Origin of the sequence: Massilia sp. METH4, assembly GCF_037094685.1 — a bacterium.
Lineage (GTDB): Bacteria > Pseudomonadota > Gammaproteobacteria > Burkholderiales > Burkholderiaceae_D > Rugamonas.
Genome location: NZ_CP146614.1, coordinates 4,622,690 through 4,680,360, shown reverse-complemented (window position 1 = coordinate 4,680,360; position 57,671 = coordinate 4,622,690). Strand labels below are relative to the sequence as shown.

The 57,671-nt window shown below is 68.2% G+C and carries 46 protein-coding genes (2 of these 46 running past the window's edge); 15 read left to right on the top strand and 31 right to left on the bottom strand.

What is annotated here, in order from left to right; all coding sequences use genetic code 11:
- The 7 genes from V6Z91_RS20590 to V6Z91_RS20560 all read right to left on the bottom strand — a co-directional run.
- Positions 1–226, bottom strand: the start of a protein-coding gene (locus tag V6Z91_RS20590; RefSeq protein WP_338760465.1) for an ABC transporter ATP-binding protein. Its footprint begins 476 nt before the window's first position; 226 of the gene's 702 nt are visible here — the first part of the coding sequence; it begins with the start codon at positions 224–226; its stop codon lies off the left edge, out of view.
- The gene (locus tag V6Z91_RS20585; RefSeq protein WP_338760462.1) at positions 219–971 is read right to left on the bottom strand and encodes an ABC transporter ATP-binding protein; all 753 of its coding nucleotides are present in this window, start codon (positions 969–971) and stop codon (positions 219–221) included. Before V6Z91_RS20585 ends, V6Z91_RS20590 begins: the two co-directional genes overlap by 8 nt.
- Complete coding sequence (locus V6Z91_RS20580) at positions 971–2,005, bottom strand: branched-chain amino acid ABC transporter permease (RefSeq protein ID WP_338760459.1); 1,035 nt, start codon at positions 2,003–2,005, stop codon at positions 971–973. The genes V6Z91_RS20585 and V6Z91_RS20580 overlap by 1 nt, the downstream gene beginning before the upstream one ends.
- A complete protein-coding gene (locus V6Z91_RS20575; RefSeq protein ID WP_338760456.1) occupies positions 2,002–2,856 on the bottom strand; it encodes a branched-chain amino acid ABC transporter permease in 855 nt (284 codons plus the stop codon). The genes V6Z91_RS20580 and V6Z91_RS20575 overlap by 4 nt, the downstream gene beginning before the upstream one ends.
- A 132-nt stretch (positions 2,857–2,988) precedes the next feature.
- On the bottom strand, positions 2,989–4,191 hold the full coding sequence (gene pcaF, locus V6Z91_RS20570; RefSeq protein ID WP_338760454.1) for a 3-oxoadipyl-CoA thiolase: 1,203 nt from the start codon (positions 4,189–4,191) through the stop codon (positions 2,989–2,991).
- Entirely contained in the window at positions 4,188–4,844 is a 657-nt protein-coding gene (locus V6Z91_RS20565; RefSeq protein ID WP_338771970.1) for a CoA transferase subunit B, read from the bottom strand. Before V6Z91_RS20565 ends, pcaF begins: the two co-directional genes overlap by 4 nt.
- Positions 4,845–4,944: 100 nt before the next feature.
- A complete protein-coding gene (locus V6Z91_RS20560) occupies positions 4,945–5,613 on the bottom strand; it encodes a 3-oxoacid CoA-transferase subunit A (RefSeq protein WP_338760451.1) in 669 nt (222 codons plus the stop codon).
- Positions 5,614–5,766: 153 nt separating this feature from the next.
- Between V6Z91_RS20560 and V6Z91_RS20555 the strand changes: the two genes are divergently transcribed.
- Positions 5,767–6,591, top strand: a complete 825-nt coding sequence (locus tag V6Z91_RS20555) for an IclR family transcriptional regulator C-terminal domain-containing protein (RefSeq protein WP_338760448.1) — start codon at positions 5,767–5,769, stop codon at positions 6,589–6,591.
- 143 nt (positions 6,592–6,734) lie between these two features.
- On the opposite strand, the gene V6Z91_RS20550 is transcribed toward V6Z91_RS20555, so the two are convergent.
- A complete protein-coding gene (locus V6Z91_RS20550) occupies positions 6,735–7,817 on the bottom strand; it encodes a porin (RefSeq protein WP_338771967.1) in 1,083 nt (360 codons plus the stop codon).
- A gap of 194 nt (positions 7,818–8,011) precedes the next feature.
- On the opposite strand from V6Z91_RS20550, the gene V6Z91_RS20545 reads away from it, so the two are divergent.
- Complete coding sequence (locus V6Z91_RS20545) at positions 8,012–9,181, top strand: ABC transporter substrate-binding protein (protein WP_338760445.1); 1,170 nt, start codon at positions 8,012–8,014, stop codon at positions 9,179–9,181.
- Positions 9,182–9,419: 238 nt separating this feature from the next.
- Here V6Z91_RS20545 and V6Z91_RS20540 read toward each other — a convergent pair whose 3' ends face one another.
- Complete coding sequence (locus tag V6Z91_RS20540) at positions 9,420–10,370, bottom strand: 2-hydroxyacid dehydrogenase (RefSeq protein WP_338760440.1); 951 nt, start codon at positions 10,368–10,370, stop codon at positions 9,420–9,422.
- A gap of 131 nt (positions 10,371–10,501) precedes the next feature.
- On the opposite strand from V6Z91_RS20540, the gene V6Z91_RS20535 reads away from it, so the two are divergent.
- Both V6Z91_RS20535 and V6Z91_RS20530 read left to right on the top strand, forming a co-directional pair.
- Complete coding sequence (locus V6Z91_RS20535) at positions 10,502–14,461, top strand: amino acid adenylation domain-containing protein (RefSeq protein WP_338760437.1); 3,960 nt, start codon at positions 10,502–10,504, stop codon at positions 14,459–14,461.
- A 246-nt stretch (positions 14,462–14,707) separates the two neighbouring features.
- Positions 14,708–15,439 carry a PEP-CTERM sorting domain-containing protein gene (locus V6Z91_RS20530; RefSeq protein WP_338760434.1) on the top strand — a complete coding sequence of 244 codons (732 nt, stop codon included), beginning with the start codon at positions 14,708–14,710 and terminating at the stop codon, positions 15,437–15,439.
- Positions 15,440–15,805: 366 nt separating this feature from the next.
- Here V6Z91_RS20530 and V6Z91_RS20525 read toward each other — a convergent pair whose 3' ends face one another.
- Positions 15,806–16,717 carry an NAD(P)/FAD-dependent oxidoreductase gene (locus V6Z91_RS20525; RefSeq protein WP_338760431.1) on the bottom strand — a complete coding sequence of 304 codons (912 nt, stop codon included), beginning with the start codon at positions 16,715–16,717 and terminating at the stop codon, positions 15,806–15,808.
- A gap of 100 nt (positions 16,718–16,817) precedes the next feature.
- Here V6Z91_RS20525 and V6Z91_RS20520 point away from each other — a divergent pair, with 100 nt between their 5' ends.
- Positions 16,818–17,240, top strand: coding sequence for an Rrf2 family transcriptional regulator (locus V6Z91_RS20520; RefSeq protein WP_338760428.1), 423 nt, complete (start codon positions 16,818–16,820; stop codon positions 17,238–17,240).
- 11 nt (positions 17,241–17,251) lie between these two features.
- On the opposite strand, the gene V6Z91_RS20515 is transcribed toward V6Z91_RS20520, so the two are convergent.
- Both V6Z91_RS20515 and V6Z91_RS20510 read right to left on the bottom strand, forming a co-directional pair.
- Positions 17,252–18,196 carry an alpha/beta hydrolase gene (locus tag V6Z91_RS20515; RefSeq protein ID WP_338760425.1) on the bottom strand — a complete coding sequence of 315 codons (945 nt, stop codon included), beginning with the start codon at positions 18,194–18,196 and terminating at the stop codon, positions 17,252–17,254.
- A gap of 308 nt (positions 18,197–18,504) precedes the next feature.
- Positions 18,505–20,079: a methyl-accepting chemotaxis protein gene (locus V6Z91_RS20510; protein WP_338760422.1), complete on the bottom strand. Its 1,575-nt coding sequence runs from the start codon at positions 20,077–20,079 to the stop codon at positions 18,505–18,507.
- Between the two features lie 201 nt (positions 20,080–20,280).
- On the opposite strand from V6Z91_RS20510, the gene V6Z91_RS20505 reads away from it, so the two are divergent.
- The gene (locus tag V6Z91_RS20505; protein ID WP_338760420.1) at positions 20,281–20,769 is read left to right on the top strand and encodes a hypothetical protein; all 489 of its coding nucleotides are present in this window, start codon (positions 20,281–20,283) and stop codon (positions 20,767–20,769) included.
- A 90-nt stretch (positions 20,770–20,859) separates the two neighbouring features.
- On the opposite strand, the gene V6Z91_RS20500 is transcribed toward V6Z91_RS20505, so the two are convergent.
- The 3 genes from V6Z91_RS20500 to V6Z91_RS20490 are packed head-to-tail and all read right to left on the bottom strand — an operon-like array spanning position 20,860 to position 25,211.
- Positions 20,860–23,169, bottom strand: coding sequence for an FdhF/YdeP family oxidoreductase (locus tag V6Z91_RS20500; RefSeq protein ID WP_338760417.1), 2,310 nt, complete (start codon positions 23,167–23,169; stop codon positions 20,860–20,862).
- A gap of 17 nt (positions 23,170–23,186) precedes the next feature.
- Positions 23,187–24,203: an AI-2E family transporter gene (locus V6Z91_RS20495; RefSeq protein ID WP_338760414.1), complete on the bottom strand. Its 1,017-nt coding sequence runs from the start codon at positions 24,201–24,203 to the stop codon at positions 23,187–23,189.
- A 33-nt stretch (positions 24,204–24,236) separates the two neighbouring features.
- Entirely contained in the window at positions 24,237–25,211 is a 975-nt protein-coding gene (locus V6Z91_RS20490; protein ID WP_338760411.1) for a ribonuclease Z, read from the bottom strand.
- Positions 25,212–25,396: 185 nt separating this feature from the next.
- On the opposite strand from V6Z91_RS20490, the gene V6Z91_RS20485 reads away from it, so the two are divergent.
- The gene (locus tag V6Z91_RS20485) at positions 25,397–25,723 is read left to right on the top strand and encodes a DUF5710 domain-containing protein (RefSeq protein WP_338760409.1); all 327 of its coding nucleotides are present in this window, start codon (positions 25,397–25,399) and stop codon (positions 25,721–25,723) included.
- A gap of 6 nt (positions 25,724–25,729) precedes the next feature.
- Here V6Z91_RS20485 and V6Z91_RS20480 read toward each other — a convergent pair whose 3' ends face one another.
- The gene (locus tag V6Z91_RS20480; protein WP_338760406.1) at positions 25,730–25,996 is read right to left on the bottom strand and encodes a UBP-type zinc finger domain-containing protein; all 267 of its coding nucleotides are present in this window, start codon (positions 25,994–25,996) and stop codon (positions 25,730–25,732) included.
- Between the two features lie 84 nt (positions 25,997–26,080).
- A complete protein-coding gene (locus V6Z91_RS20475) occupies positions 26,081–26,494 on the bottom strand; it encodes a secondary thiamine-phosphate synthase enzyme YjbQ (RefSeq protein WP_338760404.1) in 414 nt (137 codons plus the stop codon).
- Between the two features lie 61 nt (positions 26,495–26,555).
- Between V6Z91_RS20475 and V6Z91_RS20470 the strand changes: the two genes are divergently transcribed.
- Positions 26,556–26,804 (top strand): DUF3297 family protein, encoded by a 249-nt coding sequence (locus tag V6Z91_RS20470; RefSeq protein WP_338760401.1) that lies wholly within the window; start codon positions 26,556–26,558, stop codon positions 26,802–26,804.
- Positions 26,805–26,856: 52 nt separating this feature from the next.
- Here the strand turns inward: V6Z91_RS20470 and V6Z91_RS20465 are convergent, their stop codons facing one another.
- The gene (locus V6Z91_RS20465; protein ID WP_338760398.1) at positions 26,857–27,222 is read right to left on the bottom strand and encodes a GFA family protein; all 366 of its coding nucleotides are present in this window, start codon (positions 27,220–27,222) and stop codon (positions 26,857–26,859) included.
- Positions 27,223–27,232: 10 nt separating this feature from the next.
- Entirely contained in the window at positions 27,233–27,670 is a 438-nt protein-coding gene (locus V6Z91_RS20460; protein WP_338760396.1) for a nuclear transport factor 2 family protein, read from the bottom strand.
- Between the two features lie 150 nt (positions 27,671–27,820).
- On the opposite strand from V6Z91_RS20460, the gene V6Z91_RS20455 reads away from it, so the two are divergent.
- Both V6Z91_RS20455 and V6Z91_RS20450 read left to right on the top strand, forming a co-directional pair.
- Positions 27,821–29,935: a hypothetical protein gene (locus tag V6Z91_RS20455; RefSeq protein ID WP_338760394.1), complete on the top strand. Its 2,115-nt coding sequence runs from the start codon at positions 27,821–27,823 to the stop codon at positions 29,933–29,935.
- Between the two features lie 169 nt (positions 29,936–30,104).
- Positions 30,105–30,800, top strand: coding sequence for a DNA alkylation repair protein (locus V6Z91_RS20450; protein ID WP_338760392.1), 696 nt, complete (start codon positions 30,105–30,107; stop codon positions 30,798–30,800).
- On the opposite strand, the gene pelA is transcribed toward V6Z91_RS20450, so the two are convergent.
- The 12 genes from pelA to V6Z91_RS20390 all read right to left on the bottom strand — a co-directional run bounded on the left by pelA (position 30,797) and on the right by V6Z91_RS20390 (position 47,597).
- On the bottom strand, positions 30,797–32,086 hold the full coding sequence (gene pelA / locus V6Z91_RS20445) for a pectate lyase (protein ID WP_338760390.1): 1,290 nt from the start codon (positions 32,084–32,086) through the stop codon (positions 30,797–30,799). The two genes, V6Z91_RS20450 and pelA, sit on opposite strands and share 4 nt — an antisense overlap.
- 138 nt (positions 32,087–32,224) lie before the next feature.
- A complete protein-coding gene (locus V6Z91_RS20440) occupies positions 32,225–35,143 on the bottom strand; it encodes a TonB-dependent receptor (protein WP_338760388.1) in 2,919 nt (972 codons plus the stop codon).
- Between the two features lie 367 nt (positions 35,144–35,510).
- On the bottom strand, positions 35,511–38,615 hold the full coding sequence (locus V6Z91_RS20435; RefSeq protein ID WP_338760386.1) for a glycoside hydrolase family 2 TIM barrel-domain containing protein: 3,105 nt from the start codon (positions 38,613–38,615) through the stop codon (positions 35,511–35,513).
- Positions 38,616–38,852: 237 nt separating this feature from the next.
- The gene (locus V6Z91_RS20430; protein ID WP_338760384.1) at positions 38,853–39,965 is read right to left on the bottom strand and encodes a Gfo/Idh/MocA family oxidoreductase; all 1,113 of its coding nucleotides are present in this window, start codon (positions 39,963–39,965) and stop codon (positions 38,853–38,855) included.
- 182 nt (positions 39,966–40,147) lie between these two features.
- Positions 40,148–40,921: an ABC transporter permease gene (locus V6Z91_RS20425; protein ID WP_338760381.1), complete on the bottom strand. Its 774-nt coding sequence runs from the start codon at positions 40,919–40,921 to the stop codon at positions 40,148–40,150.
- A 14-nt stretch (positions 40,922–40,935) separates the two neighbouring features.
- Positions 40,936–42,168, bottom strand: coding sequence for an ABC transporter substrate-binding protein (locus V6Z91_RS20420; RefSeq protein WP_338760378.1), 1,233 nt, complete (start codon positions 42,166–42,168; stop codon positions 40,936–40,938).
- A 5-nt stretch (positions 42,169–42,173) separates the two neighbouring features.
- A complete protein-coding gene (locus V6Z91_RS20415; protein WP_338760376.1) occupies positions 42,174–42,977 on the bottom strand; it encodes an ABC transporter ATP-binding protein in 804 nt (267 codons plus the stop codon).
- Entirely contained in the window at positions 42,974–44,068 is a 1,095-nt protein-coding gene (locus V6Z91_RS20410) for an acyl-CoA dehydrogenase family protein (protein WP_338760374.1), read from the bottom strand. Before V6Z91_RS20410 ends, V6Z91_RS20415 begins: the two co-directional genes overlap by 4 nt.
- Entirely contained in the window at positions 44,068–44,622 is a 555-nt protein-coding gene (locus V6Z91_RS20405) for a carboxymuconolactone decarboxylase family protein (protein WP_338760371.1), read from the bottom strand. Before V6Z91_RS20405 ends, V6Z91_RS20410 begins: the two co-directional genes overlap by 1 nt.
- A gap of 100 nt (positions 44,623–44,722) precedes the next feature.
- Entirely contained in the window at positions 44,723–45,655 is a 933-nt protein-coding gene (locus tag V6Z91_RS20400) for an AraC family transcriptional regulator (protein WP_338760368.1), read from the bottom strand.
- A gap of 141 nt (positions 45,656–45,796) precedes the next feature.
- Positions 45,797–47,194, bottom strand: coding sequence for a GntP family permease (locus V6Z91_RS20395; RefSeq protein WP_338771964.1), 1,398 nt, complete (start codon positions 47,192–47,194; stop codon positions 45,797–45,799).
- Between the two features lie 100 nt (positions 47,195–47,294).
- Entirely contained in the window at positions 47,295–47,597 is a 303-nt protein-coding gene (locus V6Z91_RS20390; protein ID WP_338760366.1) for a hypothetical protein, read from the bottom strand.
- Positions 47,598–47,760: 163 nt separating this feature from the next.
- Here V6Z91_RS20390 and V6Z91_RS20385 point away from each other — a divergent pair, with 163 nt between their 5' ends.
- From V6Z91_RS20385 to V6Z91_RS20365, 5 genes are all read left to right on the top strand, one after another.
- Positions 47,761–49,512 carry an HAD family acid phosphatase gene (locus V6Z91_RS20385; RefSeq protein ID WP_338760364.1) on the top strand — a complete coding sequence of 584 codons (1,752 nt, stop codon included), beginning with the start codon at positions 47,761–47,763 and terminating at the stop codon, positions 49,510–49,512.
- A 309-nt stretch (positions 49,513–49,821) separates the two neighbouring features.
- Entirely contained in the window at positions 49,822–50,355 is a 534-nt protein-coding gene (locus V6Z91_RS20380; protein ID WP_338760362.1) for a gluconokinase, read from the top strand.
- Between the two features lie 95 nt (positions 50,356–50,450).
- Positions 50,451–53,591, top strand: coding sequence for a TonB-dependent receptor (locus tag V6Z91_RS20375; protein WP_338760360.1), 3,141 nt, complete (start codon positions 50,451–50,453; stop codon positions 53,589–53,591).
- Between the two features lie 13 nt (positions 53,592–53,604).
- Positions 53,605–54,915: a gluconate:H+ symporter gene (locus V6Z91_RS20370; protein ID WP_338760357.1), complete on the top strand. Its 1,311-nt coding sequence runs from the start codon at positions 53,605–53,607 to the stop codon at positions 54,913–54,915.
- Between the two features lie 92 nt (positions 54,916–55,007).
- On the top strand, positions 55,008–57,671 hold the 5' portion of the coding sequence (locus tag V6Z91_RS20365) for a glycosyl hydrolase family 28-related protein (protein ID WP_338760354.1). It continues 357 nt past the right edge of the window; the window shows 2,664 of its 3,021 coding nt (coding positions 1–2,664); the start codon lies at positions 55,008–55,010; the stop codon falls past the right edge of the window.

Here is a 57,671-nt window from a genome sequence, read left to right as displayed (position 1 = left end):
GCTTGTAGGGTGCAACGCGCGCAATGTCCTTGCCGGCCCACCGGATGGCGCCCTTGTGCAGCCGCGTCAGGCCCATCAGCGTGGTGAGCAGGCTGGTCTTGCCGACGCCGTTGCGGCCCAGCAGCGCCAGGCTGTCGCCCTCGTCCAGCGCGAACGACACGTCTTCCAGCACCACGGATTCGCCGTAGCCGGCCGTTACCCTCTCCACCGCCAGCAGTTCAGTCATGGCCGCCCTCCCCCAGGTACACCTCTTTCACGCGCGGGTCCGCGGCGATTTCCGCCGGCGTCCCTTCCGTCAGCACCTTCCCGCCCACCAGCACGGTGATGCGCTCGGCGAACTTGAACACGAGTCCCATGTCGTGTTCGATGAAGAGGATCGTCACATTGCGCGGCAGGCCGGCGACCACTTCGAACAGCTCGCGGCTTTCCGCCTGCGGGATGCCGGCCGCCGGCTCGTCCAGCAGCAGGATCTTCGGTTGCGTGGCCAGCGCCAGCGCGATTTCCACGAGCCGCTGCTTGCCGTAGGCCATGCTGCGCGTGATGCTGTTCGCCTGGTCCGCCAGGCGCAGCGATTCCAGCAGCGCCATCGCCTCGTCGACCATGTCGCGGTGCTGCGCCACCGTTTTCCACCACACGTTCTGGACGCCGCGCCGCTCGCCGAGCGCGAGCATCACGGATTCCAGCACGGTCAGGCCGGCGAACAGCGTGTTGATCTGGAACGTGCGCGTCATGCCCCGCTTCACGCGCTGGTGCTGCGGCAGGTGCGTGATGTCCTCGCCGCCCAGGTAGACCTTGCCGCTGGTGGGCGCGAAGCCGCCCGTCAGCAGGTTGATGAAGGTCGTCTTGCCGGCGCCGTTCGGGCCGATCAGCGCATGGCGCGCGCCGGGCGTAAAGGTCAGCGACACGTCGCTGTTGGCCTTGAAGGCGCCCCAGCTCTTCGAGAGGCCTTCGGTTTTCAGGGTCGTATCCATCACCGCGCCTCCTTCCGTTCGCGCATGCGTTCCAGCAGATCGGCAAAGCCGCCCACGATGCCGCCCTTGGCGAACATCACGATGCACACCAGCAGCAGCCCGATCCAGAATTGCCAGTAGGTGGGATTGATGCCGGCGATCTTGTCCTGCGCGATCATGAACACGGCCGCGCCGACCAGCGCGCCGTACAGGCGCCCCGTACCGCCCAGCACCAGCATGATCAGCAGTTCGGCCGAGCGGGGGAAGCCCAGCATGTCGAGGCCGACGAACTGCGTGGTCTGGGCCAGCAGCGCGCCGGCGATGCCGGCGACGACGGCGCCGACCGTGAACACGGCGCGCAGCCGCCTGTTCACGTCCGCGCCGATGGCCGGCATGCGCCGCCCGCCTTCGCGGATACCGCGCAGGCCCAGGCCGAACGGCGAGTTCACGAGGCGCCGCAGCACCAGGAACACGAGGAACAGCACCACGTAGCTGTACACGAAGCCCGTCTTGCCTTCCAGGTCGAACTCGAACACGCCCAGCAGGTTACCGACCATCATGCCGGAAAGGCCATCGACACCGCCCGTCAGCCACGCGGCCTTGTTGGCGGCCTCGAACAGCATCAGGCCGATGCCGAGGGTGACCATCAGGCGCGTCAGGTCCTGGCCGCGCACGACGAGGAAGCTGACGATCCAGCCGAACAGCCCCGCGACCACGGCGCCGGCCAGCATGCCGGTGATCGGCTCGCCCCAGCCATGCACGGAGAGCAGCCCGGCCGTATAGGCGCCGAGCCCGAAGAAGGCCGCGTGGCCCAGCGACACGATGCCCGCATAACCGAGGATCAGGTCCAGCGACAGCGCGAACAATCCCACGATCATGATCTGGCTGGTAAGCACCAGGTACTGCGGGAACAGGAACCAGCTGGCCACCGGCAGCAGCCAGAACACGACTTCCAGCGGGTGCCAGCGGCCATCCGGCAGGCGCAGCGCACGTGCAGGCGCCGCTTCCGGGCGCGCCGGGGTTGGCGCCACTTCGGCTTTCGACAAGGCGTTCATGCTTTCCTCCTGACCAGGCCCGCGGGGAAGGCGAGCAACAGCACCACCATCAGCGCATAGATGACGAAGGCGCCCACTTCCGGCACATAGTATTTGCCGGCCACGTCGAACACGCCCAGCACGATGGCCGCCAGCAGCGGCCCGGTGATCGTGCCGGCGCCGCCGACGGCGACGACCAGCAGGAAGTACACCATGTACTTGACGGGGAAGCTGGGGTCCAGGCCCAGCACATCGATGCCCAGGCCGCCGCCCAGGCCCGCCAGGCCGGAGCCCAGCGCGAACGTGAGGCTGAATACGCGGCTGACGTTGATGCCCAGCCCTTCGGAAGCCGTGTGGTTGTCCACCGAGGCGCGGATCTGCGCGCCGAAGCGCGTGCGCTCGATGAGGAGGCCCAGCAGCGCCGTCACCACGACGACGACGCCGATCAGGAACAGCCGGTACGCCCCCACTTCGAGGCCGAACAGCGACACCTGCCCGCGCAGCCAGTCCGGCAGGCTGACGGGTTGCTGGGTGGGCCCGAAGAAGTACGTGGCGCCGGCCACCGCCATGAAGGTGAGGCCGATCGAGAACAGCACCTGGTCCAGGTGGCTGGCCTTGTACAGGCGCCGGTAGAGCGTGCGCTCCAGGATGAAGCCGACCAGGGCGGCGGCCAGGAAGGCCAGCGGCAAGGTGGCAAGGAATGGCACGCCTGCGCGATCGAGCAGCATCACGCACACGTAGCCGCCCAGCATCGCGAACGCGCCGTGGGCCAGGTTAACAAAGTTCATCATGCCCATCGTCACCGACAGGCCGACACTGATCATGAACAGCAGGCTGCCGTAGGCAACGCCGTCGAAGAGCACGCCGATCATGGGCGGCTCCTGGTTTGGAAAGTCATGGTTGTCTCCTCGATTCTCCGGAAAAATCGAACCGCGGCCGCCGCTCTTTGTCGGCTGGCCGCATCTACTTTTTGTACTACCTGTTGCTTACATCCGCTTTACACCTCAGACGCGTTCGATGACGATGGCGATGCCCTGTCCCACGCCGATGCACATGGTACACAAGGCATAGCGTCCGCCGCCACGGTGCAGCTGGTTGACGGCCGTCGTCACCAGGCGCGCGCCGCTCATGCCCAGCGGGTGGCCCAGCGCGATGGCGCCGCCCCACGGATTTACCCGTGCGTCGTCCTGCGACAGGCCCAGCTCGCGCAGCACGGCGATGCCCTGCGAGGCGAAAGCCTCGTTCAATTCGATGATGTCGAACTGGTCGATGGTCATGCCCAGTTGCGCCAGCAGCTTTTGCGTGGCCGGCGCCGGTCCGATGCCCATCACGCGCGGCGCCACGCCGGCCGTGGCCATGCCGATCACGCGCGCCCGCGGCACCAGGCCGTGCGCTGCGGCCGACTTTTCATTGGCCAGCAGCAGCGCGCAGGCGCCGTCGTTCACGCCGGACGCATTGCCCGCCGTGACCGTGCCATCGGGGCGCACCACGCCCTTCAGCTTGGCCAGCGCTTCGATCGTCGTGGCGCGCGGGTGTTCGTCGCGTGCGAAGACGATCGGTTCCCCTTTCCTGACGGGGATCGTCACCGGCATGATCTCGGCTTCGAAGTACCCGGCGGCCTGCGCGGCGGCTACGCGCTGCTGGCTGGCCAGCGCGAAGCGGTCCTGGTCCTCGCGGCTGATCTTGAAATCGTCCGCCACGTTTTCCGCCGTCTCCGGCATCGAATCGGTGCCGTACAGCTTCTTCATCAGCGGGTTGGGGAAGCGCCAGCCGATCGTCGTGTCGTAGATGGCGGCGTTGCGCGAGAAGGCGCTGTCGGCCTTGCCCATCACGAATGGCGCGCGGGTCATCGATTCGACGCCGCCGGCGATCATCAGCGAGGTGTCGCCTGAGCGGATGGCGCGAGCGGCGATGCCGACAGCATCCATGCCGGAACCGCACAGGCGGTTCACCGTGGTGCCGGATACGCGCTGCGGCAGCCCGGCCAGCAAGGTGGACATGCGGGCCACGTTGCGGTTGTCCTCGCCGGCCTGGTTGGCGCAGCCGTAGATTACGTCGTCGATGGCTTCCCAGTCGACGGTGGGATTGCGGCGCACCAGCTCGGCCAGCGGCAGCGCGCCCAGGTCGTCCGCCCGCAAGTCCTTCAGGGCGCCGCCGTAGCGGCCGATCGGGGTGCGGATCGCATCGCAGATGAATGCTTCGGTCATTTCGTGTTCTCCTTGTAAGGGGGGACCAGCGGCGCGGCGGTGCGGCTCTGCAATTCCTCGAACGTCAAGCCTTCGACCATCTCGCGCACGACGAGGCCGTCCGACGTCACGTCGATCACGGCCAGGTCCGTGTAGATGCGGTTCACGCAGCCGATGCCCGTCAGTGGGTAACTGCACTTTTCCACGATCTTGCTTTCGCCGGACTTGGTCTGGTGGTCGGTCATCACGAACACCTGGCGCGCACCGATGGCGAGGTCCATGGCGCCGCCGACGGCGGGGATCGCATCCGGCGCGCCGGTGTGCCAGTTGGCCAGGTCGCCCGTGGCGGAGACCTGGAAGGCGCCCAGCACGCAGATGTCGAGGTGGCCGCCGCGCATCATCGCGAACGAGTCGCCGTGGTGGAAGTAGGCACCGCCCGTCAGCAAGGTGACGGGCTGCTTGCCGGCGTTGATCAGGTCTTCGTCTTCCTCGCCCGGCGCGGGCGCGGGGCCCATGCCCAGCAGGCCGTTTTCGCTGTGCAGGAAGATCTCGCGATCGGCCGGCAGGTAGTTGGCCACCATCGTCGGCAGGCCGATGCCCAGGTTGACGTAGGCGCCTTCATGGATGTCCTGCGCGACACGTTTCGCCATTTGGTCGCGCGTCAATTTCTGAATGGTCATTGGTTACGCTCCTGGGCGGAAGTTGGCTCGATGTGGCGGGGCGCGACACGAATTTTCATATGACGAAACTGGGCGCCGCGCATTTTCCTGATGCTCATTGTGCGTCCTCCCGCACCACGCGCTGCACGAAGATGCCCGGGGTGACGATGTGTTCGGGATCGAGTTCGCCCAGTTCGACGATGCGCGTCACCTGCGCGATCGTCACCCTGGCGGCCATCGCCATGATCGGGCCGAAGTTGCGCGCCGTCTTCCGGTACACCAGGTTGCCCCAGCGATCGCCATGGTGCGCCTTGATCAGCGCGAAGTCGGCGTGGATCGGCGATTCGAGCACGTAGTTCTTGCCGTTGATGGTGCGGGTTTCCTTGCCCTCGGCGAGCAGCGTGCCATAGCCGGTGGGCGTGAAGAAGCCGCCGATGCCGGCGCCGGCGGCGCGGATGCGCTCGGCCAGGTTGCCCTGCGGGGTCAGCTCCAGCTCGATCTCGCCGGCGCGGTACAGCGCGTCGAACACCTGCGAGTCGGCCTGGCGCGGGAACGAGCAAATGATCTTCTTCACGCGCTTCGCTTTCAGCAGCGCCGCGAGGCCCGTTTCGCCGTTGCCGGCATTGTTGTTCACGATGGTGAGGTCGCGCGCGCCCTGGGCGATCAGCGCGTCGATCAGCGCCGCCGGCATGCCGGCGTTGCCGAAGCCGCCGATCATCACGGTCGCGCCGTCATGAATGCCGGCCACGGCTTGCGCCATGGTGTCGATAGTCTTGTCAATCACGATTGCTTCCTTAAGTAGATTGTGTTCGATAATCGAACTATAATCTGTTAATCGAACAGCCCCAGTGTCGCACCGGCGCCCGGCGAGGTCAAGGAAAAAAGATCGGTCGCGCCGCCTGTTCCAGTAAAATCCGTCCACTTCAAAGAGACCGACATGCCGACAACCACGAAGACCACTCCCCCGGCGGAGCGCGAACCGACGATCGCCGAACAGATCGACGCGCTGGCCGATCCCAGCTTCATGACCTCGCTCGCGCGCGGCCTGGCCGTGCTGCAGGCGTTTTCCGACTCGCGCCGCAGCCTGACGATCGCCCAGATCAGCCAGAAGACGGGCATTCCCCGCGCCGCCGTCAGCCGCTGCCTGTACACGCTCAAGCAGCTCGGCTACGCCGATTCGGACGTCAACAATTACTCGCTGCGGCCGAAGGTGCTCACGCTCGGCTATTCCTACCTGTCGTCCGCGCCGCTGACCGTCTCGTCCCAGCCCTACCTCAACCAGATCAGCCGCACGCTGAACGAATCGTGCTCGCTGGCCGTGCTGGACGATAACGAGGTGCTGTACGTGGCCCGCTCGGCCACGTCGCGCGTGATGTCCGTGGCGCTGAACACCGGCAGCCGGCTCCCCGCCTACTGCACCTCGCTGGGCCGCGTGATGCTGGCCCACCTGCCCGAGGATCAATTGCAGGCCTACCTGGACAAGGTACGGCTGAAACCCCTCACGGAACACACGATCACGAGCCAGAAGCAGTTGCGCGCCGTGCTGGCGCAGGTGCGCGAGCAGGGTTACGCCATCAACAACGAGGAGCTCGAGGTAGGCCTGCGCTCCATCGCCGTGCCCGTGCGCGGCGCCTCGGGCATCGTGCACGCCGCACTGAACGTGGGCGCCCAGGCGGCCCGCGTCAGCGCGAAACAGATGGAAGAACAGTTCCTGCCCGTGCTGCAGCAGGGCGCGCGCGAGCTGGCGGTGCTGCTGCCGTAAGCTTTATTGTCCAGCTCGTGTCTCGTGGGGTCAGACCCCAGTGACACGGGCTAGTCCGCAGAGGCGCATTGTTCAGCTCGTGTTTCGTGGGGTCAGACCCCAGTGAGACAGACCCCAGTGACACGAGCTCATCCATACAGACATCAGAAGTGATGTCGCAGCCCCGCCATGATCCCGCGCTGCGGCTTGCCGGCGCCGACGCTGCCGCCGGCATCCAGGGCGACGGCGGCGAGGCCGTCGTTGTCCATCAGGCCCAGCGCGCCGTACACGGCGGTGCGCGTCGACAGGTAGTAGGTCAGGCGGGCCACCACCATGTCCGTATCGTCGTTGCTGTTCTTGACGTTCTTGCGTGCCACTTGCGCGTCGAGCGTCAGCAGCGGGGTGACCGGGTGGCTCACGCCCAGGTAATAGAGATCCGATTCGGTGACGCCCGTTGCGGCATTCGTCTTGCGGTCGACGACGCCGGCGCCCAGCTTGGTGCCCTTGATCATCCAGTAGCCGTTGACGGTCACGCGCCGGTCGTAGTTGCCGCTGCTGGTCAGGCCGTTCGCCGCGCCCGTGTTCCCGTGCAGCTTGTCGTACGAGGCATTGATGCCGTAGTCCTTCACCTCGTAGCCGAGCAGCGCCGTGTACTGGCGGCAGGCTTTCGAGTCGGCGGCCGATTCGCCGGCGCAGTTGGTGGCGGCGGGACCGCCGGCGGACGAGGCGTCGCGGCCGAAGCTGTAGGTGGCGCCGGCGACCAGGCCGTTGAAATTGCCCAGGTAGCCGATCGCGTTGTCGCTGCGCGCATTCGGCAGGTAAGGGTCGATGCTGCCGATGGCGAACAGGTTCGGGCCCAGCACGTCCGCCTTCAGGCCGGCGATATACGTCATGTTGACCTGGCGGCCCAGGGTCAGCGTGCCCCACTTGCCTTTCAGGCCCACGTTGGCGGCGCGCCCGAACAGGCGGTTGCCCTGCCCCATGTTGCCGGCGTCCGGGCCGAAGCCGCTTTCCAGCGTGAAGATGGCGGACAGGCCGCCGCCCAGGTCCTCGGTGCCGCGAAAGCCGATCCGCGACGGGAACGATCCCGTCAGCGATGCCATCTTCGTCACCGAGTCGCCGTTCGCGTTCGTGTTGTCCACGTGGGCAACCGCCGTATCGATGATGCCGTAGATGGTGACATTGCTTTGCGCGTGGGCGGCGCCCGCTGTCAGCAGCGCCAGCGCGCCGGCCACCGTCATTCCCATGCCGCGGCCGCGCGCCAGGGCGCCAATCATGGTTCCATTCATTGCTGTCTCCTTGTATTTTATGGGCGTTCGATTATCGAACAATCGATTGCCTATCGAACGCTGACCCGATACTATGGCCGTTATCCGGGCCTTGTCAAGAATCTCAAGGAGCCTGATGATGGCCCGGGACCACAACATCCAAAGGAGACGACATGAAATCCACGATTGCCGCCGTGCTGGCCGGCGCCCAACTCTTCGCCCTGCCAGCCGCGCATGGGCAGGACACCATCAAGGTCGGCGTGATCGCCGCGTTTTCCGGTCCGTTCGCCGATTACGGCAAGCAGATGGAAGGCGGCATCAAGGCCTACATGGCCCAGCATGGCGACACGGTGGCCGGCAAGAAGATCCAGGTCATCGTCAAGGACACCACCGGCCCCTCGCCGGAAATCGCCAAGCGCCTGGCGCAGGAACTGGTGGTGCGCGACAAGGTCGACTTCCTGGCCGGCTTCGGCCTCACGCCGGAAGCCATGGCCGCCGCACCCATCGCCCAGCAGGCAAAGAAGCCGATGATCATCATGAACGCCGCCACCTCGGCGATCACCACCAAGTCGAACTACATCGCGCGCTTTTCGATGACGCTGCCGCAGATCTCGGCGCCGATGGGTACCTGGGCGGCAAACAACAAGATCAGGAAAGTGGTCACGCTGGTGGCCGACTACGGCCCGGGCCTCGACGCGGAAGCGGCATTCAAGAAAACGCTCGAAGCGGGCGGCGGCAAGGTGACGGAAGCGATCCGCGTACCGCTGCGCAATCCGGAATTCGCCCCGTTCATCCAGCGCATCAAGGATGCGAAGCCGGACGCGATCTTCGTCTTCGTGCCGGCGGGAGAGCAGAGCATCGCCTTCATGAAGGGTTACCGCGAACGCGGCCTGGCGGCGGCCGGCATCAAGGTGATCGCCACCGGCGACCTGACGGACGACCACGTGCTGCCGGCGATGGGCGACGCCACGCTGGGCGTAATCACCACCTTCCACTACTCCGCCGCGCACGACTCGCCGGAGAACAAGGCCTTCCTGAAAAGCTTCGCCGCCGCCAATCCGCAGGGCGGCCGCCCGAACTTCATGGCCGTGGCCGCGTATGACGGCATGGCCGCCATCTACGAGGTCTCGCGCAAGCTGAACGGCAACATCGACGGCGACAAGGCAATGGCCGTGCTGAAGACGATGAAGCTGACCAGCCCGCGCGGTCCGATCGCCATCGACCCCGCCACGCGCGACATCGTGCAGACCGTCTACGTACGAGAAGTGAAGAAGGTGGGCAACGAGGTGTACAACATCGAGTTCGACAAGTTCGCGAACATGAAGGACCCCGGCAAGCAATAAGTTGCCCGGAAAGGCGTGACAGGCACCGGGGCTGCTGGAATGTTTCAAAAAGGCCGGTGCCTGTCGCCGACTCTGCCGGAATGTTCCAGAAAAGCCGGTCCCCTGTCACCGGGGCTGTTCCAGAAAGCCAGTGCCTGTCACCGGGTCTGCTGGAATGTTTCAAAAAGGCCGGTGCCTGTCACCGGTTTGGGTGGTGCCTGTCACCGGTTTGGGTGGTGCCTGTCACCGGTGTTTCCTGTCAGGCGACCGGTGTCAGCAGGGGCTTGCCGCTGAAGTGCGCGAGCAGGTTGTCGACGACGAGCTGTCCCATCGCGTGGCGCGTTTCCACGGTGAGGCTGCCCACGTGCGGGGTCAGCACCACGTTCGGCAGCGCGGCGAGGGCGGCGGGTACCGATGGTTCTTCGGCGAAGACGTCGAGGGCGGCGGCGCCCAGCCGGCCTTCCGCCAGGGCGGCGACCAGGGCCGGCTCGTCGACCAGCGAGCCACGCGCGATGTTGACCAGGGTGCCTTCGGGGCCCAGCGCGTCCAGCACCGCGGCATCGACGGTATTGCGCGTTGCCGGGCCGCCCGGCGCGCACAGGACCAGGTAGTCGCTGTCCCGCGCCAGCTCCACCAGCGAGCCGGCGCGCGGCACGGCCACGCCGGCCTTCGCGTTCGGCTGCCAGTAGCGCGTCTGCATGCCGAACGCCGCGAGCCGTGCCGCCACGGCCTGGCCGATGCGCCCGAAACCGTAGATGCCAGCCACCTTGCCGCGCAGCGCGCGCGCCGGCTTCACGGGCACGCCGGCCTGCCACTGGCCGCCGCGCACATAGGCATCCAGTGCGGGAATGCGGCGCGCGGCGGCCAGCAGCAGCGCCACCGCCAGGTCGGCCACGTCGTCCGTCAGCACGCCGGGCGTGTTGGTGACGCGGATGCCGCGCGGGCGCAGCGCATCGAAATCGACCGCATCCACCCCAATCCCGTTCACGGCCACGATCTCCAGGCGCGGCAGCTGCGCGGCCAGCGCGGCGCCGATGCCCGCCATGCCGGTCGTGGCCACTGCCCGCACCTCCGGCGCCACGCCGCCGATGAATGCCGCGCGGCCCTCGGGCGGCACCTGCCACACGTGGTGGCAGGTGAAATGCTGCTCCAGTTGCGCCATCACGGACGCCGACGGGCTGGCCGCCATCACGAGGATTTCCGGTTTCATCCGAACCTTTTCATTTGTGAATGATGAGCGATTCTAGGCCTGCCGACACATTCTTACAATTTCTTCACAAATAGAAGTTAAAGCAAAGGCAATATACGTCCCTTCCAAATGAGAACGGAACAAGCCGCCCGATGACCGCCGCCCCGCCCTGCATTCACCGCCGTTTTGAACGCCAGGCTGCGCACACCCCCCACGCCGTCGCGCTTCAGGGTACGGAAGAGAGCCTGAGCTATGCGGACTTGAACGCGGCGGCGAACCGGCTGGCACGCTGCCTGCAACGGCGCGGTGCCCGGCCCGGCGCGCTGGTGGCGCTGTGCCTGGAGCGCGGCGCTGCCCTGGTGACGGCCATGCTGGCGGTGCTGAAAACGGGCGCCGCCTACGTGCCCGTCGATCCGGCCTATCCCGCCGCGCGCATCGCCTTCATGCTGGCCGATGCGGAACCGGCCGTCACCGTCACGCGCGGCGATTGCGCCGGCCAGCTGGCGCCGGGCCGGGCGACGCTGCTGCTCGACCGCGCGCCATGGGCGCAGGAAGACGATGCGAACCTGGCCCGCGATGTCGATGCCGGCAGCCTTGCCTACGTGATGTACACATCGGGCTCGACCGGCCAGCCGAAGGGCGTGCTGGTCGAGCACCGGCAACTGTCCTGCCACGTCGACGCCTTTGCCGCGCTGGCCGGCCTGTCGCCACGCGACCGCGTGCTGCAGTTTGCCGCCCCGGCCTTCGACGTGCTGGCCGAGGAAGTATGGCCCACGCTGCTGCATGGCGCCACACTGGTGCTGCGCGATCCCGGCCCGGCCGACGCGCTGGCCGCGTTCACCCGCCAGGTGGCGGCGCGGCGCATCACGGTGCTCAACCTCCCCGCCTCGTTCTGGCACCCGTGGTGCGACCACGTGCTTGCCTCGGATGGCGAGGTGCGCCTGCCTGCGCTGCGCCAGCTGATCGTGGGCAGCGAAGTCGTGCAGCCGGGCAGCGTGCGTGCCTGGCAGGCCCGCTTCGGCACCCGGGTGGCCATCGCCAACGCCTACGGCCCCACCGAAGCAACCGTCACGGCGACTGCCCAACAGCTGCCGCTGCTGCCGCCCGGCGCGGCGCGCGTGCCGATCGGCCGCCCGCTGGCCGGCACCATCGTGCGCGTGCTCGGCGCCGCCCGCCGCCCGGTGGCGCCGGGCGAGCCGGGCGAACTGTATATCGGCGGCACCCGCCTGGCGCGCGGCTACCTGAACCGGCCCGATCTCACGGCCGAGCGCTTCGTGCACGTGGACGGCGAGCGCCTCTACCGCACCGGCGACCTGGCCGCGCTGCTGCCCGACGGCAGCCTCGATTTCCTCGGCCGCATCGATCGCCAGCTGAAGGTGCACGGCCACCGCGTGGAGCCGGGCGACGTGGAAGCATGCCTGGTGCGCCATCTGGGCGTGGGCAGCGCGGTGGTGGTGGCGGACGCATCGACAGGCCAGCTGCTGGCCTACGTGACGCCGGCCGACGGCGCCACGCCGCCCGCGGCGGCCGAACTGCGGGCCATGGCCCGCGCCGCGCTGCCGCCGTACATGGTGCCGGCCGCCTACGTGTGCCTGCCCGCGCTGCCGCTGACGGCGAACGGCAAGCTCGATCGCGGCGCCCTGCCCGCCCCGGATGCCGCCGCCTTCCCGGAACAGGACTACGATGCGCCCCAGGGCGAGGCCGAGCGCGAGCTGGCGGCCCTGTGGTGCGCGCTGCTGCGCCTGCCCAGCGTCGGCCGCCACGACGACTTCTTCGCGCTGGGCGGCGATGCGCCCGCCGCCCTCGGCCTGGTGGACCTGCTGCGCGAGCGCGGCCACGGTATCGACATGCGTGCCTTCTGCCTGCGGCCTACCGTGGCAGCGCTGGCAGCGCTGCCTTCTTCCCTCAATGCGCTGGCCTCGCTGCCGTCTTCCCTCAATGCGCTGGCCTCGCTGCCGTCTTCCCTCAATGCGCTGGCCTCGCTGCCGTCTTCCCTCAATGCGCTGGCCTCACTGCCGTCTTCCCTCGATGCGCTGGCCTCGCTGCCTTCGTCCCCTCGCCCGCAGGCCGCGCTGCCCCCTGCTCCGGCACTGCAAGACAACCCGGCCATCGATGCCGCGTTCTTCCAGTCGATGCTCCAGGGCGCGCCACCACCGGTTCCCCCGTTCGGCCTCGATGGGGTGCACGCCACCGACCTGGCCAGCCGCCACGTCGATCCAGCGCTGGCCCTGCGCCTGCGCGCCGTCGCGCGGCGCCATGGCGTGATGCCTGCCGGCCTGTTCCACCTGGCCTGGGCTTGCGTGCTGGCACGGGGCACGGGCCGCCGCGACGTGGTGTTCGACAGCCTGCTGCCGGCCTGCCACACGGCCACCGGCATGGGCGAGTGCCTGCTGCCCGTTCGCCTCGCGCTCGATGGCGCCGGTGCGGTGGCCGCGCTGCGGCACACGCACGCGCGCCTGGCCTTGCTGCTGGATCACCGCCACCTGCCGTACCGCGCCCGCGAAAGCACGCTTCTGCACTACCGCCACCAGGGAACCGAGGTGCCGCCGCAGGCCGGCTACCCGCTGGCGTTCACAGTGGACGACCTGGGCGACGGGTTCAGGCTTGCCGCGCAGTGCGCCGCGGCAGCCGGCCCGGCCCGCATCTGCGACTACATGCTGTGCGCCCTGCAGGCGCTCGCCGACGCGCTGGAACACGCACCCGACACTCCCATCGCGGCGCTGGACGTGATGCCGCCGGCAGAACGCGCGCAACTGCTGCGCTGGGCGGCCCCGTCGGCCTTCCCCGACCGCGGCTGCCTGCACCGGCTGGTCGAGGCGGTGGCCGCGCGCACGCCACACGCGGTGGCGCTCACCTGCGGCGGGACCGATGTCACGTACGCCGCGCTGAACGACGATGCCAACCGCCTTGCCCACCACCTGCAAGCACTCGGCGTGGCGCCGGAAGTGGCGGTGGCGCTGTGCCTGCCGGCCGGCGTACCCTTTGTCGTGGCCGCGCTGGGGGTGCTCAAGGCCGGCGGCGCGTGCATGCCGTTCGATGCCGCGGTCGCGCACGAACACCTCGCCGCCGCGCTGGGCGAGGCCGGCGCACGCATCGTGCTCGCCGACCGGCAGGTGGACATTCCGTCCGCCACGGTGCTGCGGCTGAACGGCCCCGGCCCATGGCAGGCGATGCCCCGCGCGAATCCTGCCTCCGCGGCCGTGTCGTCGCACCTGGCCTGGATCGTTCGCGGTGCCGATGGTGCCTCCGTCGGCCTGGAACACCGCAACATCACGCGCCTGTTCCCGGCCGCCGGCCGCTGGCTCGACACCGGTGCGGCCGACAGCTGGGCCGTGTGCGCCGGCCCGTCCAGCGCGCGGTTCCTGTGGGAGCTGTGGGGAGGCTTGCTGGCGGGGGGACGCGCGGTGCTCGTCCCGGCCGCCGTGGCGGCCGCGCCCGCGGCGCTGGCCCGCTTCGCCGGCGAACAGAAAGTGACGGTGCTGACGTGCCGCTCGCTCGCCGACGCCGCCGATGTGCCGCCGGGGGTACGGCACCTGATCCTGCACGGCAAGACGCCGGCTACCCCCGTTGTCGCCGACTGGCGGCGCCGCCACCCGCGCGGCGCGCGGGTGTTCGCCATGCACGGCAGCGCCGGGACGGGCGTGTACGCGACCTGCCGCCCGCTCGATGCCGGGGCCCCGGACCACGCCGGCACGCTCGGCCACCCGCTGCCGGACATGGCGGTATTCGTGCTCGATGCCCACGGCCTGCCGGCACCGATCGGCGTTCCGGGCGAATTGCACGTGGGCGGCGCGGGCGTAGGGCGACTCCTCGACGGCTCGCGCCAGCGGCACGGCCGCTTCGTCACGCATCCGCTGGCGGGCGGCGAGCGCCTGTTCCGCACCGGCATGCAGGTGCGCTGGCTGGTGGACGGCACGCTCGACGGCCAACCCGACGGGCCGGCCAGCGAGCCGCCCTCACAGCCGGCGCCCAGGCCCGCCGCGAGCGCGCCCTCCGGCCCGGCGCTGCCGCAACCGTCGCCCGCCCTGCCTTCCGGAGTCGACCGGGATGCCGCTACGCGGCTGCCCGCCGCCGGCATATGGCGACCGCGCTGGCGCGCGCTGCTGAACTAGAAAACCCGTAGAAAGCCCGTAGAAAGCCCGATTCATCCGTGGCGGCGATCACGGCTGTCGAAAAATTTTACAGCCGGGCTCTCTCAACGGTTTCCTATCGCTATCCATCCGGTAGTTACTCGCATCGAATCAACGACTTGTACATAACAGGCCAGCTTTCGGCACGAAAAATGCGTATCGATATGCAAACAATAACAAGGTTCCGAAAGAGACCCGTGTAACCCTTACAACTACCTGGAGCTAATAGTGAAGACGATCAAACAAGCAGCAGTGGGTGTGGCAGTGGCGGTTGCAGCAATGGCCTCGGCGCACGCGGCCCCGCAAACCGTGGGCGGCGTGACCTGGGATCCGGAATACGGCCTGGACTTCTCCTCGTCGTCGGTGCAGATGCACCAGATCTTCGAGCCCGACGGCACCGCGCGCGGCTTCGGCATCGTGTCGACCATGAACGGCACCGGGCAGGACCAGTTCTGCCCCGGCTGCGAGCTGACCATCGTGTACGGCGGCTACACGCCGGCCAGCACGGAAGGCGGCACCACGCTGTATACCGGCGGCTACGTGCGGATCTACATGAATGACGGTCCTTCCACGATCAATCCATCCGACCCGCTGACGATGAACGACGACAACGTCGGCCTCGGCACCCTCTGGCTGGACCTGGCTGGCCATGAATACAATGGCTATACGCTGCGGGGAACGGTCAATTCCATGATGCCGCCCAACCTGAGCGGCCTGGGCCAGCTCGACGTGGTGGGTGGCGTGGCCGCCCAGTACTTCGACACGAACATGCAGGCGGGCGGCGCCGACCTGGCGTTCTCGTCCAGCTTCACGCAACCGTATCCCGGCGCCGACAACCACGTGGTCGGCACCGGCAACTTCTATGGCATGACGACGGCGGTTCCCGAGCCGTCGACGTACGTGATGCTGGGCGGCGGCCTGCTGGCGCTGGGCTTCCTGCGCCGGCGCAGCCAGGCTTGACGGCCTGCTGACGGCCGCCCGCCGGGACGGGCGGCCACCGGCTGTCGGAAAATTTGACAGTCGGTGCGGCAATCCCGTCGGGCCCGGTCCGCCGCGCGTGCTTCCAGGTGCACCGCGCGGCGGTTCACGGCGCACGCCACCGCTGAATTCATGGCCTGCTCACAGGCATGAAGCATCCCCGTCGTCCGTGACCGTCCACAAGCGTTTCCCCGCCCGCGGCAAAGCGCCTGGCTCCCTGCCGAAGGCCGACATGCGCGTCCCGATGACAGGACGCCATGCCGACAGGCGTGGTGGCCGCGCCTTGGGGCAGCCCCTCAGGACAGCGCCTCAGGGCAGCACCTCAGGACAGCACCTCAGGACAGCACCTCAGGCGCCCGCCGGAAACACCAGCGACCGGTGGGCCGCCACGCCGGCCAGCATGCCGGCCGCCGCCGCGAGCGGCGCGCTGTGCATCGCCATCGCCACGTCGCCCGCCGCGAACACCCCGGGCACCGTGGTCTGCTTGAGCTCATCCACCCGCACGTGCGGCCCGAACATGCCTTCGTCCAGCACGCAGCCCAGTTGGGCCGCCAGCGGGCTGGCCGGCTGCGTGCGCGGCGCCACGAACAGGCCGCCGAGGGCGATCTCGCGGCCGTCGGCCAGGCGTACGCCGGCGAGCGCCGGTGCCTCGCCCAGCAATTGCGCCACCGGTGTGTGCTCGACTGCCACGCCGCGCGACGCCAGCAGTTCAGCCGCCTCGGGCTCCGGTCCGGGCCCGCCTTGCGTGAACAGGATCGTCGGCCCCCAATCCCGCACCAGCGCCGCCTTGTGCGCCGCCATCGCGTCGCCGCCCAGCACGCCCAGCGTATTGCCGGCCAATTCGTAGCCGTGGCAGTAAGGGCAATGGATCACGGTCGCGCCCCAGCGTTCCCACAGCCCGGGCAGCGGTGGCAGCTCGTCGCGCACGCCCGTCGCCAGCACCAGCCGGCGCGCCCTCTCCTGCCGCCGGCCTGTGGGCCCCTCGATGCCGACGAGGAAGCCTTCGCCGGCGCGCTCCGCCGCCACGGCTTCGCCGTCGGCAAACGAAACCGTCGGATAGGTGGCGAGCTGGTCGCGCCCGTCCGCCCGGATCGCCTGCGGCGCCCGGCCGTCGTGGCCAAGAAAGCCATGGGCTTGATGGGCAAAGCGGTTGCGCGGCAGGCCGGCGTCCACCAGCAGGATCCGGCGGCGTGCCCGCGCCAGCGGCAAGGCGGCGGAAAGGCCGGCAAAGCCGCCGCCCACGATGATCACGTCGAACATGTCTGCTCCTTCCGTATCTAATGAAGTTACATGATAGATCAGGAAAGCTGTTCCAGCAACTTCTTTTGTTACGTGAATCGCCGCCTGCTATCATCGCGGCATGAGACACGACAGCCGCCTATCCCGCATGCTCCATGTGCTGATACACATGGATGGCCTGGACACGCCCGCCACCTCCGAGACGATCGCGGCGATGCTGAACACGAATCCCGTGGTGGTGCGCCGCACGATGGCCGGCTTGCGCGAGCATGGTTATGTGCAGTCCGGCAAAGGCCATGGCGGCGGCTGGCTGCTGGCCCGGCCGCTCGCCGAGATCACACTGCTCGATATCCACCGCGCGCTGGGCGATCCGCCCGTCTTTGCACTCGGCACCACGGACGAGCACGCCGACTGCCTCGTCGAGCGCGCCGTGAACGCGACCCTGGGCGACGCCATGCGCGCCGCGGAAGCACTGCTGCTCGAGCAGTTCGGGCGGGTAACGCTGGCGGACCTGGCCGGCCGCGTGCAGGCGCACCGGCCGTGAGCGGCCGCCCTTCAGCCAGCCGCGGCGGCGCGGATGAATTTCACCGTCAGGTCCGGCTGTGCCACGGGCAGCATGTGTCCGCCATCGACCACTTCCAGCACGGCGTGCGGCGCCTTGCAGGCCAGCGCCACGCCGTGCTCGCGCCACGGCACGATGCGGTCGTCGCGCCCGAACAGCATGGCCACGGGCATGCGCAACTCTTCGTAGCGGCGGCTGTAGGCGGGCAGTTCCAGGGGTAGCGCTCCCATGTCCTCCGCGGCCGCCAGGAAGTGGCTGGGCCGCAGGCCGAGCAAGCCGCCGCCGCGGGTGGGAAAGTCGTGCGGGACCGGTTCGGGCGCGAACACCTCGTCCAGTACCGCGCCGCCGCGCGCGATGGCGCCCGGCGTTGCCACCGTCCACGCCATCAGGCGGCGCAATGCGGGCGAGCGCACCGCCAGCGGGCGGAATGCCGGCGGCACCTCGTCAGGCAGGTGCGTGAGCGGCGCCAGCAGCGACAGGCCGGCCACGCGCTCCGGATAGTCGAGCGCCAGCGCCAGCGCCACGGTGCCGCCGAACGAATGGCCGACAACGAGCGGGTGTTCCAGTTCCAGCCGTTCGATAAGGGCGGCCAGCGCGGCGGCCTGCCCGCGCAAGCCGGCCGGGGCGCCGGGCCGGCGCGCGGAATAGCCGGAACCGGGCCGGTCCACCGTCACCACGCGATGGTGGTGCGCCAGCTGCCGCGTCACTTCGTAGGTGAAGTGCGACATCTGTCCGCCCAGGCCATGGATCAGGAGCAGCGCCGGCCCGTGGCCCTGCTCGCGCACATGCAGGCGGGCACCCGGCACGTCGACGAAGATACCTTGCGGCGGCAGCGCCGCCTCGACCTTGCGCTCCACATGTCGCGTAAACAGCGCCAGGCCGCCGGCCATCGCGGGGACGGCCAGCCCGGCGGCGGCGATCATCGTCAGGGCTGGCATGGGAGCGGCGATTCGTTCATGGCGCGGCCGATGCCGCTGGCGGCGCCGGTCACCACGGCGCGTCGTCCTGGTAGCTTCATGTGTGCTTTCGGGCCGCGACCGCGGTGACGCGGCATTGCGGCTCTTATATTATCGATGGGTCAATGCTGTACTGTATCCGGTCGGAATACAGAAGGCAACGGCACACCGGCCGCGTGGCAGCGGCTTGCAGGCTGCCAGCGGAAGGCGGATGACACCAGCCGCGCAGTGCGGCCGGAGCATTGCCTACGGGGACGCGGGGGACGCGGCAGCCCGCGAAAGGGAAACTGTTACGCCGCGCGCAACTTGAACACGGCAACCGATTCGTCCAGCTGGCGGGCCTGTTCGCGCAGCGACTCGGCGGCGGCGGCGGCCTCCTCGACCAGCGCCGCGTTCTGCTGGGTGGTGTTGTCGATGTGGGAGATCGCTTCGTCGATCTGCTCGATGCCCTGCTGCTGCTCGCTGCTGGCCAGCGATATCTGCTGCACCACGGCCGCCACCTGCTCCACGCTTTCCAGCACTTCGCGCATCGTGGCGCCGGCACGGTCGACCAGCGTGCGGCCCGCCTCCACTTCCGACACCGAAGCCGTGATCAGCTCGCGAATCTCCTTCGCGGCCATGGCCGAACGCTGGGCCAGCGTGCGCACCTCGCCCGCCACCACGGCAAAACCGCGGCCCTGTTCACCGGCGCGCGCCGCTTCCACCGCGGCGTTCAGCGCCAGGATATTGGTCTGGAAGGCGATGCCGTCGATCACGCCGATGATCTCGGCGATCTTGCCCGACGTGCCATTGATGGTGCCCATCGTGGCGATCACCTCGGTCACCGTAGCGCTGCCGCGCGTGGACACCTCGGTGGCCTTGCCCGCCAGGGCGGCGGCCGTTTCGGCGTTGTCGCGGTTCTGGCGCACGGTGCTGGTCAATTCGCTCATCGATGCCGCCGTCTCTTCCAGGGAACTGGCCTGCGTCTCGGTGCGGGCCGACAGATCCGTGTTGCCATGCGCGATCTCGGCGGATGCCACCGCGATGGCCTGCGTGCCGGTGCGCACCTGCGCCACGATGCGCGACAGATTGCCGCTCATCGCGCCCAGCGCGCGCAGCAGGTCGCCGATTTCGTCGCGGCGGGTGCTGCGCACGTCGTTGCGCAGGTCGCCGGCCGCCACGTCCCTGGCGATGCCCAGCGCATGCGACAGCGGCACCGTGATACCGCGGATCAGCATCACGACGATCAGCGAGCCGATCGCCACGGCCGCCGCCAGCAGCGCCAGCAGGAGCAACACGGAATTACGATAGACCTCGGCATTGCGTTCCTCCACGGCGGTCACGCGCTTGTCCGCCTCCTTGCGGATCGTGTCGACGATTGCATCGATGCGTTCGGTAGCGTCGCGGTCCATGCCGCGCACCAGCTTGTCCACTTTCTGCGCGGCCGCCGGGTCGGCGCCATCGAACTGTTGCAAGGCATTCAGGTAGCGCTGGCCCAATTCGCCTTGCAGGCGCAAGGCTTCGTCGACCGCGGCGGTGTCCATGCCCAGCTTGGCCATCGTACCCTTCAGCTCGTTCAACTTCCGGGCGGTGGCCGTGCCGCTGGCCTGGAATGCCTTCGTATACTTTTCCAGCGCGGCCGCATCATGGCCGCGCAGCAGGATGTTCTTCCATTCCTGTACCTGGATCTTGAAATCGACCTGGGCCGAGCGGGCACCGTCGACGGCACGTATCAGGCCGCTGGCTTCGGTGAAGCCGGCGGCATTGCGCGTATTCATGTCGCGCAGGGCATTCCAGCCGGTAAACCCGACCAAAAGCAGAGTCAGCAGGAAGAAAGCAGCGAGCAGGGTCAGGCGAACGCCTATTTTCAGGTCAGCAAGTTTCATGGATCGACGAGAGAGCGGGAGCGATGGGGAATCGCGGTCAAAAAGCAAAGTTTGGCAGGCAGGGGCGGGGCCGCGGCGGGCAATGATATTGCCGAGCAACAATGGTAGCACGCCGCCGCGCATCTGTCCCGCTTCGGCGCCGCGAATACCGCATGAGTGAGGCTCCCCGTGTACACTGATGTTTTTCAGCCAAGAGCCAAGATGTCCATATTTACCAAAGCCGCGATCAAGCACGAGGCCGACGTGGCGGCCGCCCAGCAAGCCGAGCAGGAACAGGCCGCGCGCCAGGCCCGGCTCGACTTTCGCGAACAGTACCGGGCCACGCTGGAGAACGTGATCCGCCCCCAGCTGGCGGCGATGCGCAAGCAGATGTACGAGCACGACTACGATGGCAAGATCGAGGAAGGCAACGATGGCTGGAACGACTTCGTGCGCCTCACCTTCGTGCCCGACAAGAACCGCCTGGCGGCGCACGCCGGCCGCGATGCCTGCACCCTGACATTCACCGCCACCGAAAGCAATTGCCTGCTCGAATGGGAAAGCGCGTTCGACCGCCATGCGCGCGACGGCTCGGGCAAGGAAGGCGGCACGATTTCGTGCACCCAGCTCACCGCCGAGCGGCTGGAGCAGATGCTGGCCACGTTCTTCGAAAAATCCTTCGAGGCGCGGCGGCGCCGTCGCGCGCCGTAACCGGTTTGCCTTCCGGCGCAGGTGCCGCTTGCATGCGGCGTTGGCGCGCCACGCCATTCCGCCGCGCTGGCGACCGGCACCGTCGCCCGCCTACCCGCTTCGCTCCAGCAACACGGGAATCTGCTTGAACGCCGGCGTGTTCGCGCCGCGCGCCACCAGCGCCGGCGACAGCAGCGGCGTCAGTTCCGGGAAGTAGCCGAACACGTCATCGCCCTGCTGGGACGTGGCCACCAGCCGGATGCCGTCCACGTGGCGCTCGACGCCGTCCGGCGCGGCAGCGCGCACGCGCACGACCTCGCCGTCCTGGAAGCCCAGCCGTGCCAGCGTGCCGCGGCCCACGAACAGCAGGTGGCGGGTGCCGTGCACCCCTCGATACCGGTCCACCTCCCCTTTCGGATCGCGATAGATCGTGGTGTTGTATTGCCGGTGCGCGCGGATGGTGGCCAGGCACAGCACCCGGTCGCCATGCGCAGCGCGGGCGCGGCCCATGATGGTGTCGCGCGGCAGGGCGTGGCCGATGAAGCGCGCCTTGCCCACCGCCGTGCACCATGCGCGGCGGGCGGCGCTGTTCGGCAGGTGGAAGCCGTTCTTGCTGTCCTTGCGGCGTATCTTGTCGTTATATCCCTCGAACCCCTCGACGGCGCCGAAGGCCACCTGCTCGATCCGGTTCCGGGTGGCGTCGTAATCGGTGCCCAGAGTGTCCCAGGCGATCGCCGAGCCGGGCAAGGCGCGCTTGGCCAGCTGGCTGACGATGTACGGTTCCGAGCGCAGCAGGCGGCTGGCGGGCCGGTTGCGGCCCATCGACGCATGCACCATCGACGCCGTGTCTTCCACGCTGACGAATTGCGCGCCGCCCGGCTGCATGTCCAGCTCCGTGCGGCCCAGGCAGGGCAGCAGCAGACCCGTCCTGCCCGGGAACAGGTGGGTGCGATTGAGCTTGGTGGCCACGTGCACGGTCAGGCGCGTGCGCGACAGCGCGTCGAGCACGCGCGGCGTGTCGGGAGCGGCCACTGCAAAGTTGCCGCCCAGGGCCACGAAAGCTTCCACCGTCCCGTCGAGCAGTCCGGCGATCGCGCCGATCGCATCGAGCCCCGGCGCCGCCGGCGGCGTGAAGCCGAACACCCGTTCCAGCCCCGCCAGCCATGCCGCCTTCGGCCGGCTGGTAATGCCGACGGTCCGATCGCCCTGCACGTTCGAGTGGCCGCGCACCGGCATCAGGCCGGCGCCCGGCTTGCCCACGTTCCCGCGCAACAGCATGAGGTTGACGAGCGTCTGGATGGTTTCGATCGCGAATTCGTTCTGGGTGAGGCCCATGCACCACGCGGCGATCGTGGCCGGCGCGGCGATGTAGTAGCCGGCCGCCTCCTCCATCTGCGCCCGGGTCAGTCCGCTGGCGGCCTCGATGTCCGGCCATGCCTGGCTGTCCACCAGTGCGCGGAAGGCGTCGAAGCCGTCGGTATGCGCATCGATGAATGCGCGGTCGACGGCGCCCCGCGCCAGCACGGCCTTGGCGATGCCGGTGATGGCGGCCAGGTCGCCGCCCACGCGCACCTGGTAATACGCGTCGGCCAGCGGCGTGCCGGCGCCCCCCAGCAGGTTGCCGGGCGATTGCGGGTCGGCGAACGCTTCCAGCCCCCGTTCGCGCAAGGGGTTGAAGATGATGATGCGGCAGCCGCGCTGCTTGGCCTCGCGCAGGTCGCCCAGCATGCGCGGGTGGTTCGAGCCGGGGTTGTGGCCAAAGCTCATGATCAGCTGCGCGTGGGCGAAGTCGGCGCGCGTGACGGTGGACTTGCCCACGCCGATCGATTCCGCCAGCGCCATGCCGGACGATTCGTGGCACAGGTTCGACGAGTCGGGCAGGTTGTTCGTGCCGAAGGCGCGCGCGAACAGCTGGTGGATGAACGCCGCCTCGTTGCTGCTGCGGCCCGACGTGTAGAACACGGCCCGGTCCGGGTGCGCCAATGCCCGCAGTTCGGCACCGGCCAGCGCGAACGCGGCCTCCCAGCCGATCTCCCGATAGGTGTCGCTGGCCGCGTCGTAGAGCATGGGCGCCGTGAGGCGGCCGGCCGCTTCCAGCTCCCAGTGATCCTTCGCGCGCAGGGCCGTCACGGTGTGGGCGGCGAAGAAGCCGGGCGTGGCGCGCGCCTTGCCCGCCTCGTGGGCGATGGCCCAGGCGCCCTGCTCGCAGAAGTCGACGGACTTGCTGTCCGGCGAGTCGGGATAGGCGCAGCCGGGGCAATCGATGCCCTGCGGCTGGTTCAGGCGCGGCAAGGTCGCCATGGCCGGCACGGCGCCATTGCCGATCAGCGCCTTGGCGGTGCCGTGCAGGGAGCCGAGGCCGCCGGCCGGCCTGTCGTATGGCCTGATCTCGAAGGGAACGATGGGGATGGTCTTGGTCATCCCGATATTGTAGAGCTTCAGATGAGTTCGCGCGCCCTCAGCTCATCCTTGATATACGCGTAGAACACGGGCGCGGCGATCACGCCGGGAATGCCGAATACCGCCTCGGCGAACAGCATCGCCGCCAGCAGTTCCCAGGCGCGCGCATTGATGTGCGAACCGATGATGCGCGCGTTCAGGAAGTATTCCAGCTTGTGCACGACGATCATGAACACCAGCCCGGCCACGGCCACGTGCAGCGAGTGCGACAGGCTGACCACCACCAGCACCGTGTTCGAGATCAGGTTGCCGATCACCGGCAGCAGGCCGGCCAGGAAGGTGATCGCCACCACGGTCTTGGCGAGCGGCAGGTGCACGCCCGCGAGCGGCAGCACGGCGAAGATGAAGATGGCCGTGATGACGGTGTTGATGCCCGAGATCCACACCTGAGCGAACACGATACTGCGGAACGCGTTGCGCAGGAAGCGCGCCCTTTGCAGCAGCGCCTCGGTGAAGGGACGGTGCGGCGCGCCATCCTCGTTCGTATCGTGCAGCGACGCCATCAGGCCGATCACCATGCCGAGCAGGATGCGCGTCAGGGTCTTGCCCACTTCGGCGCCGGCCGCCTGCGCGGTGCCGGCATGCTCGCGCAGCCAGGTCACCACGGCTTCGCGCAGCGCATGGGCATCCATGGGCAGGTGCTCGCTGATCCAGGGCGGGATCTGGTCGCGCGAGGCATCGATGATGTCCGCCAGCCGCACGAACAGGTGCGTGATACTGTGGGAATCGAGGCGGAACAGCACCACCAGTCCCCAGGTCGCCAGCGCGAGCAGGCCGACCACCACGGCGCCGAGGACGGCCGCCGCCACCATCCGCGCCCGCACGTCGCTGATGCGGCGGCCCAGCACGGGCGCGATCGCATGGATCAGCGCGAACATCAGCAAGCCGGCGAACAGGGCGCCGAGCAAGCCGTTCTTCAGCACGAGCAGCAGGAACAGGGCGATCAGCAGGTAGGAGGCAATGACGCTGTAGCGGGTCTGGAGATTGGGCGGCATGATGGGTTTGGCGGTTGACCGTCGCATTATGCCTCAGCGGGGCGGCAATTCCCTCAACATGCCGGCCTTGTCCAGCGCCTGCCGCGCCAGGTCGCGCGCCAGGAGCAGGTTGCCTTGATACACGGACCGCGCCTCCGACTCGATGTCGGCGAGCGTCAGCGGGCCATGTTGTTGGCTATCCGCGTCCTGGTAGCGCGGGCTGAAATGCGTGAGCACCAGGTTCGGGATGGCTGCCGTGGCGGCGAAGCGCGCCACGCGCAATGCGGAGCTGTGCTGCGGTCCGGGCCCCACTTTTTCCAGGATCGCTTCCGTGTAGGTCGCCTCATGCACCAGCACGTCGGCATCGCGCACCGCGTCGGCCAGCAGCTCGGGCCTGTCGTTGTCGCCGGCGATCACGATGCGGCGCGGGCGGCGCGGCGGCAGCAGCACGTCGGCGGCGCGCACCACGCGGCCGTCCTGCAGCGTCACGTCGGCGCCCCCTTGCAGCGTGCCCCACAACGGGCCGCGCGGCACCCCGGCGGCGGCCAGCTTGCCGGCATCGAGCTTGCGTTCGACGAGGGTCTCGGTGAAACCGTAGGCGAACGAGGGAATGCGGTGCGACAGCGCACAGGCGCTCACCGCCAGGTCCGGCAGCAGGCCGGCCCGGCCCGCATCGGCCACGTCGATGAACTCGACCGGGTACGGCAGGCGCAGCTCGGTGGTGTCCATCACGCCGCGCACATAGCGCTCCAGCGGCGCCGGCCCCACGATGGCGAGCGGCGCGGCGCGGTTCAGCATGCCGGCACTGGCCAGCAAGCCGGGCAAGCCATAGCAATGGTCGCCGTGCAGGTGCGTGATGAAGATGGCGCGCAACTCGTGCAGCGACAGGCTCGTGTGCAGGATGCGGTGCTGCGTGCCCTCCCCGCAGTCGACGAGCACCCAGCCTCCCTCCGTGCGCAGCGCCACCCCGGCCACGTTGCGGGTCTTGGTCGGAGTGCCGGATGAGGTGCCGAGAAATTGCAGTTCCATGGATGTGTGCGTGATTGCCAGGGCGGCATTATGGATGATTCCGCCACGCGGCGGCGTGCGCGTGCGGTTGTCAGGGCTCGACGGTACTTACCGTTGCGCCGTGTTACCGTTGGGATCTCGTGCGATTTCTCCAGCCCGGCCGGCTGCTATAATCCGTGCCCTCAGTTTTCGCTCCACGACCCGCCATGTCCACCGACCTGCCCTTCGATCCGCCCTACAAGCTCGCCCTCGACACGCCCGAAGGAAAACGCTGGGTCGAAGTGCTGCCCGACGGCAGCCGGGTCGACACGGCGCCGCCGGCCACCACGCTGCCGCCGCCGGGCACGCGCGCGGACAATGCGCCCCGCGGCGGCGGCGGTGGCGCATCGACCAAGGCGCAGGTGTTCCTGAACGTGCCGTACGGGGAAAAGGACGAAGCCAAGCGCCTGGGTGCCCGCTGGGACCCGGCGCGCAAGAAATGGTACGTGCCGAACGGCGTCGATGCCGAACAGTTCAGCCGCTGGACCAGCTGACAGCCTTCAGATCGGATCGAACATCCGTTTGTCGACATAGCACCAGCCCCACGTCTCGCCCGGCTGCTGCGAGCGCATCAGCGGGTGGCCCGTCGCGTGGAAGTGCTGCGTCGCATGCCGGTTCTTGGACTGGTCGCAGCAGCCCACGTGGCCGCACACGAGGCAGGTGCGCAGGTGCACCCACGTGTCGCCCATCTTCAGGCATTCCTCGCAGCCGTTCGTGCGCGGCCGGTAGGTGTGGATCTGGTTGAAATGTTGGCACTGCCCGCCCATCGCATCCTCCTGTCTTGAAGGTTCCAGCTTAGCGCCGCCGGTTCCACCTGGCAGCGCCCATTTGGGAGAGATGCGGCCGGGGAATCAGCCCAGCACGGTCACGATCACCGTCCGCCGGTGCGGCGCCGTCCGGTGCTCCCACAGGTAGATGCCCTGCCACGTGCCCAGCAGCAGGCGGCCGCCGCCCACGGGCACTGTCAGCGCCGTGTCGGTCAGCATGGTGCGGCCATGGGCCGCCATGTCGTCCGGCCCTTCCGTGTCGTGGCGGTAGGCCGGATCGCCGTCGGGCGCCAGCCGCGCCACGATCGTTTCCAGGTCGCGCCGCACGTCTGGGTCGGCATTTTCCGTGATCGTCAGCGAACAGCTCGTGTGCTGCACGAATACATGGGCCAGCCCGCAGGCGATGCCCGATTCGCGCACCGCCTGGGCAACCGCATCCGTGATATTGCGCGTGCCGCGGCCGGTGGTGGAAAATTCGAGGATGGTCTGATGAGCCAAGGGCGCGTTCTCCAGCGGTGAGTGTTGTCGTGCGCCGCCATCTGAAGGATAATTGGCGCCCATGAACGATACCACTCAACGCCCAGAACTGCCGGACCACCTGTCCACGGACCCGCGCAGCTCCTTCCACGTGCCCGCCGTGTTCGAACACGACGTCGGCATCCGTTTCAACGACAAGGAGCGTTTCGACGTTTCCGAATACTGCATCAGCGAAGGCTGGATCAAGGTTCCGGCCGGCAAGGCGCTGGACCGCAAGGGCCAGCCCATGCTGATCAAGCTGAAGGGCAAGGTCGAGGCATTCTATAAGTAACTGAGCAAGTAACTGGGCAAATAACAGCGCAAGTAACAGCGCGACTAAGCGCTCAGCGGACCGGCAGCCATGCCGGCTTCGTGTCCGTATACAACTCGCGCTCCACGGGGCCGTCGTACGACGGCTCCAGCGTGCCCAGCGTGACCGCGATCGCCTCCGGCGATTGCGTGCTACGCCAGAACAGCGTCGAGCCGCACACGCGGCAAAAGCCGCGCCGGCCGTGGTCCGACGACGCGTACTCCGTCACCAGCTCCTTCCCGCGTTCGAACGCGAAACCCGCGCTGGGCACGTTCGCATACGAGCCCGCGCCGGCGCCATGCTGCTTCTGGCACATCGTGCAATAACAATGGCTGGCATGGTGCACCGGCCCATCGGCACGGTACGACACGCCGCCGCACAGGCAACTCCCTTTCAGCATTTCGGTCTCCTTACTTCGATGACAGGTTCATGGTCTGCACACCCAGCAGCCGGCACTGGCCGGCCACGTCGACCCAGGTGCGCATGAACTGGTAGCGGTTGGTCTTGAACGTGGTGCCGTCCGCATTCCACTGTTCCACGATCGACACGCCGTGCAGCACGGTGGTGTCGCCCAGCGTGCGCGCCTGCACGTCCCCGGTCGTGCGCGACTTGAAGCGCGTGGGCCTGGCCATCCGTGCCAGCAGCACCGGCTTCGTCTCGATCTCCGAGCCCAGCGTGTGCACCCAGACGTAATCGTCCGCCAGCGCATCGCGCAGGAAGGCGACATTGCCGGTCGCGAGTGCGGCCTCGTATTGCCGGTCGCGGTCGACGAGCACCTCGTGCGGCAGGCAGGCGGCCAAGGCCGGGAGGGGCATCGCACAGCAGAGCAGCAGCAGGTGTCGTTTCATGGCGATCGGATCGAGGACGAGGCTGCCAGTGTACGCCGGGCCGGCCGGCCATGGCCAGTACCGCTCATCCTGTTGAGCGAATCGCCGGGAGCGATGGCAACGCCGCCGGATGCCCCTTAACATGGCCCGATACCGATAACGGGGACATCCATGCGCACCACCCTCTTCCTGCTTGCCGCCCTGGTCGCGGCCGGCGTGCACGCGGCGCCGATCGACCGCCAGGCCGTCGTCACGCGCCACACTCCGCACCTGACACAGCTCGATGCCTGGTCGCCGCTCTCGGTGGGCAACGGCCGCTTCGCCTTCACCGCCGACGTGACAGGGCTGCAGACCTTCGCCGATCATTACTGGAAGAACGGCACCGCGACCGAGACACAGGCGCGGTGGAGCTGGCACACGAACCCGAACCCGAACAACTACAAGCTGGCGGACGCCAACCGCGACTTCACGGCACACGGCCGCACGCTGGGCTACCCGACCAACCAGCGCTCGCCGGCCGGCCAGTGGCTGCGCGAGAATCCGCACACGCAGCCGCTGCCGCGCATCGGCTTCGTGCTGGCGGGGAAGGAGGCGCGCCCGCTGACGCCGGCCGACGTGAGCGCCGTCGACCAGCGCCTCGACCTGTGGCAGGGACACCTCTCCAGCCGCGTCACGCTGCTGGGCGAGCCCGTGTCGGTAGTCAGCGCCGCCGATCCGGGCACGGACACGGTCGCCCTGCGCATCCATTCGCCCCTGCTGGCGCGCGGCGCGCTGGCCGTGCGCATCGCCCTGCCCCTCGGCTACGACCTGAAGGTCAAGCACAACCCGCCGCTGGACTGGAGCGAGCCTGGCTCGCACCGCACCAACGTGCTGGAACAGGCATCGACGCTGCTCGCTGTCGAACACCTGCGCGACTCTTCGCGCTACGCGATGACGGTGGCCAGCGCGGCTCCGCTGGCGATCACCCGGCCCGACCCGCACGCCTTCGTGATTGCCCCGGCGCGCGGCGACACCCTGGATATCACCGTTTCGTTCGCGCAAGAGGGCCGCGCGCCGGCGCTGCGCACGGCCGACGTGCTGCACGCCAGCGCGGCGCATTGGCGGAAGTACTGGCAAAGCGGTGCGGCCATCGACTTCGCCGGCAGCACGGACCCGCGCGCGAAGGAACTGGAACGCCGGGTGGTGCTGTCGCAATACCTGGCCGGCATCCAGCTGGGCGACACCCTGCCGGCCCAGGAGAGCGGCCTGACGACGGCCACCTGGTACGGCAAGCACCACACGGAAATGGTGTGGTGGCATACGGCCCACTTCGCGCTGTGGGGCCGGCCGGAGTACACGGGGCGCACGCTGGATTGGTTCCGGCGCACCCTGCCGGCCGCCCGTGCCGTGGCCGCGGAGCGTGGCCTGAAGGGCGCGCGCTGGATGAAGATGACGGGGCCGGAAGGCCGCGAAAGCCCCGGCGGCAATCCGCTCATCGCGTGGAACCAGCCGCACCCGATCCACCTGGCCGAGCTGATGTACCGCGCCGATCCGTCGCGGGCGACGCTGCAACGCTGGCGCGAGCTGGTGATGGAAACGGCGGCCGGCATGGCATCGATGCTGCACTGGGAAGAGGCGCGGCAGCGCTACGTGCTCGGGCCGCCGATGTGGATCGCCCAGGAGATCTACGACCAGGCCACCAGCATGAATCCCACGTATGAATTGAGCTACTGGGCGCGCGGGCTGGAAATCGCCCAGCAGTGGCGCGAGCGCCTCGGCCTGCCGCGCGACCCGGACTGGGAACACCGCCGCACCCACCTTTCCGCGCTGCCGCAAAAGGACGGCAAGTACGTGGCGATCGAAAGCACGCCGGACACCTGGGACAATCTCGCCAGCCGCCACGACCACCCGTCCTTCCTGATGGCCTTCGGCCAGTTGCCGGGCGACGGCGTCGACCGCGCCGTGATGCGCCGCACGCTGGATGCCACGCTGGCCAGCTGGGACTGGGCGACCAAGATCTGGGGCTGGGATTACCCGATGGTCGCAATGACGGCCGCGCGCCTCGAAGCGCCCGAGCTGGCCGTCGACGTGCTGCTGAAGACCGACGGCCCGAACAACGCCTACACGGCCGCCGGCCACAACCCGAACACGGGCCTGCCCGTCTACCTCCCCGGCAACGGCGCCCTGCTCGCCGCCGTCGGCATGATGGCCGGCGGCTGGGATGGCGGGCCCACCCGTCCCGCCCCCGGCTTCCCCGCCAACGGCAAATGGGTCGTCAAGGCCGAAGGCTTCAAGAAGTTGCCATGAACCCCGGTGACAGGCACCAGGTTTTTTGCAACATTTCCTGAGCACCGGTGACAGGCACCGGTTCTTTTGCAACATTTCCGGAAAACCGGTGACAGGCACCGGGTTTTTTGCAATATTTCCTGGGGACCGGTGCCTGTCACCGGTTTTCTCGCCGGTTCTCTGGAGGAGCATGGATACTGCGGCTACGGTAAGGGAGGTCATCGAATCGCTGGTGCCGCTGGCGGATGCCGATCAGGCGCGCCAGATGAGCGCGTACCAGCGCGACCAGTTCCCCTTCCTCGGCGTTCCCGCGCCGCGGCGCCGCGAGGCGGTCGGCAAGTTGGGCGGCAACTGGAGCCAGCGGGAGGCGCTGGAGGTGGCCGCGCTGCTGTGGGAACTGCCGGAGCGCGAATACAAGTACGCGGCGGCCGACGCCTTGCTGCGAGCGTCGCGCCGGTTCGACGGCACCGCGATCGCCCCCCTGCTGGCGCTGGCCCGGCGCGAGCCGTGGTGGGACACGGTCGATGCCCTCGCCACCGTCGCCGGCACGGTGGTGCGCGCCTGCCGCGCGAGCGATCCTTCGGTGCTGCAAGCGATGGACGGGGCCCTCGTCGACCCATCGCTGTGGGTGCGCCGCATCGCGATGATCCACCAGCGTGGCTGGCGGCTGGAGACGGACGAAGAGCGGCTGTTCCGCTACGCGCTGGCCCTGGCGCCGGAGACCGATTTCTTCATCCGCAAGGCAATCGGCTGGGCGCTGCGCGACTATGGCAGGTGGAACCCCGGTGCGGTCGACGGCTTCCTGGCGCGGCATGCCGGAAGGTTCGCGCCGTTGACGGTCCGCGAAGCCGGCCGGCACCTTGCCGCCCTGCTGCCGGCCGGCTAACGCGCCGCTTGGGCCCGCGTGGCGGACCACTTCGCATGCGCCGCCAGCGCCGCGGCGGGCCCCGTGCCATACCACCCATAGCCGTCGCGCCGCTCGCGGCTGAGCTCATTCACGTCCGTGTGGATCGTGCCATCCCGGTCGCCGAAGATCGGCTTCATCGTGGCGATGTCGTACATGCGCGCCCACATCGGCCCCGCCCCCGGCCGCGCTTCGAGGAAGCGGCCGTTTTCGGCCTTGGCCGACCAGCCCACGTCGCGCACCGCCACGCGCTTGAGCCAGGCCACGCCCGCGTCCACGGCGGCCACGATTTCCGGCGCGGGCCGCGGCAGGCGCATCAGCAAGGTGAGCAGGCGGGCCGTCTCGGAGCTGGACAGCGCCACCGGCTCGAAGTTGCGCGCCCCCACCGGAGCCAGAGTCAGCGGATCGTGCTGCTGCCCCCAGCCCGTCAGCCGGCCATCGACGCGCACCTGGCTGGCCAGCAGCACCTCGATCGCGCGATCGTGCGCCTTCCCGGCACGTTCGGCCAGCGCCGGCGGCACGAAGCCGTAGTCGCCCTGCCGGGCCGCCACGCGAGCCAGCAGGTCGACGGCCTGGGCGAACGCATTGTCGTTGTACGTGATCGCATCGTGGTAGCCGCCCTGCAGCGGGTACACCTGGGGGAAGCCGCCGTTCGGATACTGGGCATCGAGCAGGTAGTTCACCCCTCGCACGAACGACTCGCGGTACCGGTCGCCGTCCGCGCCCGGCAACGCCGCCTGCACGCGTGCCAGGAAGGCCAGTTCCGTGGTCGTGGCATCGTTGTCGATCGTGCCCACGTAATTCCAGCCCCTGGCGGCCGTGATCACGCCGCCGGACGGGTCGTCGTCGATCGGCGCATAATGCTCGCCCTTTTGCCGCAGCGGGCCGGTGCGGTTGACGTTCTTGCCCCAGCCGCCGGCCGGCGTCTGGAAGCTCACGATATTGTCCGCCACGTGCCGCGCCGCGGGCGAAGCGTACCAGGCGGGCGCCTGCCCGAGCGGCATGCCCGAATCGCCATGCAGGCGGGCCTGCGCTTCGGGCGGCGCCGCGCCCCCTGCCCGCTCCGCCGCCAGCGCGGCCTTGTCCCGCTCCATCAGCATGCGCGAGCGCGCCAGGTATTCGCGCCAGGCCGCACGCTCGGTTTCCGCCAGCGTGCCGATGCGCGCTTCGGTCACCGGCTGGGCGCGCGTCATCGTGCCGATTACCGCCGCCCGGGCGCCTGCCGCCAGCGCGCAGGCCAGCGCCAGCGCGATGCAAGTCCTTGTCATCGTTCGTCCCATGTCATCTCCCTTGTCGATCCGGCCGCCCGGCCGGACGGTTTCTCGTTGTCCCGCTTGCCGCCGATCATGGCGAAACACGCGACAAAGCCGGCACATGGCCGGCTTTGTCGCCCAACGGCTGCTGCCTCAGAACTTGTACTCGACCGACAGGCGGTACACGCGGCCCAGCATGTCTGCCATGCTCGTCACATAGCCGCCGCTGTACGTACTGTTGGCGGTGAGCGGCGGCCATTCTTCCGTCAGGTTGTTGACACCGAAGCTGATCAAGGTGTTCTTGATGCCCTTGTAGCGCACGTTCAGGTTCAGCTGGCTGTAGTCGTCCACCTTCGTCAGCGTGGCACCGGTGCGGGGGGTCAGGTCGGTCACGCCGCGCTGGTAGCGCTGCGACAGCGTCGCGCCCCACGGCCCCTGCGTCCACCCGATCGACGCCGTGTGCTTCCAGCGCGGATTAATCTGGGGCATGCCGGCCAGGCCGGCGTTCGGGCCCGCGCCGCCGAAGCGGCCGTCGTTGGTGATGATGCCGATATTGGTGTACCACGGGCCATCCTTCTCGGCCTGGAACTCGTACTTGTGGTACCACGTGCCGTCGACCTTGGCGTCGAACGTGCCCACGGCCGTGGCCGGGAAGCGGTAGCCGGCCGACACGTCGGCGCCGCGCACCCGGCTCATCCCGCGGTTGGCCTGGCTGGCGATGATGTAGTCGATCGTGCCGTCGGCGCGCCGCTTGATCTGCTCGGCGTACTTGGCCGGGTTCTGCTGGATCTCGGCGATGGTGACGGTGCCCAGCACGTCCTTGATCTTCAGGCCCCAGTAGTCGACGGTGAGCGACAGGTTCTTGATCGGGTCCCAGGCGAAGCCGAACGAGAAGCCGCGCGATTTTTCCGGCTTCAGGAAGCTGTTGTTCGGCGACTTGGTCCAGTAGGTCTGCTGCAGGTTGCAGACCTGATCATACGCGTAGCCGGCCACCGGGCTGCCGGTGCCGGACACCGTGGGCTGCGAGCTTGGGCACAGCACGGGGTCGTCCATGTCGATCGTGCGCACCTCCGGCGTCGGGTTCTGGATATCCATGATCGACGGCGCGCGGAAGCCCGTCGACAGCGAACTGCGCAGCAGCAGGTTGTCGACGGGGCGCCAGCTGGCGGCCAGGCGTGGATTGACCGTCGTCTGCTTCAGGTCTTCGTAGTAGTCGGCACGCACGGCGCCGTTGACGCTGATCGTGCTGGTGATCGGCGCGTCCACCTCGGCCAGCAGCGAGGCGATGTCGCGCGACAGGCGCCGGCCCACGCCCTGCGGCGATTCGCCGACGAGGTCGTGCACGAGCACATTGCCCGAGGCATCGATGGCGTAGCTGCCGTCGGCCCGCTTGTACACGAAGTCGAGCGGCGCGTCGTAGGTGCGTGCGGCGTCGCGACGCAGTTCGGCCGCCACGGCCAGCGTGAGGTCGCCCCCGCCCAGCGCCATCAGCCCCTTGGACAAGGTTACGTCCACGCTCTTGTTGTAGGCCTTGTTCAGGCGGTAGGTGTAGTTGCGCGCCTCGATGCTGCGCAGGTATTCGAGGCCCGCTTCGTCCTGCGCGCCGAACGGGTTGAGGATACCGTTGGTGAAGCCTTCCTGCGCCTTCGAGTAAAGGATGTAGCCGCCGCCGGCCTTCGTGTCGCGCTTGCTCATGCCCCAGTTGACGCCGGCGCGGTAATCCCAGCCCAGCACCGTACCCTCGGCCGTGAGCACCACGCGATCGTTGGTCTGCTCGTCGTTGCGGTAGGCCGAACCCAGCTCGCCAGGGCCCCAGGCGAAGTAGATCGTGCGGCCGTTCATGTTCAGGTTGCTGACCGTTCCCGGCGTGACGGTACCGTCGACGTACATCGTCGGCGTATTGGTGCCGGTATTGGCGCCCACCACCGGGACCGCCGGCGTGATGCCGTTACCCGGATAGAAGCGGCTGGTCGACGGCAGCGAGTACGTGGTGAACGGATTGCTCGTGCCGGGGGTCTGCATGCCCCGGAACTTCTGCACGTTGAACTTGGCGTGCAGCACGTCGATATCGATCTTGTGGCCGCCCGGCAGGTTGAAGCTGGCGCGGCCCGAGATGTTCTGGATTTCGCTGCCGTCGGTAACGGCGTTGTAGAACAGCGGGTTGCGGTAGCAGCCCGGCGCGTAGACCGGCGGCGTGTTCAGGCTCTGGTTGCCCAGCGTGGGCCGCGAATACGGCTCCAGGCAGCCGCCGGCGAACGCGGGGTTGTAGTTCTGGTTGGCCGCGCGCGTGAAGCCGAAGTTGGCCGTGGGGCTGGGGTTGCGGCCGTCCGGCTGCAGGCCCAGGCCCAGCGTGCGCAGCACGTCGGGATCGTGCTGCTCGGCGCGCTCGCCCTGGAACAGCGCGGTCTTCTTCTGGTGGTCGAAGGCGATGTAAGCGTTCCAGCCGTCGCGCCCGAGATTGCCCCAGCCGGCAATGGCGCCGAAGCTGGTGGTATCGCCGCCGCCGCTCATCTCCGGCGTGGCGTATTCGGCCTTCACGGCCACGCCCTCGAAGCCGCGCTTCGTGTAGAAGTTCTGCACCCCGCCGATCGCATCGGCGCCATAGGTGGACGACGCGCCGCTGGCCAGCGTCTCCACGCGCTCGAGTGCCATGCGGGGGATGACGTTGACGGACACGTATTGGTCCTGCAACGGCTCGTTGGCCAGGCGGCGGCCGTTCAGGAGCGTCAGCGTGCGCATCGGGCCGAGGCCGCGCAGGTTCGTCATCGGGCCCGCGGCGCCCGAGTTGGTGCCCAGCGACAGCGACTGCGGCTGCTCCAGCACGAGGTCCTTCAATTCGGTATGGCCGCGCGTCTCCAGCTCGGCGGCCCTGATCGTGGTGAGCGGCGTGGCGCCCTCGGTGGCTGCGCTGCGGCGGATCAGCGAGCCGGTCACGACGACCGATTGCACTTCGGCCTGGGCCTCCGGTGCGGCCGCCTGGGCATGCGCCTGGCCAGTCATCTCGCCTACCGCGACCGCCACCGCGAGCGCCATCCTCGCCCGGCGCAATCCGGGTTGTGCTAAGTACTTCATACGTCTCCTCCGCCTGTCTTTTTTGAAATTGGCTAGATCAGTTACTCGTACTGGTAGACCAGTCCTTGGATTGGCCGGACCAGTTCTCACGAGTATGCGCTCACAGCCAGGCTGGAGTCACGGGTAACATGCATCATCGTTGTGAATTTGCATCATCAGCCAAACGCTCAACAAATTGAGTGGCATGGATGATGGCTGACTGGTAGGGGAGGCAAAGCGGAGTGACGGAATGGATGAGCTTGTGTCACATGGTGCCATCTCATGGTGCCAGGCACCGAGTGACACGAGCTCATGCGTTGCTACGGTCGTGCTCGTGTCTCGTGGGGTCAGACCCCAGAGACACGGGCTCAGCTGCAACCGCCGGGCGTCAGCGCGGCGCGATGGTGAAGCGGTAGCTTGCCCTCTCCAGCGGGATGCGGTACTTGACCAGCGGCCGGCCGTTGGTGCTCCAGCCGTCGTCGCCGCCCACGCCGGCCTGGGCCAGGTCGATCAGCACGCTGCCATTGCCCCGCGGCCCGATGTCGGAACTCTTCCACGTGCCGCGCGGGCGCAGGTACAGGTCCTCGTACGGGAACGGCAACGCGTTGAACGCCAGCGGCGTGGCGCCGCGCACGGTGATGCCCGGAACACCATCGCCGGCCAGCGCGAACCAGCGCACGTCGGTCTTGTTGCCGCTTTCCTGGGGCCGCATGTAGCCGTGGTACTGGTCGGCCAGCTTGCCGTTCCACAGTCCCAGCGCCGCGCCGGTCTTGCGGTCGACGTAGGACTCATGCGGGCCGCGGCCGTACCAGCTCAGCGTGTCGAGCCGCGGCACGCTGGCGAAGGAGAGGCCGAGGCGCAGCGGGTCGGGCAGGTCGTCGCGCAGCGGCATGAAGGTGGCCTGCACGTCCACGCTGCCGTCGCGTTGCATGCGGTAGACGTTTTCCCAGTGCGCGGCGCCGGCGCCGAATGAGTACAGCACCTTGACGGCGTCACGGTCGATCGTCACGTCGCGCACCTGGCGCCGTTTCGTGAAATCGCCCCAGACGGCATGGGTTTTCATCGTGCCCGTGCCTTCGTCGTTATCCGTCATGCCGCGCCAGAAGTTCGGCGTGCCGCCCGTGAGCACCGGCTGGCCGCCGACGCTGTAGCTGACCGTGCCCGTCCTGGCATCGAGTTCCAGGCGCGCGGACGGCGTCGCCAGCACGATCGAATCGCCATCACGCTGTGGCGTGACGCCCGCCACGGCGCGTGCCGGCTTGGCGGCCGATGGCAGCACGAACTGCGACCAGCCGACCACGGAGCCAGCGGCGACGCCCTGCTCCGCCGTGCGCAGTTTCGCACGCACCGTCAGCACGTATTCGCCATCGCCCCGCGCGCGGGCCGGCAGTGCCAGCCGCACGTCCTGCCGCGCGCCCGCTTCGGCCTTCACGCCGGCAAGCGGGCCATTCGCAACCGCATTACCGTCGCGCAGCAGCTCCCAATCGAAGTCCAGGTGATCCAGGTTGCGGAAGTCGTAGCGGTTGACGACCGTGATGCGGCCCTTTTCCGGGCTGCCCTCGAACACCACCGGCGAATACACCTTTTGCAGCTCGTAGTATTCCGGGTCCGGCGTGCGGTCGCCGCGCACCACGCCGTCGCCGATCACGCTGTTGTCGCCCCGCTTGGGATTCAGGTCGAAGCCCGAGGCCCAGTACTGCCTTCCCTGCTCGTCCTTCGCGAGCACGCTCTGGTCGACCCAGTCCCAGATGAAGCCCCCTTGCAGCTTGCGGTGCGCGCGGATCGTCTCCCAGTAGTCTTCCAGGTTGCCCAGCGAGTTGCCCATCGCGTGGGCGTATTCGCACTGGATCATCGGCTGGCGGAAGCCGGGGTCCTGGGCATAGTCGATCATCTTCGTGATGTCGTCGTACATGGGCGCGTAGATGTCCACGTAGTCGTTCGGCGAGTGCTTCTCGATGAGCGTGCCGTGGCCCAGGTAGCTGATCAGCCGCGTCGGATCGGCCTTCCTGATCCAGGCCGCGGCCTCCTCGAAGTTCGGGCCCGTCCCGGCTTCGTTCCCCAGCGACCAGAAGATGATCGACGGGTGGTTCTTGTCGCGCTCCACCATCCGGCTCACGCGGTCCAGGTGCGCCGCGCGCCAGTGCGGCTTGTAGCCCAGCTGGATCTTCGCCCGCTCCTCGGGACTGCCGGCGCGGTCGCCCTTTTCCATGTATTCGTGCGACTCGATGTTCGCTTCGTCCATCACATACAGCCCGTATTCGTCGGCCAGGTCGTACAGGCGCGGATCGTTCGGGTAGTGCGAAGTGCGCAGGGCGTTGACGTTCGCCTGCTTCATCATCTCGATATCGCGGCGCATCGACTCCATCGACATCACGCGGTACGTGACGGGGTCGTGCTCATGGCGGTTCACGCCGCGGATCATCACGCGGCGTCCATTCACGCGCACCTCGCCATCGGCGATCTCCACGGTGCGAAAGCCGATGCGGCGCGACGTGGCCGACAGCAGGTGGCCCTGCACGTCGTGGAGTTCGACGACGAGCGTGTACAGGTTCGGCGTCTCGGCCGACCAGGGTTTCACTTCCGGCACGGCGCCGGACAGCACCACCGTGCGCTCGGCGCCGGCCGAACCTTTCAGCTCCAGTATGGAATGCGCGCCGTCGAGCACCCGGGCGCGGACTTCGACGACGGCCGGGTCGCCCGCCACCTCGGCGGCCAGCTCGAAGCGGCCGTCGCGGTAGGATGTCTTGTCCAGCGAGGCGGTCACCTTGAAGTCGCGCAGGCGCGTCTTCGGTTCGGCATACAGGTAGACGCTGCGCTCGATGCCGGACACGCGCCAGAAGTCCTGGTCTTCCAGGTAGGAGCCGTCGGCCCAGCGATACACCTCGATCGCCACCGTGTTGCGGCCCGCGCGCACGAAGCGGGTCACGTCGAACTCGGAGGGCAGCTTGGAATCCTCGGAGTAGCCCACCCGCTCGCCGTTCACCCACACATAGTACGCGGCGCCGGCCGCGCCGATATGCAGGAATACGTCGCGGCCGTTCCAGTCCGCCGGCAGTTCGATGTCGCGCCGGTAGGAGCCCACCTCGTTCAAATCGTGCGGAATGAACGGCTCGTTGGCGGGGAACGGGTACTGGATGTTCGTGAAGATCGGCTTGCCATAGCCCTGCGCCTGCATCATGCCGGGCACCTGCACGGTGGCCCACTTGCTGGTGTCGAACGAAGGCTTGTAGAAGTTCTTCGGTCGCGCCTGCGGGTTCGGCGAGTAGGCGAACGACCAGGCGCCGTCCAGCGACTTGAACCAGTTCGACGCCGCCTTGTCGCCGGCCAGCGCCTTGTCGACGGATTCGTAGTTGAAGAAAGTGGCCTTCATGGGCAGCCGGTTCACGGCCACCACTTCCGGCTGCTCCCATTCGGCCCGCGCCTGATCGGCCGCCAAGGCCGGCAATGCAAGCGCCAGCGCGATCGCGGCGGACAGCGTCGTTCGTTTCAGCATGGTCTCCTCTGTGGTATCGTTATCAGAAGACGTTAGCTTAACGGAAACTGTTGCAAAAACAACCCTTGACGAGCATCGATGTTGAAAACCGGTGACAGGCTCCGATTTTCAGGAAATATTTCCAAAAAATCGGAGCCTGGGAGGAGTGGTGGCATGCATGCCACCACCGCTTTATCGGCACCGAGCATGCTCGGCGAATCCCCTATAAAGCCACCGGTGTTCGGGAAATGTTTCCCGTCAGGCCTTGAGGGCGATGCGCCGTTTTTCGCGGGCGGACTGGTAGACGGCTTCGATGATGCGGATGTCGCGCAAGCCCTCCTCGCCCGGCACGATCGGCTCGCGGTTCTCGAGCACGCATTGGGCAAGGTGGTCGAGCTGGCCGGCGAACTGCGTCTTGCCAGGGCCGGGCGGCGGCTTGATCTCGTTCTCGCGGCCCTTGCCGACCCACAGGCGGTTGCCGCTGTAGGCCGTGGCCGGTTCCATCTCGATGCGGCCCTTGTCGCCCATCAGCAGCACGTGGTTCTGGTTGGCGCTGTACATCGACATGCACGATCCGATCACACCGGACGGGAATTCGAGCTGGAACTCGATCATGTCCTCCACTTCCCGGAAGCGCGGGTCGTTGCGGTCGGTCGTTTCCTTCGCGTAGACGGAGACCGGTTCCTCGCCCGTCATGTAGCGCGCGGCCTGCAAGGCATAGATGCCGATATCCATCATCGACCCGCCGCCGGACATGGCCTTCTTCAGCCGCCATGCGTTCGGATCGCCGGCATTGAAGCCGTGCTCGGAGCGGAAGTAGCGCAGCTTGCCGATCTCGCCGGCGCGGGCGCGGCGGATCGCTTCCAGGTTGGTCGGTTCGAAGTGGCAGCGGTAGCCGATCATCAGCTTCTTGCCGGCCTGGCGGCAGGCGGCGATCATCGCCTCGCACTCCTTCGAGGACACCGCCATCGGCTTCTCGCACAGCACGTGCTTGCCGGCTTTCGCGGCGCGGATCGTGTACTCGGCGTGCATGGACACCGGCAGGCAGATGTAGACGATGTCGATATCGGGATTGTCGCGGATCTTGTCGTAGTTCTCGTAGTTGTAGATGCCGCTTTCGGGCACGCCGTACTCCGCCGCCACCCGCTTCGCCTTGGCCGGGTCGCCGGACACCAGCGCCACCAGCCGGCTCCGCTCGCAGTTCTTGAACTGGGGGATGATCTGGCCGAGGCCATACCCGCCCAGCCCCACGATCGCATACCCCACCTTGCGTCCCGCCGGCTGCGCCAGCGCGCCGCTACCGATCGCCGACGCCGCAATGGCGCCGCCGGCGGCGAGAACGAAACCACGTCGATCCAGATCCACACTCATCCCCAGCTCCTCTCCAAGTCGTTGACAACGATTTCAGGCTGGCGGTAATTTTATATCAATGCCGGGCGCGCGGCGCCCGAATGCGGTTGAGAGAGCGCGGCAACCAGGACGATCGCCTGCTCTTGACAGATGAGTTCGTGTCAGGGGGGCAGGCACCATGACACGGACTCGACTGTAGAAGGTCAGCTGAATGCGCCCTGCTTCGCCGGCTTCGCATGCAGCCACCGCGCATGCGCGGCGCGGGCGGCGTAGTCCAGCGCGTAGCCCAGCAGGCCGATGAGGATGATGGCGGCGGTCAGCTCCGAATAGGCGAGCCGGTCGCGCGTGTCCAGGATGAAGTAGCCCAGGCCCGCGGACACACCCAGCATCTCGGCCGGCACCAGCACGATCCAGATGATGCCGATCGCGAGGCGCACGCCGGTGAGGATGTGCGCGGTGATGCCCGGCAGGACCACGCGCCACACGATCTCGAAGCGCGTGGCCGACAGGCTGCGCGCCAGCAGCATCCAGTTCGGATCGAGCTGCGCCACGCCGGCCACCGTGTTCAGCATCAGCGGCCACGTGGCGGCGAAAGCCAGCAGGAAATAGACCGGGGCGTCGCCCACGCCCAGCGCCATCACGGCCAGCGGCATCCACGACAGCGGCGACACCATGCGCAGCAGCTGGAACAGCGGCGTACTCGCCTGCGAGAAGCCGCGCGACAGTGCCACCAGGATCCCCAGCGGCACGCCGACGACGATGGCGCACAGCAGGCCGATGCCCACGCGCTTCAGGCTCACGGCCACGTGCAGCCAGATATCCGGCCCCTTCACCATCTCGATGAAGGCATGCGCCGTAGCCAGCGGCGCGAAGGCGGCGGCGATCGGCGTGCGCGCCTCCAGCGCGGAGACGCCCAGTGCCCACAGCGCCACCGCCAGCGCGATGCCCACCACGGGCAGCAGCGCCCTTGCCAACATCGTTGCCGGCATCGTCAAACGGCCACCGTTTCAGTGCGCAGCAGGTTGGCCGGCAGGCCGAAGGCGGCGGGACCGCCGGCGGCGGCGATCGACTTGCGAACGAAGCGGTCGTCCACCAGGTCGCGCGCCACGAACTTCGGATCGAGGCCGGCCAGGAACTTCGTGTCGCCCTCGACCTTCGTCTGCGCCAGCGCACGCACCAGCTCCTCGGTGTAGGACGGGAACGGATACGGCTGGAAGTCGATGCGGCGCTGCTGCCAGGCCGGGTGGGCGACGATGCCGCGCTTCTGGTATTCCGTGTAGTCGGTCACGGCCAGCACCTTCGTCAGCGGCTGCAGCTGGTGCGGCGTGTACCGGTTCGAGCCGGACGACGACAACAGCTTGGCCGTTTCCACCTGGTTGGAACGGGACCACAGCTGGGCGTTGACGATCGCATTCGTCACGCGCTGCGACCACTCCGGCTTCTCGGCGAGGTCGCGCTCGGCCAGGAACGTCACGCAGCACGCGTGGTTCTTCCACACGTCGCCGGAGAAGCGCAGGATCTTGCCCACGCCGGCCGTCTCGGCCAGCGCGTTGAACGGCTCGGCCACGATATAGCCGGCGATCGACTTGGCCGCCAGCGCGGACACCATCTCCGACGGCGCCAGCACCACCAGGTTCACCTCGTTCTTTTTCAGCTCGGCGTTGCGGCCCTTCGTCACGACCGTCAGCTTGTTCGCCGCCAGCAGCTTTTGCAGCAGGATGTTGTGGATCGAGTACCAGAACGGGATCGCCACCGTCTTGCCGCCCAGGTCCGCCACCGAATTGATGTCGTTCAGTACCGTCAGGCCCGAGCCGTTGACGTGGTTCCACGCCACCACCTTGGCCGGGAATTTCGAACCGTAGCGCACCCACAGCGTGGCCGGCGACAGCAGGTGGATCACGTTCACCTGGCCGGACACGAACGCCTCCACGATCTGCGCCCAGCTGCGGAACAGGCGCGGCGCTTCGGTCTTGAGGCCCTGTGCCTCGAACAGCTTGCGGCCATGCGCCACCAGCAGCGGCGCCGCGTCGGTGATCGGCAGGTAGCCGATCTTCACGGGCTGGTCGTCGCCCTTGAACGCCTGGGCGCGGGCATCGCCGGCAAACAGCAGCGGGGCCGCGGCGCTGGCCGTGGCCAGCGTGGACATGCGCAGGAAGTCGCGGCGCGTCATGCCGCAGCCGCAGTCGGACGAAGCGCAGATATGGATGTTGTCTTTGTTGTTCATCTTGGTTATCCAGTTTGGTTGGTGGCGTCGCGCAGGGCCGCGACACGCAGTTCATGCACGATCTCGAGTCGCAGGCGCACGATCTCGTCGCCATGATCCTCGCGCGGCCGGGGAATGTCCACCCGCCATTCGCGCGCGATGCGGCCGGGCCGCCCCGCCAGCAGCAGGATGCGGTCGGCCACGAGGATCGCTTCGTCGATATCGTGCGTGACCAGCAGCGCCGCCGTGTGCCAGCGGTGTACCAGGTCCACCAGCAGCGACTGCATCTCGGCCCGCGTGATCGCGTCCAGCGCCGAGAAGGGTTCGTCGGCGAACAGCAGCTCGGGTTCGCGCGCCAGGGCGCGGGCCAGCGCCACGCGCTGTGCCTGCCCGCCGGACAATTGCGCCGGATACGCGTGTGCGTGCGAGGCCAGGCCAACCGCCTCGATGGCGTCGAGGATGCGCTTTTCACGAGCGGCGCGTTCGATGGCGGGCTGGCGCGCGAAATCGAGGCCGAAGCCCACGTTGGCGCGCACGTCCAGCCAGGGCAACAGGCTTGGTTGCTGGAACACGAGGGCCGCGCGCGGATGCGGAGCGAGCAGCGGCTGGTCGAGGAACGTCACGCTGCCGGCATCCGGCGCGGCCAGCCCGGCCAGGCCGCGCAGCAGGGTGGACTTGCCGCAGCCGCTGCCGCCCAGCAGGCAGACGATCTCCCGCTTGCCGATGGCCAGCGAGACGCCGTCGACGACCGCCCTGCCCTGGTAGCCGAAGCGCAGCCCGCGCGCATCGAGGGCGGGACCGCCCGCCACCGCGACTTCCGGCGCCGTCATGCGCGACCTGCGGCGGCGGCCTGCTTCTGCAGCTCCAGCTGCAGCTGGGTAAGGCTCGGCGTCACGATCGGCACGAACGCCGCTTCGCGCCAGCGCCGCGCGAAGTTGCGGTCGTGGTTCATCAGGTAGGCACGGCCGCCGCTGCCCTGCAGTTCCAGCATCACCGCCTGCTGCACGATCTCGGCCAGCGAGATGCGCAGCCGGAACATCGGCGCGGCGGCGGCCTTGAAGCGGCCGTCATGCACGCCATCCTCCAGCTGCTCGACGGCGCGCGCCAGCTCCACCTGCAGCGCTTCCACGCGGGCCAGCAGGCCGCTGCGCGAGGCCGTGCACAGCCGGTGCGCGGCGGCCAGGGCGGCACGGGCCAGGCCGATCGACATGCCGCACTGCATGCCCAGGAACGCCGGACGCACGGCCGGCAGCCAGCTGCGGGCGTCGTGCGTGATCACATCGGCCTCGCCGATGCGCACGCCATCGAGCTTGATGGCGGCGGTATTGCTGCCGCGCAGGGCCAGCAGGTCCAGGTCGGCGCTGCGCGCCGCACCTTGCGCATCGCCGCGGAACGCGATCACGGCCGGCGGGGCTCCGGCGGCCGACGTGACGGCGGCCGCGGCAACAAAACCTTCCTTGCGCAGGTTGGTAATCCAGGCCAGGCCGCCATCGAGGCGCCAGCCCTCTCCTTCGGGCGTGGCGGTGATCTGCAGCGACTCGATCCCGGACAGGAACTTCATCGCGTTCGACAGGCCGGTGGCACCGGCGATCTCGCCGCGCAGCAGCGGCGCCAGCCAGCGCTCGCGCAAGCTGGCGTTCGGGCTTTGCAGCACGTATTCGATGAAGGTACGGTGGCCCCAGAACACGAAGGCCGCCGTCAGCGACCGTTCGGCCACGGCGGCGATCGCCTCGATGGCATCGCGCACGTCGCCACCGCTGCCGCCCAGCGCCTGGGGCACGCCGATGGCGAACAGCTTCGCTTCCGCCAGGCGCGGCACCACTTCGGATGCCAGCTCCTGCGTCGTATCGAGCTGGTCGGCGTGGCTGGCCAGCCAGTCGGCCAGCGCGGCCGGCAGTTCGATGGAACGTGCGCCCGCCATCAGATGGCTCCGGGCGCGTAGGGTTGCAGCTCCGGGTTGATGGCGCTGCCGGCCAGCGTGTTCGCGAAATTGCACAGCGTCGCGAGCGCCACGCCCAGCACCACTTCCAGCGACTGCTGTTCGTTGTAGCCGGCGGCCAGGAACGCTTGCAGCGCGGCGTCGTCCACGGCGCCGCGGGTGGCGATCACCGCCTTGGCGAAATCGGCCACGGCATCCAGCTTCGCGTCACCGGTCGCCTGGCCCTGCTGCAGCGCGCGCACCGTTTCGGTCGGCAGCTGCGCCTTCTTCAGCGCCACGGCGGTGTGGCCGGCCACGCAGAAATCGCAGCCGTGGATGCGCGCGGCGGTGATCTGCACCACTTCGCGCTCGGCCAGCGTGAGGCTGGTTTTCGCGTTGATGCCCGACACCGTCATGTACATCTCCAGCGCCTGCGGCGAATTGGCCAGCACGCCGATCAGGTTCGGCAGGAAGCCATTGTTGGCCAGCGCCTTTTCCACGAAGGGGCGGCTCGCTTCGGGCGCGGTATCGACGGTATGCAGCGTGAGACGGGACATGATGGACTCTCGATTAGGAATGTTGACTCCGCATTATATGGGGCTGAGTTGATGGACGAAAAGACGCAAGCGTCGCGTTTTTCTGCTCCATCGTCCACATTCAATTCAGCTGCGGCGCCGGATCCAGGCTGCGCCGCTGCCGCCGGAATGCGCCGGGCGGCTCGCCGATCACCTTCTGGAAGGCGCGCGAGAACGCCGCGTGCGAGCGGTAGCCGACGTGCTCGGCGGCCCGCTCGATCGTCTCGCCATGGTTCAGCCGCTGCGCGGCGATCTTCATCCTGAGCAGCAGCAGGAATTGCGCCGGCGGCTGGCCGCTCGCGTCCACGAAATGCTTGTAGAAGCTCGAGCGTGACATGTGCACGGTGCGCGCCATGTTCTCCGTCGACCAGTCGTGGCCGGGATCGGCCATCATCTTTTCCAGCAAGGCGGTGAATTCGGGCCGGCGCGCCAGCGCCATCAGGCCGGACACCACGTCATGCTGGCGCGCCACGTGCCGCGTCACATAGAAGAACAGCAGCTCGGCCAGGCGCGAGATCAATGGCGGCGGCAGGTCCGGGTCGGCCCCTGCCTCGGCCAGCATCAGGTCGAACACGGTGCCGGCCGCGCGGATCGACGCATCCTCGGCGCGCAATTCCACCACGTCCGGGAACGAATCCACGATGAGCGTGCTGAGGGCGCCGCGGTACTGGAAGAAGCCGCAGGCGATGCCCGTCGTGTCCGCGCCGGGCGTCCCCAGCGGCTGCATGCCGCCGGCCGGCAGCGGCGCCCGCGGGTCGGGATCGGGGCCGAGGAAGTGCGGGATGTCGCGCAGCAGGAAGACGCCGTCGCGCGGGCCCAGCTCCAATGGCGCGCGGCCTTCGACATGCAGCCAGCAGCTGCCATGCAGCACGAGGTGGAAACTGCCCAGGCCCCGGCCGGCCGTCGAGGCACGCCAGCGCCCGCAGTACTGGCCCACGTGGAAGGCGGCCGCTTCCAGCTCGATGCTGTCGATCAGCCAGTGGACCAGGCGGTCGGTATCGGCGGGGCTGTCCATGCGGTGGTCGTTCTCGGGGTACAAATCGGGCGCCCGATTATGCCCGGTGGCGGCGCGCCCGGCCAAGGACGAAAAACGCATAAGCAAATGCAATCGGTGCGTCACGGGCGCGATGCGCGCGCCCGCGCCGTGTCCGGGTGCCTACACCAACCCCGTCAGGTAATACACGGCAATCACGAAGAACACGGCAGCCGTCTTGATGATGGTAATGCCGAAGATATCCTTGTAGGACTGCTTGTGCGTGAGCCCCGTCACCGCCAGCAGCGTGATCACGGCGCCGTTGTGCGGCAGCGTGTCCATGCCGCCGCTGGCCATCGCCACGACCCGGTGCAGCACCTCGAGCGGGATGCCGGCGGCGTTGCAGCCGGCGATGAAGCTGTCGGCCATCGCGGCCAGTGCGATGCTCATGCCGCCGGATGCCGAGCCGGTGATGCCGGACAATGTGGTGACCGAGATCGCCGCGTTCACCAGCGGGTCGGGAATCTTGCGCAGCGCCTCGCTGACGGCGATGAAGCCCGGCAGCGCGGCGATCACGCCGCCGAAGCCGTATTCGGAAGCCGTGTTCATGGCCGCCAGCAGCGCGCCGCCCACGGCCGATTTCGTTCCCTCGGCGAACGAAGCGCGGATACGCCCGAACGCCGTGACGCACACGAGGAGGATGCCCAGCAACAGCGCGCCTTCCACGGCCCAGATGCCGACCACGGTCTTGATCGGCGTTTCCACGGGCGCCTTCAGGCCCGGCAGCAGGTCCGAGGTGAGCGTGTAGCTGGTGCCGTACCGGTCCGTGATCGCGGCGGTGAGCACGAAGTTGGCCACGCCCACCAGCACCAGCGGCGCCAGGGACAGCAGCGGGTGCGGCAAGCCTTCCGACGAGGAAGCGGCCGCCTTCCCGTCGTCGGCGCCGTAGCCCTCGCCCGTCGCCATCACGGAGCGGCGGCGCCATTCCAGGTAGGCAAGGCCGGCGACCACGGTGGCGATCGCCCCCACGATGGAGAGCGAGGGCGCGGCCCAGCCGGTGGTCTGGAAGAACGTGGTGGGAATGATGTTCTGGATCTGCGGCGTGCCGGGCAGCGTGTCCATGGTGAACGAGAAGGCGCCGAGGGCGATCGCGCCGGGCATCAGGCGCTTCGGGATGCCGCTCTGGCGGTAGAGCTCCGCCGCGAACGGATACACGGCGAACACCACCACGAACAGCGAGACGCCGCCATACGTGAGCAGCGCGCACACGGCCACGATCACGGCGTTGGCGCGCGTGCGGCCGATGTAGCGGATCGCCGCATGCACGATCGATTGCGAGAAGCCGGCCATCTCGACCAGCTTGCCGAACACGGCACCCAGCAGGAACACGGGGAAGTACAGCTTCACGAAGCCCACCATCTTTTCCATGAAGATGCCGGAAAACACGGGGGCGACGGCGGCGGGTTCGGTGAGCAGCACGGCGCCGAGCGCGGCGACGGGTGCGAACAGGATGACGCTATAGCCGCGGTATGCGGCGAACATCAGGAAAGCGAGGGCGGAGAGGACGATCAGGAAGGACATCGGGCGGCTATTGTCGGGTTGGCATGCCGCCATGCTAACGAATTCCTCGCAACGCTGCGCGCACTGCAATTGGCTTGCAAGCGGCAAGCCGGCGCGCAGCTCAGTGGAAGATACCCACCGCCAGCTCAGCCCAGGCCACCAGAAGCACCAGCACGATCGCGCCGCCGGCGGCCAGCCGCGCGAACCGCGTGCGCAGCTTCGCCATCGCGAGCTCGATGGCCAGGCCCGCCCCGGCCAGCAGCGCCGCGGCGGCGGCGAAATCGAGGGCGCCCCAGTCGAACGCGCCGCCCGCAAGCATCGATAGGGCGGGAATGGCGAGCAGCGCCGCCGTCGCCAGCAACACGCGCAGCACCTTACGGGTAGAGAACGGTTTTACGTTTGCAGGCTCGATCGCGGTCTTCATGGTGGGCTCCGGAATAGTCGGTCGGGATGGCCGAACCGCTATCCTAGCACCGGCGTGGGGCCGCCGCGACTCATCCGACTGTCGCCGGATAGCACGCCGCGCTGGACAATCGCCCGCACTGCGCTCAGCATTCTTGCCATACCTATCACAAAGGGGAGATACGATGCACCCGCCGATCCGTTCCATCGCCGCCGCCCTGCTGGCGGCCTGGCTGCCGCTGGCCGCCGCCGCGCCGCCACCCGTCGAGCAGCGCGAGCTGCTGAGCGGCGTACTGTGGCTGCAGCAGGCGCCCGAGGCACGCTATGCCACGCTGTCCATCTTCCGCAACGCCACCACGATGCTGGAGGAAGCGATCGCCGCGCCGGACAGCGCCGCCATCGAGCAGCGCGGCAGCGACGTGGCGAAACTGCCGCCCGCCGTCATCGTCGACCTCGATGAGACGATGCTCGACAACAGCCCCTACGAGGCGCACCTGGTGCGCGAGGGCGTGCCGTTCGAGGAGGCCGGCTGGGCGCGCTGGATCGCCCAGCGGCGCGCGCTGCCGGTGCCCGGCGCGCTGGCATTCGCCCAGGCCGTGGACAAGGCGGGCGCGCGCATCTTCTACGTGTCGAACCGCGAGTGCTTCGCCGGCGAGAATCCGTGCCAGGCGAAGGAACACACGATGGCGAACATGCGCGCGCTCGGCTTTCCCCGCGCGGACGATCCGGGTGCCTTCCTGTTCAAGGGCGAACGCCCCGGCTGGGGCACCGACAAGACCAGCCGCCGCCAGGTGGTGGGCGCCGCCCATCGCATCGTGATGCTGGTGGGGGACGACATGCGCGACTTCGTCTCGCCGCCCCAGGCCCATGCGCTGCATGCGCGCGACCGCACGCTGGTGGCGCTGGCGGAGGATGAAATCGGCCGGCGCTGGTTCGTCATTCCGAATCCCATGTACGGCTCGTGGATGGAGCGCTTGGGCGGCCTGGAGGGCCAGTACGCGGCGCTGGACAGCGCTGCGCTGCCGGCGGTCGAGCGCCTCGCGCTGGGCACCTGGAACATGGAATGGCTGATGACCACCGGCACCCACGATGCATTGCTGGCCAGGTGCACGCCCGGCTTTCCGCCGTCGCACGTGCGCGCTATCCCGTGCAACAAGGACCGCCCGCCGCTGCCGCGCCGCGTGGCCGCCGATTTCGATGCCCTGGCCGACGTGGCGCGGCGCCTCCCCGCGGACGTGGTGGCCCTGCAGGAAGTCGACGGCCCGGAAGCGGCGGCCACCGTGTTCCGCGAGGGCTGGCAGCTGGCCTGCTTCATATCGCGCCCGAATCCGCAGAAAGTGGGCTTCGCGGTGCGCACCGGCATTCCCTACGCCTGCAACCCGGAATTGAAGGAACTCGATATCGACGGCGCCACCCGCGCCGGCGCCGACATCACGCTGTATCCCGGCACGCCGCACGCCGTGCGGCTGCTGGCGGTGCATCTGAAGAGCGGCTGCTTCGCCGGATCGCTGGCGGAAGCACCGGCTTTCCCGCCGTGCGCCGGCCTGCGCAAGCAAGTGCCCGTGCTCGAACGGTGGATCGACGCCCGCGCCGCCGAAAACGTGCGCTTTGCCGTGCTGGGCGACTTCAACCGGCGACTCGAACTCGATGCCGTGATGGATGCCGGGAACGACGAAGCCAGGCCGGACGCGGTTTTCAATGCCCTGAGCGACGGCCGGCCGAAAGGCGCCGTGCTGCTGCGCGCCACCGCCGGCCAGGCCCACGTACGCTGCTCCCCGCTCGACCGCCACGCGCCCGCCGCGATCGACAATATCCTCGTCAGCCGTTCACTGGCCGCGCTGGGCCGCCTCACCTACGCGCGCATCCCCTACGATGGCGCCACGGCGGCCCGGCACAAGTTCCCGGATCACTGCCCGGCCGTGCTGACGATCCAGTAGCGCCCCGCGATGTTTCCGGAAAAATGGGGACGTACCCCATTTTTCGGGAAACTATTTCCTCAAAACAGTATGCAAATCGCCGAGTGTTGCGAAAACAACATTCGTGCAACCGATCTTTGCGCTCCGCACAACTGATAGCGCTATCAGCTATTGTTCGCTCGCCAAGAGGGAAATTCGTCCTGATACGGCCAGGGGCAACCGGGAATACCGCGATTCCATGCTGCATCGCAGCATAAATAAGGACTTTACCCGCCCGCAAAGGCAGGCAATGATAGCGCTAACTACCAATTCATCCATATGGAGACACGCATGACACCACCAAGCGCCCTGCCCGACAACCCATCCGCCGGCGGCCAGCGCTGGGTCGTGATGGGCGTATGCGGCTGCGGCAAGAGCACAGTGGGCGCCGCGCTGGCCCAGCGGCTCGGCGTGCCCTTCATCGAGGGCGACAAGTTCCACCCGCCCGAGAACGTGACAAAAATGTCCGCCGGTTTTCCGTTGGACGATACCGACCGTGCCGGCTGGCTGCGGGCACTGGCCGGCGAGATCGGCAATGCGCGCGGACGCGGCGAAGGCCTGGTGGTGTCCTGTTCGGCACTCAAGCGCCGCTACCGCGACCTGCTGCGCCAGGCCGATCCGGGCCTGCGCTTCGCCCACCTGCAAGGGCCGCGCGAGCTGATCGCCGACCGCCTGGGCAAGCGCACCGACCACTACATGCCGCCCGCCCTGCTGGACAGCCAGCTGCGCGACCTGGAACCGCTGCAGGACGACGAAGGCGGCGTGCCGCTCGATATCGCGCAGGCACCCGCCGCCCTGGTGGAAAGGATCATCCACGCCGGGTGACCGGAGAGAAGCAGGTCGCACGGCAGTCATAGATCGATGTTGCACATGGAGGACGCGCCAAGCGAGCGCGCCAGGCACCACAAAAGGAGACAGACATGCGTACACCAACCCAACGGACCCTGATCAACCTCGCCGTCGCCAGCGCCTGCGCGCTGCTGGCCATGCCCGGCCACGCGCAGCAGCAGGCTGCGGCCGGCGCCGCCGGCGAAGCGGCACCCGCACAGGGCGCATCCGGCGCCGCCGGCGAAGCGGCACCCGTACAGGGCGCATCCGGCGCGACCGGTGAAGCGGCACCCGCACAGGGCGCATCCGGCGCGACCGGCGAAGCGGCACCCGCACAGGGCGCATCCGGCGCGCAGGAAGCGACGAGCGTGCAGGAAGCAGCGGCCGCGCAGGAACCGGCCACCGGCGCCTCGGCGCAACCGACCACCGTGGTGCAGGTTTCCGGCACCCGCATCGCCGCGCGCGGCTTCACGCAGCCCACCCCGACGACGAGCCTTTCCACGGCCGACCTGGAGCGCGCCGCCAAGCCGAACCTGTTCAACACGCTGGCCGAGCTGCCCGCGCTGCAGGGCAGCACGGGCCGCACCACCAGCACCAACAGCACCAGCAGCGGCATCCAGGGCCTGTCGTCCCTCTCGCTGCGCGGCCTGGGCACGATCCGAACGCTGACCCTGCTCGACGGCCAGCGCGTGGTGGGCGCGAACGTCACCGGCGTAACGGACGTGAGCCAGTTCCCGCAACTGCTCGTCAAGCGCGTGGACGTGGTGACGGGGGGCGCCTCCGCATCCTACGGTTCGGACGCGATCGGCGGCGCCGTCAACTTCATCACGGACAAGAAGTTCAAGGGCTTCAAGGTCAACGTCGAGGGCGGCCAGACCAAGTACCACGACGACGAGCACGGCACACTGCAAGCCGCCTGGGGCGGCAGCTTCGCCGGCGACCGCCTGCATGTCACGCTGTCCGGCGAATTCATGCGCGAGATGGGCATCGATTCGCCCGGCTTCGGCGAGGTGGGCCCGAACGGCCGCACGTGGTTCAGGAACTCGGCCTACCAGATCCGCCCGCTGGCGCAGACCAACGACGGCCGCCCGCAGTACACCGTGATCCACCACGCACAGCAATACCAGTATGCGAAGTACGGCCTGATCACGAATGGGCCGCTGCAGGGCATCGCCTTCGGACCCGGCGGCGCGCCCTACCGCTTCCAGTACGGCTCGGGCGGCGTGCCCACCGGTACCGGCGCGGTCACCAATTGCGTGAACCCGTTCTGCATCGGCGGCGACCTGTCCGGCAGCGTGGGCGCCGGCACCAACCTGGCGATGGACCTGAAGCGGCAAGTGGCGTACACCCGCGTATCGTGGGACCTGAATCCGGACAACGAGATCTACTTCACCGCCAACTGGGGCCAGGTGAAATCGCACTTCTCGCCGAACCCGGGGGCCGCCAAGAACGCCAACCTGACGATCCAGTGCGACAACCCGTTCGTGCCCGCCTCGATCCAGGCCGCCTGCGCGGCCAACAACATCACGAGCTTCCAGTACGGCACGGCGAACGCGAACTTCCCCGCCAACATCAATGTGCACCCGACCCGCACGCAGCGCCGCTTCGTGATCGGCGCGGACGGCAAGATTCCCCTGTTCGGCAAGGAATGGTCGTACGATACCTACGTGACGCGCGGCGAGAACACCACCAACATCAATGTGCACGACATCACGCTCAATGCCCGCTACAACGCGGCCATCGACGCGGTGCGCCTGCCCAATGGCTCCATCGCCTGCCGCAACCCCGTCGCCGCCGCATCGGGCTGCGTGCCCGTCAACATCATCGGCGACAACCCGATCTCCCCAGGCGCCTGGGCGTACATCGCGCCGCCGAACGGCCCGCGCCAGTACACCACGCAAAGCCAGGACGTGGCCAGCTTCAACATGAACGGCGAAGCCTTCGAGGGCTGGGCCGGCCCGATCCTGATGGCGTTCGGCGCCGAGTACCGCCGCGAGAAGTACCAGGTGCGCGGCGATCCGTACGGCGCCGGCGTGGACGAGCTGTCGCCGAACTCGTACCAGTATCCGGCCGATCCTATCCTGAACGCGACCGTCGGCAACAACTGGTATGCGGGGAACTACCACAACGGCGACGGCAGCTACAGCGTGCGCGAAGCCTACCTGGAATTGAACATGCCGCTCTTCAAATCCGAGCGCTGGGGCGAGTTCAACCTGAACCTGGCCGACCGGCCGATGAAGTACAGCACGGCGGGCAGTGTGAACACGTGGAAGGCCGGCGCGACGTGGCAGACGCCGGTGGACGGCCTGCGCCTGCGCGCCGTCACGTCGAAGGACGTGCGCGCGCCCAACCTCTCCGAGCTGTTCGCCGCGCCGGTGGTCATCAACAATGTCGTGCAATACCAGGGCAACACGATCTCCGTGCAGCAGCGCACCGTGGGCAACACGAACCTGCGGCCGGAAGTGGCGCGCAACAACTCGATCGGCATCGTGCTGTCGCAGCCTTCGTGGGCGCGCGGCTTCTCGGCATCGGTCGACTACTTCGACATCAAGGTCACCGACGTCGTCTCGGCGCTGACGGCGCAGCAGGAAGTGGACCTGTGCGTGGCCGGCAACCAGGAAATCTGCGGCGCGCTGGTGTTGAACAGCCCTGGCAACAATTCGGTCACGCTGCAGAACTTCAACCTGGCTTCGCTGCACACGAAAGGCGTGGACATCGAAGGCGCCTACCGCACGAACCTGGACAAGCTGAACCTGCCGGGCCGCCTGACGGTACGCGCGCTGGCCACCCGCACGCTGAACTTCATCACGAACTCCGGCGTGGTGGGCACCATCCCCACCGAGGGCGCGGGCGTGAACCTGGGCGGCACGCCGAAGTGGAAGCTGCTGGCCCAGCAGACCTGGGAAAACGACAAGATGAGCTTCACGCTCAGCCAGCGCTGGTTCAGCGACGGCGTGTACAGCAACGAGTTCATCGAGTGCCAGACCAATTGCCCGGTGTCGACGATCACCCATCCGACGATCTACGACAACAAGATGAAGGGTGCCACGTATGTCGATTTCGGCGGCAGCTACAACTTTTCGAAGCAGCTGCAGGCCTACTTCAAGATCGACAACCTGACGGACCGCGATCCGGAACCGGCGCCGCAGGCCAACGCCAGCTTCGCGATCAACCCCACGCTGTACGACGTGGTGGGCCGTACCTACCGCGTCGGCCTGCGCTATACGTACTGACGGGTGACGGCAAGTGCTGAACCTGTTATGGGTCTTGCTGGCGGTCGGCCTGCTGACGGTGCTGATCGCCTGGGGCAAGGTGCAGCCGTTGCTGGCCTTCGTGGTGGCGGCGCTGGTGGCCGCCCTGCTGCTGGGCGTGCCGCCGGCGAAGATCCCGGCGATGATCGAGAAGGGCATCGGGGACCTGCTCGGGTCGCTCGTCGTGATCATCTGCCTGGGCGCCGTGTTCGGCAAGCTGATCGCGGACAGCGGCGCCGCCCGGCGCATTGCCACCTGCCTCATTGCCGCCCTGGGGCCGCGGCGGTTGCCGGTGGCGCTGACGATCACCGGCTTCGTCGTCGGCATCCCGCTGTACTACAACGTGGGCTTCGTGCTGCTGGTCCCGCTGATCTTCTCGCTGGTGTACCAGTCGGGCCGGCCGGCGGTGGCGCTGGCGATTCCCGTGCTGGCGGGCCTGTCGATCGCCCACGGCTTCCTGCCGCCCCACCCCTCGCCGGTGGCGCTGGTGTCCGCCGTACATGCGGACATGGGCACGACCCTGCTGTATGGCCTGATCGTGGCGATCCCCACGCTGATCCTCTCCGGCCCCGTGTTCGCGACGACGCTCAGGCACATCCGCGGCGAGCCGGCGCAGATCTTCAAGAGCGCGGACGTGCCGGAGACCGAGCTGCCCGGGGTGTTCAACAGCTTCGCCACGGCGCTGCTGCCGGTGGTGCTGCTGGGTGCGACGACCCTGGCGACGATGGCCGACCCTTCGCTCGCGCCGGCGCTGGCGGTGCTGTCCAACCCGCTGATCGTGATGCTGCTGTCGTATGCCGTGGCCATCGTCTCGCTCGGGCTGGCGCGCGGCTGGAACCTGGCGCGCGTGATGCAGGGGCCGCAGGAAGCGATGCGGGAAATCGCGCCGATCCTGTTGATCATCGCCGGCGCGGGAGCGCTCAAGCAGGTGCTGGTGGAGACCGGCGTCGGTGCCCAACTGGGCGCCCTGCTGGCGGACACGCCGGTGCCGCCGCTGGTGCTGGGCTGGCTCGTCGCCACCCTGATCCGCATCTGCCTGGGCTCGGCCACGGTGGCGGGCGTGACGGCCGCCGGCATCGTCGAACCGCTGGTGCACACGAGCGGCGTGGACCCGAACCTGATGGTGCTCGCCGTGGGCGCCGGCAGCCTGATGTGCAGCCACGTGAACGACTCCGGCTTCTGGATGTTCAAGGAATACTTCGGCCTCACGCTGCGCGACACCTTCCGTTCGTGGACGCTGATGGAAACCCTCGTCGGCAGCTTCGGGCTCGTGTTCGTGCTGCTGCTGTCGGCGGCCGTCGGCTAGCGCGTACGGCCGAGCTCGTGTCCCGTGGGGTCAGACCCCACGAGACACGAGTTCGACCATAAGACTTCTCATACAACAACAGGAGACAAGCGTTGAAAACCCAGTTCCTACTGGCCGCCACGCTGGCGGTTTCGGCGGCGCAGGCCGCTTCGGTGTCCGCTTACCAGACGATGCCGGAAGATGCCCGCGCCATCGTCGCCCGCGCCACGGGCGACGGCAAGGCCGATGACACGGCGGCGCTGCAGCAGGCCATCGACAAGGCGGCGAATGAAGAGCAAGGCGGCGTCGTCTTCCTGCCGTCCGGCCGCTACCGCCTCACGCGCACGCTGACGATTCCACTGGCTGTGCGCGTCTACGGCGTCGGCCCCACGCGCCCCGTGTTCGTGCTGGCGCCGAACACGCCCGGCTTCCAGAAGGGCGTGGCGAACATGATCATCTTCACGGGCGGCGACCAGTACCGGGTCGGCAAGGTGCCCGTGCCGGTGCCGAGCGCCGTGCCGTTCGACCCGCAGAACAAGCCGGTGCGCGACGCCAACTCGTCCACCTTCTATTCGGCGCTGTCGAACGTGGACTTCGAGATCGGCGACGGCAACCCGGCCGCCGCGGCCGTGCGCATGCACACGGCGCAGCACTCGAACCTGTCGCACATCGATTTCCACATCGGTTCCGGCCTGGCCGGCGTCTACCACGTGGGCAACGTGGCCTACAACCTGCGCTTCTACGGCGGCCGCTACGGCATCCTGGCCGAGAAGACTTCGCCGGCCTGGCAATTCACGCTGATGGATTCCTCGTTCGACGGCCAGCGCGACGCAGCGATCCGCGAGCACGAGGCGGGGCTGACGATGGTGAATGTCGACATCCGCAACACGCCGGTGGGCGTGGAAATCAACCGCGGCTACGGCGACTGGCTGTGGGGCAAGGACGTGCGCTTCGAGAACGTATCGAAGGCGGCCCTCATCGTCAGCAACGAAAACAACGTCTACACGCAGGTCGGCTTCGAGCGGGCCATCGCCCGCAATGTGCCCGTGTTCGCGCGCTTCCGCGACAGCGGCAAGACGCTCGAGGCGCCTGGAAAAAATGCGAGCCGCAATTACCGTGTCGACGAATTCAACCACGGCCTGACGCTCAAGCAGCTGGGCGAGCCGGGCCAGTTCGCCACCAACTACAAGACCTCTGCCCTGCCCGCGAATACGCCGGCGCGCGAGCGCGCCCTGCGCCTCCTGCCGCCGTCGAAGGAGTGGGTCAATGTGAAGAAGTTCGGGGCGGCCGGCAACGGCACCACCGACGACACGGCTGCTATCCAGAAAGCCATCGACAGCAGCCGCGTCGTCTACCTGCCGCTCGGCTTCTACGTGGTCAACGATACGATCCGGCTGAAGCCGGACACGGTGCTGGTCGGCCTGCACCCCGGCCTCACGCAGCTGCTGATCCCGAACGGCTCGCCCAAGTACCAGGGCGTGGACGGCCCGAAGGCGCTGCTGGAAAGCGCGCGCGGCGGCGGTGCGATCGTCTCCGGCATCGGCCTGGCCACCGGCGAGGTGAACCAGCGCGCGGTCGCCCTGCTGTGGCGCGCCGGCGAACGGTCGCTGGTGGACGACGTGCGCATCCAGGGCGGCCACGGCACCCGCCTGTATGACGGCAGCCGCGCCGACCCGTATAAGAAGGATGCGAAGTTCGATACCACCGGGCACTGGGACCGCCAGTACCCCAGCGTATGGGTCACGGATGGCGGCGGCGGCACCTTCTCCGGCATCTGGTCGCCCAGCGGCTACGCGCAGGCCGGCTTCTACGTGACGAACACCAAGACGCCGGGCCATGTGTACGAACTGTCGGCCGAGCACCACGTGCGCGCCGAGATCGTGCTCGACGGCGTCGAAAACTGGGAATTCCTGGCGCCGCAAACGGAGGAAGAGGTGCGCGACGGCATGGACGCCGTCTCGCTCGAGATCCGCAATTCGAAGAATTTGCTGTTCGCTAACTACCACGGCTACCGCGTGACGCGCTCGCTCAAGCCGATGCCGGCCGCGGTGACGATCACGAATTCCTCCGACGTCCGCTTCCGCAACGTGCACGTGAACGGCGAGAGCGGCATCGCCACCTGCGACGACGCCGGTTGCACCACCTTCCTGCGGGCCTCGAAATACCCGTACGAGAACGCGATCCGCGACGTGACGAACAAGATCGACGTGCGCGAGCGCGAGTTCGCGGTACTCGACTACACGGGCACGCAGAAGAGCGCGCCGCCCGCCCAGGGCAAGGTGGAAAAGCTGGAAACAGGCTTCTGGTCCATCGCCGGCGCGGCCGTCGACGCCGCCGGCAGGCTGTACTTCGTCGACCGCCACTGGCGCCGCATCTACGGCTACAGCGACGAGCGCGGCCTCGAAGTGGTGCGCGATGCGCCGCTCGATCCGGTCAACCTGGCCATCGACGGCAGCGGCAACGTGATCGTGCTGTCCTCGTTCGGGCCGCAGGCTTCCGTCTACGCGTTCAAGCCCGGCACGCCCGGCACCGAGATCGCGATGCTCCAGCCCACGCCGGTGGCCGACCGCCCGCGGGCGAGAGTCGCGGTGCCCGTCAACTTCTGGCAAAACGGCGAGTTCCGCGACCAGCTGAACCCGGATACGTACGAATTCACCACGCTGGCCGAGATGTTCGCGCGCGACGTGGCGCTGCCGAAGGCGCAGGAATACGTGTCGCCGGACGGCTCGCTCGTGCTGCCCGCCTTCCGCGTGCTGCGCCAGGGGCCGCCGGACCAC

Coding starts and splice junctions, on each gene's coding strand:
- V6Z91_RS20585 (WP_338760462.1), bottom strand. CDS start 971: ATGGATACGACCCTGAAAACCGAAGGCCTCTCGAAGAGCTGGGGCGCC.
- V6Z91_RS20580 (WP_338760459.1), bottom strand. CDS start 2,005: ATGAACGCCTTGTCGAAAGCCGAAGTGGCGCCAACCCCGGCGCGCCCG.
- V6Z91_RS20575 (WP_338760456.1), bottom strand. CDS start 2,856: ATGATCGGCGTGCTCTTCGACGGCGTTGCCTACGGCAGCCTGCTGTTC.
- pcaF (WP_338760454.1), bottom strand. CDS start 4,191: ATGACCGAAGCATTCATCTGCGATGCGATCCGCACCCCGATCGGCCGC.
- V6Z91_RS20555 (WP_338760448.1), top strand. CDS start 5,767: ATGCCGACAACCACGAAGACCACTCCCCCGGCGGAGCGCGAACCGACG.
- V6Z91_RS20550 (WP_338771967.1), bottom strand. CDS start 7,817: ATGGGAATGACGGTGGCCGGCGCGCTGGCGCTGCTGACAGCGGGCGCC.
- V6Z91_RS20545 (WP_338760445.1), top strand. CDS start 8,012: ATGAAATCCACGATTGCCGCCGTGCTGGCCGGCGCCCAACTCTTCGCC.
- V6Z91_RS20540 (WP_338760440.1), bottom strand. CDS start 10,370: ATGAAACCGGAAATCCTCGTGATGGCGGCCAGCCCGTCGGCGTCCGTG.
- V6Z91_RS20535 (WP_338760437.1), top strand. CDS start 10,502: ATGACCGCCGCCCCGCCCTGCATTCACCGCCGTTTTGAACGCCAGGCT.
- V6Z91_RS20525 (WP_338760431.1), bottom strand. CDS start 16,717: ATGTTCGACGTGATCATCGTGGGCGGCGGCTTTGCCGGCCTTTCCGCC.
- V6Z91_RS20520 (WP_338760428.1), top strand. CDS start 16,818: ATGAGACACGACAGCCGCCTATCCCGCATGCTCCATGTGCTGATACAC.
- V6Z91_RS20515 (WP_338760425.1), bottom strand. CDS start 18,196: ATGCCAGCCCTGACGATGATCGCCGCCGCCGGGCTGGCCGTCCCCGCG.
- V6Z91_RS20510 (WP_338760422.1), bottom strand. CDS start 20,079: ATGAAACTTGCTGACCTGAAAATAGGCGTTCGCCTGACCCTGCTCGCT.
- V6Z91_RS20505 (WP_338760420.1), top strand. CDS start 20,281: ATGTCCATATTTACCAAAGCCGCGATCAAGCACGAGGCCGACGTGGCG.
- V6Z91_RS20500 (WP_338760417.1), bottom strand. CDS start 23,169: ATGACCAAGACCATCCCCATCGTTCCCTTCGAGATCAGGCCATACGAC.
- V6Z91_RS20495 (WP_338760414.1), bottom strand. CDS start 24,203: ATGCCGCCCAATCTCCAGACCCGCTACAGCGTCATTGCCTCCTACCTG.
- V6Z91_RS20490 (WP_338760411.1), bottom strand. CDS start 25,211: ATGGAACTGCAATTTCTCGGCACCTCATCCGGCACTCCGACCAAGACC.
- V6Z91_RS20485 (WP_338760409.1), top strand. CDS start 25,397: ATGTCCACCGACCTGCCCTTCGATCCGCCCTACAAGCTCGCCCTCGAC.
- V6Z91_RS20480 (WP_338760406.1), bottom strand. CDS start 25,996: ATGGGCGGGCAGTGCCAACATTTCAACCAGATCCACACCTACCGGCCG.
- V6Z91_RS20470 (WP_338760401.1), top strand. CDS start 26,556: ATGAACGATACCACTCAACGCCCAGAACTGCCGGACCACCTGTCCACG.
- V6Z91_RS20465 (WP_338760398.1), bottom strand. CDS start 27,222: ATGCTGAAAGGGAGTTGCCTGTGCGGCGGCGTGTCGTACCGTGCCGAT.
- V6Z91_RS20460 (WP_338760396.1), bottom strand. CDS start 27,670: ATGAAACGACACCTGCTGCTGCTCTGCTGTGCGATGCCCCTCCCGGCC.
- V6Z91_RS20455 (WP_338760394.1), top strand. CDS start 27,821: ATGCGCACCACCCTCTTCCTGCTTGCCGCCCTGGTCGCGGCCGGCGTG.
- V6Z91_RS20450 (WP_338760392.1), top strand. CDS start 30,105: ATGGATACTGCGGCTACGGTAAGGGAGGTCATCGAATCGCTGGTGCCG.
- pelA (WP_338760390.1), bottom strand. CDS start 32,086: ATGACAAGGACTTGCATCGCGCTGGCGCTGGCCTGCGCGCTGGCGGCA.
- V6Z91_RS20440 (WP_338760388.1), bottom strand. CDS start 35,143: ATGAAGTACTTAGCACAACCCGGATTGCGCCGGGCGAGGATGGCGCTC.
- V6Z91_RS20435 (WP_338760386.1), bottom strand. CDS start 38,615: ATGCTGAAACGAACGACGCTGTCCGCCGCGATCGCGCTGGCGCTTGCA.
- V6Z91_RS20430 (WP_338760384.1), bottom strand. CDS start 39,965: ATGAGTGTGGATCTGGATCGACGTGGTTTCGTTCTCGCCGCCGGCGGC.
- V6Z91_RS20425 (WP_338760381.1), bottom strand. CDS start 40,921: ATGTTGGCAAGGGCGCTGCTGCCCGTGGTGGGCATCGCGCTGGCGGTG.
- V6Z91_RS20420 (WP_338760378.1), bottom strand. CDS start 42,168: ATGAACAACAAAGACAACATCCATATCTGCGCTTCGTCCGACTGCGGC.
- V6Z91_RS20415 (WP_338760376.1), bottom strand. CDS start 42,977: ATGACGGCGCCGGAAGTCGCGGTGGCGGGCGGTCCCGCCCTCGATGCG.
- V6Z91_RS20410 (WP_338760374.1), bottom strand. CDS start 44,068: ATGGCGGGCGCACGTTCCATCGAACTGCCGGCCGCGCTGGCCGACTGG.
- V6Z91_RS20405 (WP_338760371.1), bottom strand. CDS start 44,622: ATGTCCCGTCTCACGCTGCATACCGTCGATACCGCGCCCGAAGCGAGC.
- V6Z91_RS20400 (WP_338760368.1), bottom strand. CDS start 45,655: ATGGACAGCCCCGCCGATACCGACCGCCTGGTCCACTGGCTGATCGAC.
- V6Z91_RS20395 (WP_338771964.1), bottom strand. CDS start 47,194: ATGTCCTTCCTGATCGTCCTCTCCGCCCTCGCTTTCCTGATGTTCGCC.
- V6Z91_RS20390 (WP_338760366.1), bottom strand. CDS start 47,597: ATGAAGACCGCGATCGAGCCTGCAAACGTAAAACCGTTCTCTACCCGT.
- V6Z91_RS20385 (WP_338760364.1), top strand. CDS start 47,761: ATGCACCCGCCGATCCGTTCCATCGCCGCCGCCCTGCTGGCGGCCTGG.
- V6Z91_RS20380 (WP_338760362.1), top strand. CDS start 49,822: ATGACACCACCAAGCGCCCTGCCCGACAACCCATCCGCCGGCGGCCAG.
- V6Z91_RS20375 (WP_338760360.1), top strand. CDS start 50,451: ATGCGTACACCAACCCAACGGACCCTGATCAACCTCGCCGTCGCCAGC.